This window comes from Caryophanon latum, from assembly GCF_001700325.1.
GTDB lineage: Bacteria > Bacillota > Bacilli > Bacillales_A > Planococcaceae > Caryophanon > Caryophanon latum.
Genome location: NZ_MATO01000012.1, coordinates 57672 through 115342, shown reverse-complemented (window position 1 = coordinate 115342; position 57671 = coordinate 57672). Strand labels below are relative to the sequence as shown.

General features: G+C 44.2%; 51 protein-coding genes and 1 riboswitch (2 of these 52 cut by a window edge). Of the genes, 5 read left to right on the top strand and 46 right to left on the bottom strand.

Translation table 11 applies throughout. From position 1 onward, the window contains the following. The 10 genes from hemA to A6K76_RS03250 form a co-directional block, all read right to left on the bottom strand. Window positions 1-1243, bottom strand: partial view of a glutamyl-tRNA reductase gene (gene hemA / locus A6K76_RS03295; RefSeq protein WP_066462063.1) — the 5' portion only. 110 nt of this gene lie to the left of the window's left edge; the window shows 1243 of its 1353 coding nt (coding positions 1-1243); the start codon lies at window positions 1241-1243; its stop codon lies off the left edge, out of view. 426 nt (window positions 1244-1669) lie between these two features. Beyond that, window positions 1670-4615 carry a vWA domain-containing protein gene (locus A6K76_RS03290; RefSeq protein WP_066462062.1) on the bottom strand — a complete coding sequence of 982 codons (2946 nt, stop codon included), beginning with the start codon at window positions 4613-4615 and terminating at the stop codon, window positions 1670-1672. A 63-nt stretch (window positions 4616-4678) separates the two neighbouring features. Beyond that, window positions 4679-6148 (bottom strand): S-layer homology domain-containing protein, encoded by a 1470-nt coding sequence (locus tag A6K76_RS03285; RefSeq protein ID WP_139108637.1) that lies wholly within the window; start codon window positions 6146-6148, stop codon window positions 4679-4681. A gap of 61 nt (window positions 6149-6209) precedes the next feature. Further along, window positions 6210-7907 carry a hypothetical protein gene (locus A6K76_RS03280; RefSeq protein WP_066462060.1) on the bottom strand — a complete coding sequence of 566 codons (1698 nt, stop codon included), beginning with the start codon at window positions 7905-7907 and terminating at the stop codon, window positions 6210-6212. Between the two features lie 168 nt (window positions 7908-8075). Further along, window positions 8076-8255, bottom strand: coding sequence for a YjfB family protein (locus tag A6K76_RS03275; RefSeq protein WP_066462058.1), 180 nt, complete (start codon window positions 8253-8255; stop codon window positions 8076-8078). A gap of 265 nt (window positions 8256-8520) precedes the next feature. Then, window positions 8521-9102, bottom strand: a complete 582-nt coding sequence (gene yihA, locus A6K76_RS03270) for a ribosome biogenesis GTP-binding protein YihA/YsxC (protein ID WP_066462055.1) — start codon at window positions 9100-9102, stop codon at window positions 8521-8523. 3 nt (window positions 9103-9105) lie between these two features. Then, window positions 9106-11430: an endopeptidase La gene (lon, locus tag A6K76_RS03265; protein WP_066462053.1), complete on the bottom strand. Its 2325-nt coding sequence runs from the start codon at window positions 11428-11430 to the stop codon at window positions 9106-9108. A gap of 232 nt (window positions 11431-11662) precedes the next feature. Beyond that, entirely contained in the window at window positions 11663-12928 is a 1266-nt protein-coding gene (gene clpX, locus A6K76_RS03260) for an ATP-dependent protease ATP-binding subunit ClpX (protein WP_066462052.1), read from the bottom strand. Window positions 12929-13338: 410 nt separating this feature from the next. After that, a complete protein-coding gene (gene tig, locus A6K76_RS03255) occupies window positions 13339-14631 on the bottom strand; it encodes a trigger factor (protein ID WP_066462051.1) in 1293 nt (430 codons plus the stop codon). Between the two features lie 108 nt (window positions 14632-14739). Next, window positions 14740-15711: a tetratricopeptide repeat protein gene (locus A6K76_RS03250; RefSeq protein WP_066462050.1), complete on the bottom strand. Its 972-nt coding sequence runs from the start codon at window positions 15709-15711 to the stop codon at window positions 14740-14742. A 268-nt stretch (window positions 15712-15979) separates the two neighbouring features. Between A6K76_RS03250 and proC the strand changes: the two genes are divergently transcribed. Next, window positions 15980-16780: a pyrroline-5-carboxylate reductase gene (proC, locus tag A6K76_RS03245; protein WP_066462047.1), complete on the top strand. Its 801-nt coding sequence runs from the start codon at window positions 15980-15982 to the stop codon at window positions 16778-16780. Window positions 16781-17031: 251 nt separating this feature from the next. Here proC and A6K76_RS03240 read toward each other — a convergent pair whose 3' ends face one another. The 8 genes from A6K76_RS03240 to A6K76_RS03215 all read right to left on the bottom strand — a co-directional run bounded on the left by A6K76_RS03240 (window position 17032) and on the right by A6K76_RS03215 (window position 23386). Continuing rightward, a complete protein-coding gene (locus A6K76_RS03240) occupies window positions 17032-17505 on the bottom strand; it encodes an S-ribosylhomocysteine lyase (RefSeq protein WP_066462046.1) in 474 nt (157 codons plus the stop codon). 64 nt (window positions 17506-17569) lie between these two features. Continuing rightward, the gene (locus A6K76_RS03235; protein WP_066462044.1) at window positions 17570-18526 is read right to left on the bottom strand and encodes an MBL fold metallo-hydrolase; all 957 of its coding nucleotides are present in this window, start codon (window positions 18524-18526) and stop codon (window positions 17570-17572) included. Between the two features lie 12 nt (window positions 18527-18538). Continuing rightward, the gene (locus A6K76_RS03230) at window positions 18539-19180 is read right to left on the bottom strand and encodes an enoyl-CoA hydratase/isomerase family protein (RefSeq protein ID WP_066462042.1); all 642 of its coding nucleotides are present in this window, start codon (window positions 19178-19180) and stop codon (window positions 18539-18541) included. A gap of 1 nt (window position 19181) precedes the next feature. Continuing rightward, window positions 19182-19892, bottom strand: a complete 711-nt coding sequence (locus tag A6K76_RS03225; RefSeq protein WP_066462041.1) for an enoyl-CoA hydratase/isomerase family protein — start codon at window positions 19890-19892, stop codon at window positions 19182-19184. Then, window positions 19879-21621, bottom strand: coding sequence for a CaiB/BaiF CoA-transferase family protein (locus A6K76_RS03220; RefSeq protein ID WP_066462040.1), 1743 nt, complete (start codon window positions 21619-21621; stop codon window positions 19879-19881). The genes A6K76_RS03225 and A6K76_RS03220 overlap by 14 nt, the downstream gene beginning before the upstream one ends. 16 nt (window positions 21622-21637) lie before the next feature. After that, window positions 21638-21781 (bottom strand): hypothetical protein, encoded by a 144-nt coding sequence (locus tag A6K76_RS16430; protein ID WP_083995250.1) that lies wholly within the window; start codon window positions 21779-21781, stop codon window positions 21638-21640. A gap of 10 nt (window positions 21782-21791) precedes the next feature. Beyond that, window positions 21792-21908, bottom strand: a complete 117-nt coding sequence (locus A6K76_RS16625; protein WP_139108636.1) for a desulfoferrodoxin — start codon at window positions 21906-21908, stop codon at window positions 21792-21794. Between the two features lie 35 nt (window positions 21909-21943). Continuing rightward, complete coding sequence (locus A6K76_RS03215) at window positions 21944-23386, bottom strand: class I adenylate-forming enzyme family protein (protein ID WP_066462035.1); 1443 nt, start codon at window positions 23384-23386, stop codon at window positions 21944-21946. A 93-nt stretch (window positions 23387-23479) separates the two neighbouring features. Here A6K76_RS03215 and A6K76_RS03210 point away from each other — a divergent pair, with 93 nt between their 5' ends. Next, entirely contained in the window at window positions 23480-24205 is a 726-nt protein-coding gene (locus A6K76_RS03210) for an SDR family NAD(P)-dependent oxidoreductase (protein ID WP_425393858.1), read from the top strand. A gap of 18 nt (window positions 24206-24223) precedes the next feature. Here the strand turns inward: A6K76_RS03210 and A6K76_RS03205 are convergent, their stop codons facing one another. The 4 genes from A6K76_RS03205 to A6K76_RS03190 all read right to left on the bottom strand — a co-directional run bounded on the left by A6K76_RS03205 (window position 24224) and on the right by A6K76_RS03190 (window position 27261). Beyond that, on the bottom strand, window positions 24224-24688 hold the full coding sequence (locus A6K76_RS03205) for a macro domain-containing protein (RefSeq protein ID WP_066462028.1): 465 nt from the start codon (window positions 24686-24688) through the stop codon (window positions 24224-24226). Window positions 24689-24765: 77 nt separating this feature from the next. Further along, window positions 24766-26190 (bottom strand): protein adenylyltransferase SelO, encoded by a 1425-nt coding sequence (locus A6K76_RS03200; protein ID WP_066462026.1) that lies wholly within the window; start codon window positions 26188-26190, stop codon window positions 24766-24768. Between the two features lie 113 nt (window positions 26191-26303). Then, window positions 26304-26825, bottom strand: a complete 522-nt coding sequence (locus A6K76_RS16620) for an excalibur calcium-binding domain-containing protein (protein WP_066462024.1) — start codon at window positions 26823-26825, stop codon at window positions 26304-26306. Further along, window positions 26812-27261 carry a hypothetical protein gene (locus A6K76_RS03190; protein ID WP_066462023.1) on the bottom strand — a complete coding sequence of 150 codons (450 nt, stop codon included), beginning with the start codon at window positions 27259-27261 and terminating at the stop codon, window positions 26812-26814. The genes A6K76_RS16620 and A6K76_RS03190 overlap by 14 nt, the downstream gene beginning before the upstream one ends. A gap of 130 nt (window positions 27262-27391) precedes the next feature. Here A6K76_RS03190 and A6K76_RS16415 point away from each other — a divergent pair, with 130 nt between their 5' ends. After that, entirely contained in the window at window positions 27392-28684 is a 1293-nt protein-coding gene (locus tag A6K76_RS16415) for an HNH endonuclease (RefSeq protein WP_083995246.1), read from the top strand. Between the two features lie 61 nt (window positions 28685-28745). Here A6K76_RS16415 and A6K76_RS03180 read toward each other — a convergent pair whose 3' ends face one another. From A6K76_RS03180 to A6K76_RS03135, 10 genes are all read right to left on the bottom strand, one after another. Beyond that, window positions 28746-29234 carry a PepSY domain-containing protein gene (locus A6K76_RS03180; protein ID WP_066462021.1) on the bottom strand — a complete coding sequence of 163 codons (489 nt, stop codon included), beginning with the start codon at window positions 29232-29234 and terminating at the stop codon, window positions 28746-28748. Between the two features lie 222 nt (window positions 29235-29456). Beyond that, on the bottom strand, window positions 29457-30956 hold the full coding sequence (locus A6K76_RS03175; protein WP_066462020.1) for a zinc-ribbon domain-containing protein: 1500 nt from the start codon (window positions 30954-30956) through the stop codon (window positions 29457-29459). Between the two features lie 710 nt (window positions 30957-31666). Further along, on the bottom strand, window positions 31667-32179 hold the full coding sequence (locus A6K76_RS03170) for a metallophosphoesterase family protein (protein ID WP_066462016.1): 513 nt from the start codon (window positions 32177-32179) through the stop codon (window positions 31667-31669). 12 nt (window positions 32180-32191) lie between these two features. Beyond that, a complete protein-coding gene (locus tag A6K76_RS03165) occupies window positions 32192-32788 on the bottom strand; it encodes an XTP/dITP diphosphatase (RefSeq protein ID WP_066462014.1) in 597 nt (198 codons plus the stop codon). 9 nt (window positions 32789-32797) lie between these two features. Further along, window positions 32798-33541, bottom strand: coding sequence for a ribonuclease PH (gene rph, locus A6K76_RS03160; protein ID WP_066462013.1), 744 nt, complete (start codon window positions 33539-33541; stop codon window positions 32798-32800). Window positions 33542-33700: 159 nt separating this feature from the next. Then, entirely contained in the window at window positions 33701-34504 is an 804-nt protein-coding gene (gene racE / locus A6K76_RS03155) for a glutamate racemase (RefSeq protein WP_066462011.1), read from the bottom strand. 11 nt (window positions 34505-34515) lie between these two features. Next, the gene (locus tag A6K76_RS03150; RefSeq protein WP_066462009.1) at window positions 34516-34971 is read right to left on the bottom strand and encodes a MarR family winged helix-turn-helix transcriptional regulator; all 456 of its coding nucleotides are present in this window, start codon (window positions 34969-34971) and stop codon (window positions 34516-34518) included. 352 nt (window positions 34972-35323) lie between these two features. Beyond that, window positions 35324-36103, bottom strand: coding sequence for a succinate dehydrogenase iron-sulfur subunit (gene sdhB / locus A6K76_RS03145; RefSeq protein WP_066462007.1), 780 nt, complete (start codon window positions 36101-36103; stop codon window positions 35324-35326). 18 nt (window positions 36104-36121) lie between these two features. Beyond that, window positions 36122-37867: a succinate dehydrogenase flavoprotein subunit gene (sdhA, locus tag A6K76_RS03140; protein WP_066462005.1), complete on the bottom strand. Its 1746-nt coding sequence runs from the start codon at window positions 37865-37867 to the stop codon at window positions 36122-36124. Between the two features lie 45 nt (window positions 37868-37912). After that, on the bottom strand, window positions 37913-38527 hold the full coding sequence (locus A6K76_RS03135) for a succinate dehydrogenase cytochrome b558 subunit (protein ID WP_066462003.1): 615 nt from the start codon (window positions 38525-38527) through the stop codon (window positions 37913-37915). Between the two features lie 296 nt (window positions 38528-38823). Between A6K76_RS03135 and A6K76_RS03130 the strand changes: the two genes are divergently transcribed. Next, window positions 38824-39252 (top strand): DUF2507 domain-containing protein, encoded by a 429-nt coding sequence (locus A6K76_RS03130; RefSeq protein ID WP_066462001.1) that lies wholly within the window; start codon window positions 38824-38826, stop codon window positions 39250-39252. Window positions 39253-39298: 46 nt separating this feature from the next. On the opposite strand, the gene A6K76_RS03125 is transcribed toward A6K76_RS03130, so the two are convergent. The 13 genes from A6K76_RS03125 to zapA all read right to left on the bottom strand — a co-directional run bounded on the left by A6K76_RS03125 (window position 39299) and on the right by zapA (window position 55353). Then, window positions 39299-40522 carry an aspartate kinase gene (locus A6K76_RS03125; RefSeq protein ID WP_066461999.1) on the bottom strand — a complete coding sequence of 408 codons (1224 nt, stop codon included), beginning with the start codon at window positions 40520-40522 and terminating at the stop codon, window positions 39299-39301. 102 nt (window positions 40523-40624) lie between these two features. After that, window positions 40625-40805, bottom strand: a riboswitch (Lysine riboswitch). 33 nt (window positions 40806-40838) lie between these two features. Continuing rightward, window positions 40839-42629 carry an excinuclease ABC subunit UvrC gene (uvrC, locus tag A6K76_RS03120; RefSeq protein WP_066461997.1) on the bottom strand — a complete coding sequence of 597 codons (1791 nt, stop codon included), beginning with the start codon at window positions 42627-42629 and terminating at the stop codon, window positions 40839-40841. Between the two features lie 196 nt (window positions 42630-42825). Further along, entirely contained in the window at window positions 42826-43140 is a 315-nt protein-coding gene (trxA, locus tag A6K76_RS03115; protein ID WP_066461995.1) for a thioredoxin, read from the bottom strand. Between the two features lie 787 nt (window positions 43141-43927). Then, window positions 43928-44896, bottom strand: coding sequence for an electron transfer flavoprotein subunit alpha/FixB family protein (locus A6K76_RS03110; protein ID WP_066461993.1), 969 nt, complete (start codon window positions 44894-44896; stop codon window positions 43928-43930). A 77-nt stretch (window positions 44897-44973) separates the two neighbouring features. Beyond that, window positions 44974-45744, bottom strand: a complete 771-nt coding sequence (locus tag A6K76_RS03105) for an electron transfer flavoprotein subunit beta/FixA family protein (protein WP_066461990.1) — start codon at window positions 45742-45744, stop codon at window positions 44974-44976. 26 nt (window positions 45745-45770) lie between these two features. Beyond that, entirely contained in the window at window positions 45771-46544 is a 774-nt protein-coding gene (locus A6K76_RS03100) for an enoyl-CoA hydratase (protein ID WP_066461988.1), read from the bottom strand. A 16-nt stretch (window positions 46545-46560) separates the two neighbouring features. Further along, entirely contained in the window at window positions 46561-47145 is a 585-nt protein-coding gene (locus A6K76_RS03095; protein WP_066461986.1) for a fatty acid metabolism transcriptional regulator FadR, read from the bottom strand. Window positions 47146-47266: 121 nt separating this feature from the next. Further along, window positions 47267-48952, bottom strand: a complete 1686-nt coding sequence (locus tag A6K76_RS03090) for a long-chain-fatty-acid--CoA ligase (protein WP_066461984.1) — start codon at window positions 48950-48952, stop codon at window positions 47267-47269. Window positions 48953-49263: 311 nt separating this feature from the next. Then, the gene (locus tag A6K76_RS03085) at window positions 49264-49674 is read right to left on the bottom strand and encodes a DUF350 domain-containing protein (RefSeq protein WP_066461982.1); all 411 of its coding nucleotides are present in this window, start codon (window positions 49672-49674) and stop codon (window positions 49264-49266) included. Window positions 49675-49924: 250 nt separating this feature from the next. After that, the gene (locus tag A6K76_RS03080) at window positions 49925-52291 is read right to left on the bottom strand and encodes an endonuclease MutS2 (RefSeq protein ID WP_066461980.1); all 2367 of its coding nucleotides are present in this window, start codon (window positions 52289-52291) and stop codon (window positions 49925-49927) included. A 472-nt stretch (window positions 52292-52763) separates the two neighbouring features. Beyond that, window positions 52764-54473, bottom strand: coding sequence for a DNA polymerase/3'-5' exonuclease PolX (gene polX / locus A6K76_RS03075; protein WP_066461978.1), 1710 nt, complete (start codon window positions 54471-54473; stop codon window positions 52764-52766). Between the two features lie 78 nt (window positions 54474-54551). Continuing rightward, window positions 54552-55088 (bottom strand): CvpA family protein, encoded by a 537-nt coding sequence (locus A6K76_RS03070; RefSeq protein WP_066461975.1) that lies wholly within the window; start codon window positions 55086-55088, stop codon window positions 54552-54554. Between the two features lie 4 nt (window positions 55089-55092). Beyond that, window positions 55093-55353 carry a cell division protein ZapA gene (zapA, locus tag A6K76_RS03065; RefSeq protein WP_066461973.1) on the bottom strand — a complete coding sequence of 87 codons (261 nt, stop codon included), beginning with the start codon at window positions 55351-55353 and terminating at the stop codon, window positions 55093-55095. Window positions 55354-56302: 949 nt separating this feature from the next. Here zapA and A6K76_RS03060 point away from each other — a divergent pair. Beyond that, window positions 56303-56497, top strand: coding sequence for a hypothetical protein (locus A6K76_RS03060; protein ID WP_066461968.1), 195 nt, complete (start codon window positions 56303-56305; stop codon window positions 56495-56497). Window positions 56498-56545: 48 nt separating this feature from the next. Here A6K76_RS03060 and A6K76_RS03055 read toward each other — a convergent pair whose 3' ends face one another. Continuing rightward, on the bottom strand, window positions 56546-57671 hold the 3' portion of the coding sequence (locus tag A6K76_RS03055) for a methyl-accepting chemotaxis protein (RefSeq protein WP_245671948.1). Its footprint extends 587 nt past the window's final position; 1126 of the gene's 1713 nt are visible here — the last part of the coding sequence; its start codon lies off the right edge, out of view — the gene reads right to left on this strand; its stop codon occupies window positions 56546-56548.

Sequence of the window (57671 nt, the reverse complement as noted above, 5' to 3'; positions counted from 1 at the left end):
GCTGGAATAATTCAAGCTTTTCCGCCGCATTTTTCTCGGTTGCAAGCTCTTTCGCCTGCAAAATCGGATCTTTTAATAGCTGATTAATAATTGATTTCGTATGCTTACTTAACAGCTTACGTTCACGCTCCGTTAAGTTTGGCATTTTATTTTCAATGCTCGCCATCGTTTCTTCTTGAATAGTAGACGCCTTTTTACGCAGTGCAGCAATGACTGGCACGACACCGAGCGTTTGCACCCATTCTTTAAACTGGCGCACCTCACCTGTAATCATGTCCTCAATTTGCATCGCTGCTCGTTCACGCTCGGCTAAGTTCGCCTCGACAATCCCTTGTAAATCATCAATATCATATAGGAAAACGTTCGCCAAATCACCGACGCGCGGATCAATGTCACGTGGCACTGCAATGTCGACTAAAAATAACGGCTTGCCTTTACGTAAACGATCGACGTATTGCATCACTTCAAAATCGATGACGTAATTTGTCGCACCTGTAGACGTAATTAAAATGTCCGCCTCTAGCAACGTGCATTGTAGCTCTTGCATCGATTTTGCTTGCCCATTAAACTTCGCCGCTAATGTCGCTGCCTTCTCAAGCGTACGATTGACAACTGTTACTTCACCAACACCACTACCGTATAAGTTTTCCATCGCAAGCTCACCCATTTGTCCCGCACCGAGAATGGCAACGTGCTTTTTGCTCAGTGAGCCGAAAATTTTCTTCGCAAGCTCCACTGCCGCATACGATACGGATACTGCATTCTCACCAATTGCTGTTTCCGTATGCGCGCGTTTTGCAAACGTTACGGCTTGCTTAAATAATTGATTGTATACCGTACCTGTTGAACCAAGCTCCTGCCCGTTTAAAAAGCTCTTTCTCACTTGACCTAAAATTTGCGTTTCACCAAGAACCATCGAATCAATACCAGCAGATACACGGAATAAATGCTGCACCGCTTCGTCTTGCTCTTTAATAATTAAATGTGGTGAAAACTCTTCCATTGGCATATGAAACCATTCAGCTAAAAATTGCTTGATATAATAGCGACCTGTATGTAGTTGGTCTACAACCGCATAAATTTCCGTACGATTACATGTTGATACAATGACATTTTCTAATACGCTTTTTTGCTGCTGTAATGCTGCCATTGCTTCCGGAATTGTATGCTCTGCAAACGATAATTTCTCACGGATTTCAACAGGCGCTGTTTTATAATTCAAGCCTACGACTAAAGTATGCATGAACCCCCGACACCTCACACCTTCAAATTCATAATGATTAGTATAACATAAAGCTTACCCTACTTTTGCTCACATAGATAGAGTGAAAACGTTTGTTCTTAATTAGAATAATTATAAAGTAAGTGTAACAAAAGCGTTTTTCAAAAGCAATGTCGTTGCTCAATTGTAACAAAATGTTTGTCGTAATCGTGAAAATTCGGTCATGGCGTATGCAACGAAAAAGCGTTATCGGAAAAATAAACTCTTCCGATAACGCCCTTTTGCTGTTAGACTACGCTACGTTACGCGGACGCTTTCTTAGGGGAACGCGCAAGTCTCTCGACACGTTCTTTTCCCATAGGAGTCGCCGCTTCACTCGCTCCGTCATTAAATTTTCACGATGAATATCATCTGTTATGCGATTTTGTATCCCAAACTCTTTTTATGTTAACGCATATTCGGTAATGCTTGTTCAATTTGCTTCGTTGCTAATACGTTTCCGTTTGCATCGAGCGCTTTAATTTGCATCTCCTGCTGAATGGCAAGCCCTGAAAGCTGACGTCGCTTCATCGTTAGACGATAATTCGATTCATTCCGCGGCTTGAGCGTAAAGTCTACTGTGCCTCGCGGTAGCTCGTAACTCGCTACTAGCGATACGATGTCGCCGCACGCTTCGTTTACTGAAGCTGTAATGGCCATTAACGTACGCGTCGAACGCACCGATACGTTTGTGAAAATTGAGCTGTCGTATACGCAAGCATCGACTGCTGTTTTACATAAAATAATTTGTGTTAACGCCTCGTATACGTTGTGCAGCTGCATAATTGTGCTGACGTTGAAATATTGTCCACCTGTTTGTGTCGCAATTTTTCGAAGTGAGTTGTCATCAATTTGTGCCCCTGTACCGTACCCAATTGTGTATACTTTAATACCTTTTGTTTTGTACTCTTGAATGACGTTATCTAAATTCGTCGTACGTGTTTTCCCATCTGAAATGATGATCATTACTTTTTCTGTCGTTGTCGTCGTGTAATGCGTTAACGCGGTTTTCATCGCAGCTGGAATGTCAGTTACACCGCGCGCTTTTACGTCGTTGTACGGCTTCAAGTTCGCCACGTCCGTCGCATTCCCTTTTGCTTCAAGCGACGTTGTACGACCGAAGCTCATCGCGATATTTGTCGCCTGCTCCATATGACGAATAAACTTGTGCGTTTCTGTTGCGCGTGCATTTTCTTGGTCTACGCGATTCATTGAGCCTGAGTAGTCAAGTAAGTATGCCATTTCAACAGTCGGTAAACATGTTTTTTCATTAAACGGCTGACTTGTATAAAATTGCTTCGTTACAACTTCATTTACAACGTCCTTTAAAATCGAGTCGTACGCTGAGTCTGTACGTACAATTTTAGCTGAAATTTCTGACTCACCGTATGCGATCGAGTTGAAGTATGCAACCGCTACGCCAGCTGAACCTTTTCCAGTCGTATGGTCGATTGTGTTCGTCACAAATTTTGCGACTTGTGTTTCACCGTTAAAGCTAATTTCAACATCACCTAAATAATCGGTAATGATTTGCCCACCTGGACGAGATAGCGTTACGAGTACTTTCGTGTAGCCATCAAAGCCTGGTGGTACGTCCGCTTTATCGTTCGCTTCAATTAAGCTATCCATTTTCGCAAATAAACTTTGCAAGTCTGAATAAGAACGACCGCTTTGATATAGTAAGTAGCTATCTTTATCAAAGTTCGATAAGTCGTTAAACATGCCGCGCAGCACTTCTACTGAGTCGCGGTTACCGATTGCTACTGTTGCCGCTGTTGGCACGAATTTTTGTAGTACCATCAGTGGTGTGAACGCATAATATTCATCAGCTTCTTCATGAATTGGTAGCACCGAATGTAAGCCCATAATTTCAAACTGAATGCGCCCTTCATCGTTCACTGTGTAAATTACTTTTAAGTACGTGTCAATTGGTTGAATATCTAATTCTGTATCTCCGTATAAATACGTCTCCACAATACGCTCAAAAATTTCCGGTGTAATGCGCGTTCCTTCGTATAAAAGTGCCGCATATTCGTAATCAACGAACGCTGTAATTAAATCGTTATTTTGCTGCATGCCATAATCATCACGGTACGACTCATATTTACGCGCTGTAAAAATACGATTTGAAATGTCGATGTCACGAATATCTACTTCACCTGGTGTTAAAAATACGTCTGTACCTGTTGCGCCTTCACCAAACGGTAAACCTGGCAATGGATCTGGTAATGCACCGACATCACCTTGGTCTTCCTGCGGCTGTTGTGGGTCAAACACTTCATAGTTCATGACCATTTCCGCTTTCGGTGTATATTGTAGCTGTGCGTTCACTGGCGCACGTGTGTAACATTCCACCGTGCTATCTGACGTTGTTTCAACCATTTTAAATGAAATGATGTCGACAACGGAACGCGTTAATGCTGGTGCGATAATGTTAACTGAAATCGAACCGCCGTCTGATTGCACTGTTCCTACAACTTCGCCTGTTGAGTCAATGACTTGTGCACCAAACTTCGACGTCACCTCAAACGTGTACGATTTCGATTTATTGACGTCTGCCCCTGTACATGTGTTGAATTCGAACGAGATGTTCGTCATATCACGACCATTCGCATTTAATTCTGTTTTCGTAATGTCCATATTTTTTACACGATTGCTCCACGCTGGGTTGCTCGCGCTATCATTCGCATCTGCTTCTGGTGTCGGAATTGGCAATGGCGTTTCAGTGAATCCTGCTGGCAACGTAATTTTTTGATTATCTTTACCGCTCGCCTCGCCGCTAATTCCTTTTACAGAGAAGTTGCCTTTTCGTGCAATATTGTATAAAAACTTCGCCGCCTCTAAACGTGTAAGCTCTTCATTTGGCGCAAAATCTTCATACGTACGCTTATCTGTTTTCCCTGCTGTTACTTCGTTAATGTATAAAAGTTGTACCGCATATAGCTCCGATAAATCATAACCTTTAAACGCTGCGTAAATGCGAGCAAAGTCGCCGCGCGTTACGTTTTCGTTTCGCCCTGTGTTATCGAATGTCCCTTTGTATGGAATGTTGTATTCCTCATAAAAGTTATAAACGACAGACGTTTCAAAGCCGTTAAATGATGGAAAGTCTTTATCTAAATGTGCTAAAGCACGCGCTAGTTGTACTTCAGTCATAACCGATTGTGGTCGGAAATAATTATTATCTAGCAATTCTTGCATAACGTTATCGGCCGCCCAATTAATTTCACGTGCGTTTGGATCCGTTGCTGGCACGTCCGTTAATGTTGCCGCCTTTGAAGACATCGGTGCAGCAGCGAGCGTTACGAGAAATAATACTGCTACAACGAGCCATCGTCGCATTGTCTTGTTCATCGGCTTTCACCTTTCTTTATTGTAAAGTGAGAAGTGGTGCGAGCATACGCCCGCTCCCTTCATTTAGTTGAATAATAAAATATCATCGCGATAATTTTGCTGTAAATCTTCCTCTAAGTATTGTAAGAAACGCGTAATAATGGCCGATGCTTGCGCGCGTGTAAGCGGTTTATACGGATTAAACATATTCGTCGCTGGGTCGCCCATCATAATGCCAAGCTCCTGTGCAATGTATACGCCGTCGCGTGCATAGTCTGCAATGCGCGCATCATCTGCATATGACGTTTGGTATCCTGGGTCTGGCGCGTTATGCTCCATACCGAGTGCGCGTACGATAATGACTGCCGCTTGCTGACGCGTTAATGAATCTTTCGGTTTAAACAAGCCGTTTTCACCTCGCAGCACACCTTTTTCAACGATGCTCGCAAAATATGAATAATCATTGCGCTCCTTCGTTGATTTCGGTACGCTCACATCGTCAAACAATGCTTTTGGTGTTGGATTTTTTTTCGTCGGTTTTTCTAGCTCTACACGTGAATCAATCGCCTTTGCAACTGCGACTGAGAAATCGTAACGCTGCATCGGTGTACCTGGTGAGAAGAAATTGCTATCATCATCATATACGCCAAGTGAGTATAGCTTCTCAATATCTGGCTTTGCCCAGTGTGTCGCTAAATCGCGGAACTTTGGCACAGCTAAACGTTCGTTGCGAGTACTATATTCCGTATCGAGTTGAATTTTGCCTTCGCTTTTTAACGTAGGGATAGCATATTCATATTCTGAAATGACATCAGCGTTCGTTACAACTAAATAGCCACCTGGTACATTCGCTAACGACGGTGTACTTTCCTCATACGTTAACGTTTTTGTCTTGCTGTTGGACACGCGGTTTTTCACCGAGTACGTTCCTAAATCTTCATGCATATAAATTGCATCGGTTAGCTTCGTTTCCGTCGCACCCCAGAAGTTTTCATAGCCGCTATTTTCACTCGTTACGTACACTTCAATACGCTTTGGCTTCTCGTCTTTTCCAGCCTCTGTTTCGTAAATTTTACGAATCGTTGCATTGCCTGAAAAATACGTATTCGCCGCTAGCTTGTCATACCAAATCGAGTTTGAATATTGATAGTCCTTTAAAATATACGTAATATCATCAATGACAATTTCTTCTTTAAACGATCGGACGTTCCCATTTTCTGTATACTGCCCGACTGCTGGCTGTGTTTTCACATCGTATTCATACGTGTATGTGCGCGTTAATTCATCGCCGTCCGGATTGACCATTTTTAATGAATGCGTCTCTGTGCGCTTGCCGCTTTTTTCACTTTCCGTAAACTTCGCGACTTTTGAATCTCCTTTGAATGTTACCGGCTGTCCTGTAAGAAAAACAACTTCCTCATATTCGTATTCATTCATAATACCGCCGTACACGTCAGGAGCTTTTGCGTCTGCTTCGTTTATATGAAGACTAGCAGCTAGTGCAAGTGCAGCTGCCAATGTTGCGCTCGCCTTCATAAATCGTTTTGTAATCATGCGTTGTGCCCCTTTCTACAAGGCAAAAGGAGTAAGCGCTCAGTGGCTACTCCTTTGCTCGTTAATTAATTAGTATGAAGTGTGGCTCACTATTTGCGTTAAGTAACACGTAAATATGGTCACCTGGTGCAAGCTGTTCCATTTCAATGCGCTTACCATCTTTAATAATGATTGATTTTTCTAATTCGAAGTTTGCTGATGCGTTTACACTACTCCAGCCGCCATCTAGCCATTCGTTTGCTGAATGTACTGTAAATGTTGCTGGCTGTACTGTATTTACCGTATCGACAATCGCTGTCATGATCGTTTCACTATTGCGCTCAACTGGATCGATGAAATAAATCGTATCAATCATGCCATCTTCTACGTAGAAGTAACCGTACGTTGGCTCAGTGTATAAGCCAAGCTCTGTTTCTGCATCAAGTGATAATAACGTGTTGTTAATGTATTCATATGCTGCTGTCGTATTTGTGTACTGTAGCTCAACTAAGTCTTCCTCAGTTTCTTGCCAATAGTTGTTCGTCAGCTTCATCGCATCTGTTAGCTCGACGTTGTAGCCGTCCACCCAGTCCAATGCGCCGAAATATAGCTCATGGTCAGCTAAGTTCGCTGACGTAAAGCCGTTTGACGTCGTGTAAATCATGTTTGCTACTTCTGTATTTCCTTGTGGCTGTGTAATCGCAAACGCTTTTCCTTGACCGACAAGGCTCGTTTCTTCAATTAAACGACCGTTGCGTACGAAAATCGTGCCGCCGTGGTAGTATAGGAAATTTAACGTATCTAAACGCATGTAGTTGTTCGTCGGATCAACGCTCGTAATAAGCCCTTCATACGAACGTTCGCGCATGCTCAGAACGATTACTTTTTCGACTACTTCTTGACCGAACGTATTTGTCGTCACGTAATACACTTCACTGCCACGGTAATTGCTTAGCTGGCTACGCGAAATTTGCATACCACCAACGTAGTACGATGTTTTACTCGTCGTTTTATATGCTTTTAATCGCGTGTCGCGGTTTTGCTGGAAGTCCCAGTTTTTAAATTGCTCCTCATTGCGCACCGTTAAGCGATTTGTCGTGCCTGAAAATAAATGCAAACGTGCCTTATAAATACCTGACACTCTCGTCCCTACGTCGCTCATCGTCACGCGTGTAGCTGTGGAAGATGAGGCTGATGAGAAACGAAGCTGCACTCGATCACCGATAAACATCGAGGCAAGTGTCGCTTGGTTGCTGTTTTTAAAGTACTCTGTATTGTTGTTTACATAGTATTGACGCTCACGACCGCTATCTGGCTTCACCGAAATGAACATGCCGTACGGATCGATTTCCGTTACAATACCTGTTACTGAGCGCGAGTTCGCATTAATTTGACCGCTCGTACTCGTATTTGCTTCACCGAACTGTGCATCTTCATTCGACGTATCCTCCGACACACCGCGCATATCTGTAATGCGGCGCAGCGTTACGTTCGCCGTTACCATCATGCCTGGCTTAAAGCCGGTAATCGTCGTTGCTGTATTGTTAATATACAGACTAGCAAGTGAATTGAGGAAGTACGTACGTTCACTCCCGTCACTTGCGCGCAATGTTACTTGGTTCAACTCCTGCCCTGTTACATTTCCTTTTTCGTCCATTGTATCGCGGTACACGGCTTCAACAAACTCACCTTGCACCGTTGCGGCTGACGCTGGCTGCACTGGAAATGCAAAAAAGCAAAGGAGTGCAAGCAACAAGCCATAAACATAATTTGCTTTCACTTGAATTCCTCCTACTTCTACTATTGCGTTTTATTCGTTTTTCACTATAAGCTTTTGGCGCTCTTTACGTCGAGCAACATCTTTTCTTAATCCAAAATTGCAGTGATCAACTTGTTATGCTCATTTATGTAGATGTGCCTATACAGACACGTCTCATCGTTCATCACGTTAAACGGAAATGTCAATTGATTGACCTAATGTTGGATGTGGCGCGCTCGCTTCAAATGATTGTACAAGCTGCTCCGTCATTTCTGTTTGTGCATCCATCGCCATACTTGTAACAGCTAATGACACTTGCTGCATCATGTTGACTTGCGCTAATTGTGTTGATAATGCTGCGATATCCATAACTACACCTCCATAGTATATGTATCGGAAGCGTTCGCAAAAACTCTAGTGCTTTTTTGATTTCAAGCGATAAACCTTGTTTATTGCCATATTACGGTACAGAGCGCGACTATTTAGCTACAGCTCGTTCGTAAGCAATCGCATAGCGCGACTTAACAGAAGCTCAACGCGATGGCGCACACAAATCGTCGGAGCGCCGTGTCATCTATCACGACGTAAAAAAGGTGTGCCCAAGTTAAACTTGGTACACACCTTCACGCTTTGCTTACATGCGCTTTTCAATTTCCGCCCATGCTTCGTCATAGCCTAACCCTTTTTCTGATGAGAAGACGATAATCGGATCATTCGCATCCATTTCTAACACTTTTTTAATGATGCTTTTATGCTTATCCCATTTACCTTTAGGAATTTTATCTGCCTTCGTCGCGATGATGATGACCGGAATGTTGTAATGCTTTAAAAAGTCATACATCATGCAGTCGTCGTTTGATGGTTCGTGACGAATGTCGATAATTTGCACGACCGCTTTTAACGGCTCGCGACCTGTGAAGTAGCGCTCAATCATTTTGCCCCACGCTTCACGCTCGCGCTTTGATACTTTTGCATAACCGTAACCAGGTACGTCGACGAAAAACAGCTGCTCTTCAATTTTGTAGAAGTTTAGCGTTTGTGTTTTCCCTGGCTTTGACGAAATACGCGCTAGCGCTTTACGTCCAATCATGCGGTTAATGAATGAAGATTTCCCTACGTTTGAGCGACCGGCTAAGGCGAACTCTGGGTAGCCATCTTCTGGGTATTGGTCTGGGCGTACAGCACTAATGACCATTTCTACGTTATGCACTTTCATTGTTTAAAACCCTCCATCTAACGCAGCCGAAAGTACTTCTTCTGCTGTAGATACTAATTTAAATGTAAGCTCATGACGTACGCTTTCTGGAATGTCATCAATGTCTCGTTCGTTATCTTTTGGAATAATAATTGTCGTTAAGCCTGCTCGGTGTGCGCTTAATGATTTCTCCTTTAAGCCACCGATTGGCAATACGCGACCACGCAGCGTAATTTCACCAGTCATACCTACTTCACGACGAATTGCTTTACCTGAAATGGCTGACACAATGGCAGTCGTCATCGTAATACCTGCAGATGGACCGTCCTTTGGCACAGCGCCCTCTGGTACGTGAATATGAATGTCATGCTTGTCGAAATAATCTGCTGCTAACTGTAATTTTTCCTGTAATGAACGGACGTATGTTAACGCAATCGATGCCGATTCCTTCATAACGTCGCCAAGCTTACCTGTTAATTGAAGCTTGCCTTTCCCTGGCGTAATCGAAACTTCAATTTGCAACGTATCGCCGCCTACTGTTGTGTAAGCAAGCCCTGTTGCGACACCGACTTGGTTTTCTGTTTCTGCTTGTCCGTGGCGGAAGCGATGTTTTCCTAACAACTCCACGACTACTTTTGAATTGATTGTGACGCGCTTTTTGTCACCCGAGACGATAATTTTCGCCGCCTTACGACAAATCGTTGCCATTTGGCGCTCTAAATTACGCACGCCTGCTTCACGCGTATAGTAACGAATAATGTCTTGCACCGCTTCGTCTTTAAACGTAATTTGCGTTTTCTTTAAGCCGTGCTCCTTCATTTGCTTCGGAATTAAATGATGGCGCGCAATGTCCATCTTCTCCACTTCCGTATAACCAGAAATCGTAATAATTTCCATACGGTCACGCAGCGGTCCTGGAATCGTGCTTAAATCATTGGCCGTTGCGATGAATAGCACTTTCGATAAATCGTACGGCTCCTCAATGTAATGATCGCTAAACGTGTTGTTTTGCTCCGGGTCTAACACTTCAAGCATTGCTGCTGATGGGTCGCCACGGAAGTCGTTTGACATTTTATCGATTTCATCAAGTAAAAACACTGGATTAATTGTGCCTGCTTTTTTCATCCCTTGTACGATGCGTCCTGGCATTGCCCCAACATACGTACGACGGTGACCGCGAATTTCCGACTCATCGCGCACACCACCGAGCGAAATGCGCACAAACTCACGCCCTAAGCTTTCGGCAACAGAACGCGCTAAGCTCGTTTTACCAACCCCTGGAGGTCCCGCTAAACAAATGATTGGTCCGCGTAGTGAGTTCATTAATTGACGCACAGATAAATACTCTAAAATACGCTCTTTTACTTTTTCAAGCCCATCATGGTCGCGATTTAAAATTTCCTCTGCATGCTTAATGTCTAAACGGTCTGTCGTTTCGTTCGTCCACGGAATGTTGACAAGCCATTCGACGTAATTGCGAATAACGCCCGACTCCGCACTTGCTGTCGGTAGCTTTTCGTAACGGTCAAGCTCCTTCAACGCAACTGCCTTCGTTGATTCCGGCATGCCCGATTCCTCAATGCGCTTCATTAAATCAGACACTTCGCCTGTTTTACCGTCGCGGTCGCCAAGCTCTTTTTGAATGACTTTCATTTGCTCACGTAAATAGTATTCCTTTTGCGTGCGCTCCATCGCTTGCTTTACTTTTGTGCTAATTTTGCGCTCTAAATTTAACACTTCTTGCTCATCATGTAAGCGAATCATTAAGTCGTCTAAACGTTTTTTCACGCTAATCGTCTCTAACACTTCTTGCTTTTCGTGAATTTTTAGCGGTAAATGCGATGCGATTGTGTCAGCAAATTTGCCTGGCTCCTCGATTGCACCTACTGTTTCCATCACTTCTGTCGCTACTTTGTTAGAAGACTTTGCATATTTTTCAAAATACGTCATCGTCGCACGCATAAGCGCCTCTGTTTCGGTATCTTTTTGTAAGCTATCATGCAATACATCAATGTCAGCTACTGCAAATTTTTCCTCTTCACGATATGCAAGCATTTTCCCACGTGCAATGCCTTCTACTAAAATACGCAGCGTCCCATTTGGCAGCTTTAACATTTGCTTTACAAACGCCACTGTACCGATTGTGTAAATGTCATGCTCTTTCGGCTGCTCCGTACGCAGTTCCTTTTGTGTCGTTAAAAAAATGATACGATCATTGTTCATCGTATGTTCTAATGCCGCTACAGAGCGTTCACGCCCAACATCGATATGTAAAACCATTGTCGGGTAAACGAGTAACCCACGTAAAGGTAATAAAGGGATATTTGTTGTATTTTTAATTTCTTTCATGCAGGCTCACACCTCCGTTAAATTTTGCTGCATTGTTTTTTATAAAAAGTCATAAATATGCGTGACTTTCGCCATGCATAGTTGGCGTACAAACGTAGTGTAACACGCGCTTCGCATTTCAACATCTTCTAGCACTCGCATGACGTTTATAAAGAGACAAAAAGAAAGCTGACTTCGCACAATGTGCACCATATGCACAAAGGCCAAAGTCAGCTTCATCATTTATGGTCTATTATGCCGAAGTTTTGTCACCTGTTTGATCAAGCACTGTACCATCTGCTAACACTAATTTCGGTGTCGCTTTTTCTGTAATTGTTTCCGCTGTAATGATACATTTTTGAATATCTGTACGAGACGGTAATTCAAACATCATATCAAGCATTGTCGCTTCGATAATTGAACGTAAGCCACGTGCACCTGTTTTACGCTCGATTGCTTCTTTTGCAATCGCTACAAGTGCCTCATCTTCAAATTCTAACTCGACGTTATCAAGCTCTAGCATTTTTTGATATTGCTTCGCTAGTGCATTTTTTGGCTCCGTTAAAATTTGAACTAATGCATCAACGTCTAATTGCTCTAGTGACGCTAGCACCGGTAAACGACCAATAAACTCCGGAATTAAGCCGAATTTTAATAAATCTTCTGGAATTAACTTCGCTAAGTACGAATCGTTATCTTCTTGCTTCTGATTGTTCGTACCGAAGCCAATTACCTTTTGACCTTGGCGGCGTTTAATAATTTGCTCGATGCCGTCAAACGCTCCACCAACGATGAATAAAATGTTTGTCGTATCGATTTGTAGGAACTCTTGATGTGGATGTTTGCGTCCGCCTTGAGGAGGTACGCTCGCCACTGTTCCTTCTAAAATTTTCAGTAACGCTTGTTGTACACCTTCGCCTGATACGTCGCGTGTAATGGAAGGGTTTTCTGATTTACGTGCAACTTTGTCGATCTCGTCGATGTAAATGATGCCTTTTTCCGCGCGCTCGATATCATAATCCGCTGCTTGGATTAATTTTAATAAGATGTTTTCAACGTCCTCACCAACGTAACCAGCTTCTGTTAATGACGTTGCATCTGCAATTGCGAATGGCACGTTTAAAATGCGTGCAAGCGTTTGTGCAAGTAACGTTTTACCAGAACCAGTTGGCCCGATTAAGACGATGTTTGATTTCGATAATTCGACATCATCGATTTTTGAGTTTGAGTTAATACGTTTGTAGTGGTTGTATACAGCTACAGATAACGCTTTTTTCGCGCGCTCTTGACCGATTACATACTCATCTAAAATGTTTAAAATCTCTTTAGGCTTTGGAATTTCTTTTAACTCAACAGCTTCCTCTACACCTAATTCTTCTACGACAATTTCAGAACATAATTCGATACATTCATCACAAATGTACACGCCAGGTCCTGCTACTAATTTACGCACCTGCTCCTGTGGTTTTCCACAGAATGAACATTTTAAATTGCCTTTTTCATCATTAAATTTAAACAATTTGGTCACCCCTATTCAAGCAACTATCTTACAAGATTTAGTGTACTTTATCAAATATATTGATTGCTTCCTTCTTATTCACCGTCTAGTTGCATCATAAACTTCGTTTGACTTGAATTGCATAGATTATATGTAATTCACACACATTCTAAAAATGTTGCTTATATGTATAGTAAGTATTAATTTTATCATTGTTCTACCTAAATGGCACGTATTGTTTCGTATATGTATTTAAATTCATTAAATCTTTACAGTAAGCTGTATAAAATATAGTGCTATTTGCTGTTCATTCAGCCAAATCGTTTCATCGCGCAAAGCGACAGACATGATGATAAACAACAAAAAATATGTATAAAACAAGGCACGATTTCTCGTACCTTGTCGTAAAAATGCTATTAATTTCGAATCAATTACTCAGAGATTTTTGCGTTATCTACTAAGAATTGAACTGTTTTTTGAGGTACTAATTGTTGCTTAATTGCGTCAGTACCACCTAAAACAGTTACGATTTGGTCAGCAGACATACCGGATTGTTGCTCTAAAGTAGACACTTCTTTGTTGATGTCTTCTTCAGTAACTTCGATTGCTTCTGCTTTAGCGATTGCTTCAACTACTAAGTTTTCAACAACGCGTTGCTCAGCTTCTGGCTTCATTTGCTCTTCTAAAGCTTCAGCGTTTTGACCAGTGAATTGGTAGAATAACTCAAGGTTTAAACCTTGTTGAGATAAACGTTGTTCGAATTCACGTTTCATTTGCTCGATTTCTGTTTCGATCATAGCAGCTGGAATTTCAACTTTAGCGTTTTCAGCAGCTTTAGCTACTAAGTCAGCGCGTAATTGAGCATCTGCTTCGAATTCTTTTTGATCTGCAGCTAAAGCTTTTAATTTAGCGCGTAATGCGTCTAAACCGTCAACTTCAGCGTCGATTTCTTTTGCGAACTCGTCGTTTAATTCTGGTAATACTTTTGTTTTAATTTCTTTTACTGTTACTACGAATTTCGCTTCTTTACCAGCTAATTCTGGAGCGTGGTACTCTTCTGGGAACGTAACTAAAACGTCTTTTGTTTCGCCAGTTGCAGCGCCTACTAATTGCTCTTCGAAACCTGGAATGAATGAACCAGAACCGATTTCTAATGCGTAGTCTTCACCTTTACCGCCTTCGAACGCTTCTTCACCTACGAAACCTTCGAAATCAATTACAGCAGTGTCGCCTTCAACAACAGCGCCTTCTTCTTTAACTTCTAATTCAGCTTTTTTCGCTAATTGATCTTGAATTTGCGCTTCAATTTCTTCGTCAGTTACTGTAGCGTCTTGTTTTGTTACTTCTAAGCCTTTGTATTCGCCAAGCTCAACTTCTGGCTTTAATGTTACTTTCGCAGTGAATGTGAAAGCAGTGTCTTTTTGTAAAGACTCGAAATCGAAATCGATCTCAGGTTGTGCTACTGGGAAGATGTCCGCTTGATCTACTGCTTTAGAGTAGAATTCAGGCACGATTAAATCTAATGCATCTTCTGCTAAGTATGCTACGCCGTATTTTTTGTCGAATAACGCGCGAGGCATTTTACCTTTACGGAAACCAGGCTCGTTAATTTTTACTACTACTTTTTTGAATGCTGCATCTAATGCTTTGTTTACTGCTTCTGCTGGTACTTCTACAGTTAAAAGACCAGTGTTTGCTTCTTGCTTTTCGAATTTTACAGACATGTATATACCCTCCAAAAATAAATTTCCTTGTTAGACAACTTACTTAATTATTAAGATTTGACAACCACTTTAGTATAACACAGATGCTTAGACTTTCAACAAATTTCCTTACATCTCAACATTCATATTCAGTTCCATCTGTTGAATGCAGCTCATTATGTCCGCATCCATGTCGTCGCGCTGTCCAAATAACAGCTCCATATACTGCACGTAACCGGCAAACATTTCATCCGTCGTATAGCCGCAAAATGTTTCCCAATCAAGTGGATAAACGTATAAAGCGTGGCGTTTAATGACGTCCTCAACAAGCTCAAGCTTTGATGGATCGGCATCGAGGTGCTGATGCGCAAGCGAAATTAACGCCTTATATTGCGGCATATCAAACGGGCTGCCGACTAGCTCGGTCGGGTTAATATCAATCGTTCGCTCGTCGATTGGATAATGAATGACGCAATCGATTTGCTGCTCGCAAAAAACGGTGAGCAACGTTGCGCGAATGAGTGGATGCACCGACGCATTTTCAGCGTAACGAATGAGCGTCTCTTTGTACGGGCGAATGTTTTGCTGAAACAAGGCGCTCACAAATTGATCTTGCTCATGAATCGGCGACGTTAAAAACGTATCGAGCCGGTCCTGCACTGTTTGCTGCCCTTCTAAACGGTCCATAATTTTTTCGTTTAGCAGCTTCACGCGCTCAATTTTTTCGCGCTGCTCGTCCGTTAACGACTGCTGTAGTAAATTGCTCGCAAGCGTTTGTACGTGTGCATATTCCTTCAACTCGATACATACTGTTAAATAGAGCTCCATCACTTCAATCATCGGAATGTTCGGATGCGTCAGCACGCGCTCGCATACGTCACGCGCATCGGCAAATCGTCGCACCTCATATAAGCAATACGCATACGCAAGCAATGAGCGTGTCGGCGGCTCAACTAAATCGAATGCTTTTTCAAAATCTTGAACCGCCTCGTCATAACGATAATATTCCGCATGCTCATGTGCTATTTCTAACGTGCGCTCGATAACGCCCGGGAACACAATCATGTTGCCCTTTTTTCGTAACGGCTCTTTTCGTTTCATGTTTTTCACCTACTTTTCGCTCTAATTATGCATTAAGCTGTTTCTTTTATCAAAACTTAAGTAAGAATACTTCACTTCAATTGAAATAAGTAGGCGTTAAACGATTTTTCACGATAACGTAGGTTGTTGTTCATGTCGAAGCAAGCTTTCTGCGAACATGGTGATGAGCCAGTCAAATACGAAGTTAAGTAAGAAGCGTATTGCTTGTTTCGCATCGTCGCAACTCGCTATACTAAAAAAATGCAATCTACTTAAAGGAGTTTTCATTATGAACTACGGCTTTATCGGACTTGGCAATATGGCTTCGGCAATTATTAAAGGGATGTGCCAATCGAGCGTGTTTCCACCCGACACGATTTTTGGGCTAAATCGTTCAAGCGACAAAACAGTAAAGCTCGCGAGCACGTACGGCATTTCAGCGTGCGATACGACCGAGCAACTCGTCGCCGCTTCTGACGTCATCATTTTGGCCGTGAAGCCGAACATGCTAGAAAGTGTACTACAAACGATGGCACCGCTTATACGCGAGCAGCAGCTCATCATTTCAATCGCAGCTGGCAAACCGCTATCGTTTTATGCACAGTTTTTACCGAACAACACGGTCATTCGCGTCATGCCAAACATTAACGCAATGGTCGGTGCATCAACGAGCTGCTTTTCTGCTCCAGCCCGCGCAACAGATGCACAAAAACAGCTCGTGCGCACATTGTTTTCAACAGTCGGCTCGATCGTCGAGTTACCTGAAGAACAGTTTGCCATTTTCACAGCGACAGGTTGCTCGTCACCCGCGTTTACGTACATGTACATCGATGCGTTAGCGCGTGCCGGTGTGCGTGACGGCTTGCCGAAAAAAGTAGCGCTAGAAATTGCCGCAAGCTCGGTGCTCGGCAGTGCAAAAATGGTGCTTGAGTCGATTGGCGAGCAGCACCCGTACGACTTAGTTGACCAAGTTTGCTCACCAGGTGGCACGACGATTGAAGGGGTCATGACGCTTCAAGATCAGCATTTTGAGCATACGATTCATGAGGCGATTCGTGCGGTGATGAAGAAGGATGCAGCGTTGAAGTAACGACTTATTTCATGTTGCTCTTCACGTTCAAGGCAGGATTTCCGCAGGCTCGGCTCATGCCTCCTCGATACTCGTACCTCGTATCTGCGGGGTCTTTCGACGCGAGCTATTCCCGCTGGAGTCCGCCTCTCGTTACGAGCAACATTTGTCTGCCTACACAAATATTTTCATCACAAATCGCATCTGCATGTCGATCCACGCAAAAAGGGCAGCGCTAAAGTCATTTTTCTTTAGCACTGCCCTTCTTATTGTTACTCCGCTTTAAACACTTGACGCCATTCGTCTTTTTTATCTAAAAATTCTTTCGCTAACGCTTGTGCACCTTGTAAGCTATGACTTGCCGCCCAGCCGCATTGCACTTCGTTACATGCAGGTACTGCCGTTGCATCAAGTACGTCTTGCGCTGTTTTTGCTAAAATGTCGAGCACTTCGTCGTAATTGTCGTGGTTGATCATCGATAAATAAAAGCCTGTTTGACAGCCCATTGGCGATAAATCGACTACTTGGTCTGTATGGTTGCGAATGCGGTCTGCCATTAAATGCTCTAATGAATGAAGCGCTGGCATTTCCATATGCTCGATGTTTGGCTGCTTTAAGCGAATGTCGTATTTGCGTACTTCATCACCGTGTTGCCCAACTTTTACACCGGCTAAACGTACGTACGGTGCTGCTACTTTTGTATGGTCTAAATCAAAGCTTTCTACATTTGTTTTATCTTTCGTCATCGTGTAAACCTCCAAGTTAACTGAAAACAGTGTTTTTTCTATGTTTTCTAACTAGTATATACCGTTACTCGAAAGAAGGTAAAGCAAATGTTCGGTTCGGCGTTTCACCGTGAATTGAAATTTTGTCGATTGCAGCTAAATAATGCAGCATTGCGACCGTTTGTGCATACATCGAGTGTCCAAGTCGCCCTTCCTTGCCCGCATAGACGAACGCTGTGACGTCATGAAGCGTCGTGTTGCCGTTTTTTACCGCATCAAATGTTTGTAAAATGCGCTTATGGTAATGCGTACGCAGTCGTTGAATACGCGGCTTTAAATCCGACACGAGCGCTAAATGCCCCGTTAGCACATGGCGTACATTTAACTGTTCAATCATGTCAAACGAAGACAAATACGGCTCGATTGGATTTAAAAATTGCAGCGTCGGTAAAATGACCGGATTGAGCACTTCAAGTAAATGATCGCCTACAACGAGCACTTGCTCCGCTTCATTGTAAAAGCATACGTGATCCTCGGAATGCCCAGGTGTAAACAGCACGTCGTAATGCACATCGCCAAGCATAATGCCCGTATGCTCATTGAACACAACATCTGGCTCGACGACATAATTACGATAATCAATCGTCACTTCAATATTCGGCAGCTCCACATGCACGCCGTATAGCGCAAACACTTCGTCGGTCGGATTGACGTAGCGACCTGCTGCAAGCCCTGCCTTTAAACGCTCAACGCGATGCACCGTTTTTTCGTGCATATATACCGGTGCGTCGTACAACTCACGCAGCCAGTTCGCACAACCTAAATGATCGGTATGCCCGTGCGTAATGACGATGCGCTCGACGCGACGATTGCCGATTGCGCGCTGCCATACTTCCTTCGCTTCTGGCATGCTGTCACCTGTATCGACGATCGTAATACCGTTTTTCCCTTCAAAAATATAGCTGTTCATCGACATTAAATCGTACGGTAACGGTAACTGTACGCGTGTAATGTTCGCTGTAATTGCATCGATTGCTTGCATCGCTGTTCCTCCTTAGTCCGCGCTCGTACGAATGTGCTGCTGCACCGTGCGCCAATACGGTTTTTGTATAATCGTCTTTGCATAAGCTGTTGCAGCGTCTAGCAGCTCATCTTGTGGCACAATGTGTTCGATAATGCCGTACTGCCACGCCTCGTTTACCGAAAACTTGCGCCCGGTTAACGCAATGTCCACAGCACGCGATAAGTTCGTTACGCGAGGTAAACTTTGTGTCCCACCTGCTGCTGGCATCATGCCAATTGCCGCTTCCGGTAACGCAAATATCGTCTTCTCCGCAGCAATGCGCATATCACAAAGCATCGCTAGCTCAATGCCCGAGCCGACCGCAAAGCCGTGCATCGCCGCGATTGTTAGCTTATTGCACGTACGAATCACTTCCCAAACATCATGCTGCAACCGAATGCGCCGCTTCTGTAGCACAGTGTTTGCCTCGCCAAATTCCGCTAAATCAGCTCCTGCACAAAAGCCTTTGCCTGCACCGTGTAAAATAATCGCTTCAATGCTCGGATCGTCTTGCACGTTGCAAAATGCCTCATATAGCGCATCACGCATCGGTGCATCAATCGCGTTAAGCGCTTCGATGCGGTCAAGCTGCACGTATAAAATGTCATCTGCTCGTGTTAAATTAATACCCATGTTACTCACCTGTAAACTGCGGCGTGCGCTTTTTTAAATACGCGTCCACCCCTTCTAGCCGATCATCGGACGTTTGCACGAGCATGTATAAATCAAGCTCCTGAAGCAATGCTTGTTGGAACGTCAAATCACTGCCGCGCAGCATGCTTTCTTTCGTGTAGTTCATCGCAACAGGCGACTGCTTGCATAAACGCTGTGCTAGCTCCATCGCCGCAGCAGCTGCATCATTTTCCACATGTAAAAAGCCTCGCATTGTCGCTTCGTTTGCGTCCATCACATGCCCACCGAGTAATACGTGCATCGCTGGACCTTTCCCGACGAGCTGGCTAAAGCGACGAGATACGCCACCAAGCGGCATTCGATCGTGCGCAAACACCGTCTCGTCTGTGCCGAAGCGAAAATCCGCAAGCGACGCAAAACTTAAACCGACGTTTGCACAGCGTCCGCGAATGACCGCAATAATTGGCTGCGGAATACGCGACCACGCCGCAAGCATCATCGTCACTTGATTGGATACACTATAATGACCCGTCACGTCCGATTCGACAAGTTCGTGTAAAAAATGAGGTGGTGTCGTTTGCACGAGCACAACATATACGCTCGTTTCATACATCAACTGCTCGGCGACGTCTCGCAATCTCGCTGCAAGCTCCGTCGTCATAACCGCCTCTGGAATCGTTACTGTCGCGAGTTTCCCATCAATCAGTAGCATGCTTTTCACATCCTTTATAATGCGCATCGTGTTCACCAATGGCAGGCGCTGGCGTAATCGTCGTCGGCAAGCTTGCACACGTATAAAAAAATGCGCCATGTATTTTTTGACTTTCGACGAGGCGGCTGCACACCGTTTTTAATGACGATGCCGATAGCGAGCGCTGTTTATTCACTTTTTCATACAGCGCATTCGCAAGCAAGTTGACTGCGACCTCATATTGCGATACGTCAATGCGCTTTACTGCACCGTGCGTCTTTTGTCCGTACAATGCAAACATCGTCGCCGCTGCACCGTGAATACCCGCACCGAAATCACTAACCGAAAACCCTGGTAACCACGGTGTTTCGCCGTAGCCCGTCACCGATGCGATGCCACCGAAGCTCTCAAGCGTCGGACCGTAACCGATATAGTCGCGGTAATGACCCGTTTGCCCAAATGCCGATAGCGACGTAATGTGCAGTCGCTCGTTTAAACGATGCAGCGCTTCTGGCGTATAGCCGAAGTTTTCCATGACGCGCGGGCTAAAGTTTTCAATGAGCACGTCCGCATTTTGCACGAGTAACTCAAACTGCACGCGGTCTTCTTGTTGCTGCAAGTTGAGCGTAATGGCGCGCTTGTTGCGGTTCAGCTCTTGGAAAAACGGCGCAGCAGCATTTTGCCCTTTTCGAATGCCGTCTGGTCGCGTCGGTGCTTCAATTTTAATCACCTCTGCCCCAAGATCGGCGAATAAACGACTGCAATACGGCCCTGCCCACATCGACGTTAAATCGAGAATGCGTAAATTGGCAAGCGGCTTATGCGTCGGAGCAGCTTCGGCAAGCACTGTTTCCTTCCACGGAATGCGGCGCTTAAAATAGCCGCGGTGCTGCAGTTGTGGACATTCGCGTAGCTGCTGTGGCGTTTGCACTTTCGCAAAAGGCAGTCGAAACGCTTGCCCGACGACGACGAGCTCATCGACTGTTTGCGTTTTCGCCCACTGTGCAAGCCGTGCCTCGACGTCTTTTACGTTGCGAGCGCGTCCTTCATCGCTTGCGTACGCTGGCTCATCAATTTCTGCCCACCTTGCGAGAAGCTCCCATTTGTCCTCTGTCGGTGCGCCGATAAATACGTAGCCGTCACTTGCTTTTGTAATAAACATCGGAATGAGCCCTTGATGACGATTGCCGTAGCGACGTCGTTCTGCGCGCTGTGCGATATATTGCGTCGCCGCTCCTTCAAGCGCACTCGCTAACACTTCCTCGGCATATACGGTTACACGCTCCGTTATGTCGTTATACAATGCCGCCGTCGCAATAAATGCGATATGTGCACCGATGACGACCGAAGCAGGCGACCCACCAATAACGAGTGCTGATTCCTCTTGATCACCCGTTAATGCCGACCAACCGTTAATCGCTTGCAACACTTCTTCAGTACTATCAAGTGCGTTGCCAATTTCTAAGTGGCACGTTAGCACATGTGGCTTCGCGCGCTGGACAAACGTGCGCGTATGTAAATCCATTGCACTATCGGTAATAATGAGCTGAAACGGCTGCAACAATAACGACATGAGCGCGTCATTTTCGTGCAGTTTTTTGTGCGCACACGTAAACGGCGTCACATCGCTCGGCAATGATACAATTTTATGCACGGTCGCTCCGTTTGCGGCAAGCAAGCCACCTGCGTAGCTACCTGCCACACTTCTCGTTAGCTCTAACACTGTAACCCCTTTTAATGATTCATTCACCCTTTGCTCACCTCAATTAATCGGCTGTCGGTAACGCTGCTGGCTTTTTCAGCTCCATCGGCTTGTCGCAGCACGTTACTTCGCCGTCTCCTGCTTTTGTACAAAGTAGCTCTGCGCCACATTCCGTACATTCAAAACGTTTTCCTAGTTGATTGCTCATGTTGTTCACCTCACTTTTTTTGTAGCGGTTGACCGCAGCACGTCATGTTGCCGCTTCCACCTTTCGTTACGATAAATTCACTTTTACACGTCTCGCACATCAGCTTCGTGCCCATTTTATGTGTCATCCAATACCCCCTAATGTTTTTGTAGCATTTTAATTTTATTCGCCATGTTGTACGCTATTCCCTTTTTGCTCGTTGAATATTCGTTTAATTTGTCGCTTATCCACTTTCCCTGTCGTACTTACTGGTAACTTTTCCACAAAAATAAAACGCGTTGGCACTTTAAATGTCGCAAGCTTCGTTTTTAGCGACGTACGTAACTGCTCCGCGTCCACCGCACCGTTCGTCACAACGATCGCTGCCACTTCTTCGCCCCATCGTTCATGTTCCACGCCGACGACCGCCGCTTGTACGATGCCCGGCTCATGAAGCAGCGCCTGTTCGACTTCATGCGCCGCAATATTTTCACCGCCGCGCACGATGACGTCACTGCTGCGTCCCGTTAAAAACAAATAGCCTTCGTCGTCTACATAACCTTCATCATGCGTCACAAACCATGTCGGTGCATCGTGCCCAGCGTAGCGATTAATGCGCGCGCTTTGCACTTCAACGACGCCGACTTCATACGGTGCACACGTTTGCCCATCACGACGAATGCGAATGTGCACGCCGTCAATTGCGCGACCGACCGAGCGTAAACGGCTGCGACCGACTTCATCTGTTTGGCGATGATCGTCCGCAGTGAGCGCAGTAATTGTCGCCGTCGTTTCCGTTAAGCCGTACGCATTGGAAAACGCGACGTGCGGCAGCTGCTGCAGTGCGCGCGCTAAAACCGGCATCGGCATCGGCGCACCACCGTATGTCAGTTGCTGAAGCGATGGAACATTCGCCTGCTGCTGCAATATGTCATACAGCATCGTCGGCACAACGAACGTATGCGTCACGCGGTGCTGCTCGACTGCCTTGACGAATTGCTCCGCATGAAACCCTTCTTGCAATACGACGGCGCGACCGCTATATAGCGCATGAAACACCGCCGTCAGCCCGCTAATATGAAACAGCGGCACGACGTTTAAATATACACCGCGATCACTGCCGTCTGGTGCATCATTATGCTCAAAAATATAGCCGGCAAACTGTTCATGGAATATTTCGACTTTTTTCGGCGCACTCGACGTTCCACTCGTCAGTAATGTCAACGCTTGCTCGCACTCGTCAACACCTTCATATACATGTGCCTCCATCGACTCAACGCATACGACCGGCACGCGAAACGATTGCTCCACGTAGCGCAACTCTGTGACGACACATGCGACGTCTGCTAATAAAGCGTCGCGCTCGCTCTCCTTTAGACGCGTGTTCACCGGCATGGCGATCACACCTAACTGCCAGCATGCGAGTAATACAGCAAAATATTCAACGCGGTTCGTCAGTACGATCGCCACCGTATCCCCTATTGTGACGTGCGGCTTTAACGAACCGGCTACGCGCATCCCTTCACGTAGTAGCTCGTCGTACGTCCATTGTTTCTTAGCATCGATTAGCGCCGTTTGTGTCGGCACGATGCTCGCTGCAATTTGCAGTAATAAATAACCATTCATACATTCCACCCCTTTTTCATTATCATATCAAACATGTCGCCTTTTCTTCCTATGTTAAATCGTGTACACTGAGCACAAAAAGGAATGAAGCGTATGAACATCCTCATTACTGGTGCGGCACAAGGAATTGGAAAAGGCATTGCCGAAACGTTCGCTAAGCGCGGAGACACCGTCATTTTAACCGACAAAAACGAAGCAGGACAGCTCGTCGCAAAAGCATTGCAGCAAGACGGCTACGACGCGCATTTTTTCACGCTCGACGTCACGAAGCCACGCGACATTGAAGCGCTGTTTGCGAACGTACACGACACGTTCGGTACAATCGACGCGCTCATGAACAACGCAGGCTACGCTATATGGCAAGACCCGCTCACGATGTCGGTTGACGATTTTGACGACATCATCCATACAAATTTACGCAGCGTCTTTCTTTGCTCACGTGAAGCGGCCAAATATATGAAAGAACATGGTGGCGGTGCGATTATTTCAATGGCATCAACACGCGCGTTCATGTCCGAGCCACATACAGAAGCATACGCCGCATCAAAAGGTGGCATCGTCGCATTGACGCACGCACTTGCCGCTTCGTTTTCACCGTACAACATTACGGTCAACTGCATTTCGCCTGGCTGGATTGAGACGACGGACTATGAAGCGTTAACTGAAGCGGACCACGCACAGCACTTTTCAAACCGCGTCGGCACCGTCCAAGACATCGCCAACATGTGCGTCTTTTTAAGCGACCGCGCGAACAACTTTTTGAACGGGCAAAACGTGACGATCGACGGTGGCATGACGAAAAAGATGATTTACGATTAAACGCATAACACCGAGCGCCTAGGCACTCGGTGTTTGTTCGTCCGTAATATAAATGTGTAGCGTCGGATGCTTTCGTAAAAACACATCCATCACTTCCGTTGCGAGCTGACGAGAGCGCTCTTTCGGGAAGCCGACTTGCTCGCAGCATAGAAGCGGCATCGCAAGCGAATGAATGCGCTGCGTCACAGCATCTTGTAAAATGCGCGCATAGCAAAGCGAAATCGCCTCCTCGCCTTGCTCAATCCACTGTGGTACGAGTACATGTAGCACCCATTTTGCAGGTAAATTGTAGCCTTGCGTAATTAAAATTTCGTCAGCGTGAAGCGGCGCAAGCTTTGTGCAGTCCTGCTGCATCGCCGGCCCTGCACATTCGGAAAGACGCGCACTTAATCCTTCTGAAAACTGCATAAACATATTCGTCGGATTGACAATTGCTTCCACGCTCATCTGTTCAATCGGTGTGTTTACAAATTCATACGGCATACACATCATCCTTTACGCATTTACTATAAGTGTAAAGCAAACGACTTCGAACTCCAACCAGTATTTACAAAAACTTTTTATGTTCCACAATATGTCACAAACGGACGATCATCTTCAGGACCTTTTGCGTAGTGTGCATATTGCTCCTCTAACGTGTACGGCGTCGATAGCACATGCAACAATTCCTCGACAGGTGCAAAATCTCCCGCCTCCGCTGCACGAATCGCCTCATTCACTCGCTCATTTCGCGGAATGACGATCGGGTTTGCTCGCTGCATGAGTTGCTGCGCCTCAGCGTATGACGAATCTTCCTGCAATAAACGTTGCTGCCACTTCATTTCCCAATCGAAAAACGCATCGGATTCAAACAATTCATTGTCTGGATAATCGCCCTCTGCTAATGCACGAAACGTCTCTGTATAATCCGCCTTATGCTGCTGCATCGCCAGTAATAGCTGCTGTACAAGCTCACGATCGTCCTCACGCGCCGTAAACAGTCCAAGCTTCTCACGCATTCCTTCTAGCCAGTACACATTAAATAGCACTGGGAAGTCATTTAACGCCGCTTGAGCCGCTTCAGTCGCCTGCTCCTCATTGTCAGCAAACAACGGCAAAATACTTTCGGCTAAACGTGCTAAATTCCATCCTGCCATTTTCGGTTGATTGCCAAACGCATAGCGCCCTTGTCGATCAATCGAGCTAAACACCGCACCTAAATCGTACGTATCTAAAAACGCACACGGCCCGTAATCAATCGTCTCGCCGCTAATCGTCATGTTGTCCGTATTCATGACGCCGTGCACAAAGCCGATGCATTGCCACTGTGCAAGTAGCTTTGCTTGCCTTTCGATGACGCGCTGTAAAAATTGCACGTATTTGTCTCGTTGCTCCGCTAAATCCGCATCGTGACGCATGATTGCATAGTCAGCAAGCACTTTCACATGCTCATAATCGGCAAGCTGACGCGCATATTGGAATGTCCCGACACGTAAATGACTGCTCGCTGTACGCGTTAACACCGCTCCTTCTAATAACGACTCACGCTGCACAAGCTCGCCCGTTAACGTCACCGCTAAGCTGCGCGTCGTCGGAATACCGAGCGCATGCATCGCCTCACTTATAATGAATTCTCTTAACATCGGTCCAAGTGCCGCACGACCATCGCCACCACGAGAAAACGGTGTTCGCCCCGCTCCTTTTAGCTGCACATCGACAAGCCCACGCTCCGTCTCAACTTCACCGATCAACAGCGCACGACCATCACCAAGCATCGTAAAGTGCCCGAACTGATGTCCCGCATACGCCTGTGCAATTTGTGCCGCCCCTTCTGGCATATCATTCCCTGCAAAATAATCCGCCTGCTCGCGCCAAAACGCCGGCAATTGAAGCTCGTTCGCTAACGCCTCATTCCATAACACAACATGCGGTGATGCCACTTTATTTAACGCTACGTCAGCATAAAAAATGCTCGGTAGCTCTTTATACGTTTGCTTTAATTTCATGAAAATCCCCTACCTTCTTACAATTACTATAGCGGTTTTTCGGAAAGGTGGCGAGTGTGAGGGTAAAAACAGAAAAAAGCTACAAAGAAAAAATTCTTTGTAGCTCACGTACATTAGTTCTCACATGCCCATCCGTCTTCATCACGATCATGCTTATCATCGTACGCCCCATGCCCAGCTGGTACACCATCTGGATACACTGCTCGTAACGCATCACAATTTTTATACGATTCAAACGCAGGTGCTTGCTGTTCTGCTTCTTCCGCTTGGCGCTCTGCCTCTGCTTGACGTTCCGCTTCTTCCGCTTGGCGCTCTGCCTCTGCTTGCTGTTCCGCTTCTTCCGCTTGGCGTTGTGCCTCTGCCTGACGTTCTGCTTCTTCCGCTTGGCGCTGTTCTGCCGCCTGACGTGTTGCTTCATCAGCTTGACGTTGCTCCTCCGCCTGACGCTCAACTTCTTCTTTTTGACGCTGTTCTTCCGCCTCACGTTCTGCTTCCGTTTGCGTTTCCACTTCTGATTGCACAGGTGTAATTTTTTCTTCGTCTTCTGGCAATGCTACTGCACAGCTTCCAAATGCTAACACCGCAAATACTAAACAACCAACTAAACTGCTTTTCTTTTTATCATTTTTCGCCATGATACCACTCCTTCTGTACATATTTTGAGACGCTATACGCAGCAATATACGCAAGCACCATACTATATAAATCAATTACATCAAACGTCCCAAGCGTTGGAAAAATAAATTGTGCTACTTCACTTCCTGGACCGAGTAAAAATGGTAACACAATAAATGTAGTCCGCCACATAGACGTAGGTTCCCCAACCCATTTCACACATAAAAAGCTCGCAAATGCGTACACCCATAACGCATCTGGTAACGTATAGCGCACATAGGACGATACATCCCAATGCATTGTAGATTCCCTTATATGTATAAGCCATTCTGAGAAAAACAGTTGCTCATATATTCGAAAAATGAGCAATACATCCTCTCGAAATAACGTATAAATGAGTGCACCGATTACAATTGGAGCGTATACATGAACGATGTAAAAGATCTCTTTATACATTACGACACCCCACTCAATGTTTAATTTTAACAAAAAGGAGAATGATAAACAATTACAAATAAACCATTTGAACTAAATTCGTTCATTATAGTACACTATCTGTAACGTAAAAAAGGTAGGTGTTTACATATTGTTTGAAAAAATTGATGCAAAAAATCCACTCTATATTGCAACGTATGAAAAATATAAGAAAATCTTTGAGGAATTTCAAAATTTCGCTGAAAAACTAACAGAACAGGCTGGTCGTGCAACGAAAAAAAGTGGAAAAGCAAATTCATACGCTCGTTACTTAATACGGTTAGCGATTTTTGTTCATCGACAAAATCCAAATTTCATACTTCAAGCAACTGCTGAAGCATTAGCAGAAATTGAAAAGCTACAAGATTCGCCTAACTTCATAAAATACAACAAACAAGAAAAACATTTTCCAAGCGCCACAATTCGTTGTTTCCATGCATTCGTTACAGAACGTGAAAAAATGCTCCCTCCTGTTATGCCTTATTCAAATGATGTTGAGCCATTATTCGTTCATGAAAATGATCCAACTTATAATGCACAGCAGACGAAAGGAAATCACGAAAATATGCTATTTGAAAAAATTGATTCTAAACATCCTCTCTACATACAAACGTACGAGCAAAACAAAGCCATTTATGATGACTTTGAAAAATTTGCTGATTCCTTAACAGAACAAGCTGGTCGTGCAACGAAAAAAAGTGGCAAGGCAAGTTCATACGCTCGTTACTTAATGCGCCTCACGATTTTTTCTCAACGTCAAAATCCGAACTTTATCCTTGCACCGACGTTTGAAGCATTAAAACAAATCGAACAGCTGCGCGAACTACCACAATTTAAAGACTACAACAAACAAGAAAAAAGCTTCCCGAGCGGTGCCATTCGCTGTTTTCGTGCATTCGTTACAGAAAAAGCGATGGCAGTAGAAGACTTAATTGATACGGAGCTTAACGTTACTTATTTAACATCAAAAGAGCTTCCTAACATTAAAGAAGAACAACTTATTAAAGCACCGACGAAACGTCACGAAAAAGAACCTTCAAACTACGGTCAAGCTTATCGACGTAGCCAAAACGAAAGCTTCGCAGCAAAGGAACGCAGCAACTACACATGTGAAATGAGCGATGCGCACTTTACCTTTTTAACGGAGCATCATAAAAAGCCTTACGTTGAAGCACATCATTTAATTCCAATGGCGGCACAAGATTACTTTGAATACACGATTGATTTTGCACATAATATTGCCGTTCTTTGTCCAACGTGTCACCGTAAAATTCATTACGCACAAGCTCATGAAAAAAAAGACATGATTCAGCACTTATTTGCATCGCGCAAAGCTGGCTACCCACAATACGGCATTGAAATTACGGAAGAACTGCTCCTAAGTTTTTACAAAATCCTCGACTAACGCAAAAAAAGCACCTCAACAAATTTCGTTGAAGTGCTTTTTTCGATATTCTCTATTTCAATTAGTCACGCTCGTATTTCATAATTTTTCCTGACACTGCATTGATCTCAAACTCATATTCTGCTTTGCCAACACGTAGCTCGATGTCGTAGTAGCGCACGCCGTCGTCTGAATCAAGCTTTGCCTTCACTAACGTTCCTTTACCACCAAGCTTGTTTTTCGCAATTTGTACCGCTTTGTCTTTTGAAATAACGCTTCCTTGTTGCTTTAACGCTTTACGCTCTGTCACTTTCGCTTTACCTGATACCGCGTTTACTTCAAGCTCGATTGCTTCTTTCGCTGTGCGTACGTCCACTTCATAATGTGCGTATTTGCCGCCTTCAAAGTCTACGTCTACAACTTTGCCACCAACTGCTTTGATCGCAATGTTTTTCGCCTGTGCTATCGTGATGTACTTCGCTTTCGCCGCTTCTGCCACATCCGCTTGCCCGAATACTAAACTTCCTGTTAATGCTGTTACTGCCGCTATTGCCATGAATGCTTTTTTCATATGTAACATCTCCCTTTGCTGTTTTTTGAACACCTTTATCATATCGCAACAAAATTAAACGATTCTGAGCGCTTCATTAAAATTTCATGAGAACGAAAAAAAGCACGCCAACTTGTAAGCTGACGTGCTCGTATTTCATTCCTTAACAACTTCATATAAGTACTGTGCCACGAAATCAACTAGATTTTGCAGAAAAAACCTTTCTAATGAATGTGAACCGTTTTATGCCCGATATGTAGCAATCGATTCATATATTTCAAACCGTTGCTGAAACGCTACATACTTCATCGACGTCTTATCTAAACGTTGTGGCAGCTTTTGCTCATACTGTTGATTGAACCGCTCGATATAATACGCTTGCTTCGTACGCATCGTTTGCTCGCACTTTTCTCGATTGTATGCAACGTCGCATGATGCGCGGAAATTTTGCGCCTGCACGTACTGCCAAATCTGTTCGATTGCATGTTTCATCACTTCTTTTGTCATATCGACCGCTCCGAAATTAAAGTCGTATTCATTCACTAAAAACACGAAATTGCCTGCCGCTCGATTCGCTTTAAACTTTTCATTATCTTTATGCACAATCCGTCCATCAATATCCATTAGCTTGCGATCTGTATAATGCCAATAGCTCCCTTGCATTTCAAACACTAACGTATGACCATTCGCTAGCTGAACGACGCAATCGTTACGATAAATCTCTCCTGGCACCATCGCTTCTACTTTCACTTGTTCATTCGGAAACAGCTCCTGAATCGACTCTTTCATTAATTTCCCTGCAAACGATTCCCGTTCATTTAAGAAACAGCGTAAACAGCGCCTGTTATAATGTGTACGTAAATCAATCCCTGTTTTCCAACTATGACCGTTTGTACATTTCCACCAAACTTGCTGATGTGAGCCAAAGCTAACACGTTGCGTAAGTGGTCCATTTTTCTCAGCGTCCCACTCCGCCGCAATATGTGGAAACTTCACTAGCAATGAATTACAAAGACTACACGTAAAGTTTGACACAAAGCGACCATTTCGTTTTTTCGTCGTATATTTATTCGGCGTTGTCGCATCTTCGTCTGTCTGCACATATTGGCATTCTACGCACGTCAAGAAAATTTTATCTTTACTACCTTTTCGAATTTTTGTAAATGGCACGTCCCTGTTATTCGCTGGATCATAATACGGTTCCAAATCTGGTCTTACTTCATAAAGCCACTTCGTTGTATTCATCGGACGCTCATACGCTTTAAAAATTTCCATACATATTTCACATAAAGGTAACGCATGATCCGTAAAAAAATCTTTGTACGCTCGTTTACAACTATTTTCACAATCGACTCGACAACATTTCACTGTAACGTATGTTGCAGTACCCTTTACTTCACCGATATTGACAACATGAAACCCATAATTTATTAAATTTTGTCTTAACGTTTCTTCTGAATGTTTTCGAACAGCATGCAGCTCTTTTTTGATTTCCATATTCGGTATTTTGAACTCATACGTCTTTTCACCTTCGTACCAAAACACATACCCTTGTACAGATTTCACATTGCCCTTTAAAAGCTCATTTATTCTTCCTCTATTTTTAATATTCAGAGCCTTTGTTGCTTCCGCTGGTGTAGAAAATGGACCATAGCGCTCACCGACTTTTTGAATAGTGCCTTCTATTTTTTCAATTCGCTGACCTACAATAAGAGGTCGCTCAATTGTATACGTTTTATACATCTTTACCTCACCTCAAAACATACGTTCGTTTACATTTAATATCGCCATGACAGCTAAAAAATAAACATTCGATTTTGATTTGACTATGAAAAATTAACAAAACAAAAAAGCACTATATCCTTTGTAATTAAAGGATATAGTGCTTTTCCATTAGTTCTAAATAACTAAAATACGTCCCAGGGGGGACTCGAACCCACGACCTACGGCTTAGCGTACTACTACAATTTTCATTGCTTACACGTTCTTATAGTTCAATAATCCCATAAAAACATATAATTTGATAGTCTGGACTATAACTTCACCATTTCAGGTGCGACACGTTTAGTCTCTACGGAACCTCTCGTAGCGAAGTGCTACTGCAATTGCTCTACCTGCATTAAGCCATTCGAACAATCTCGTTTCCTCGGTATTGCCATCAGCATAATCTGTTAAGGGTTTACCGATATGGTGTCGTCCACTTTATACGTTACTTTTCCGTATAAAGGCTCCTATTATCACTTAAAGGCCGTTGCTCTATCCAGCTGAGCTACTGAGACAAGATGCTTTCTTTAATGAAAGACAAGACCAATTATATGTCACATATTGCGAGAAGTCAACAGCATTTCGTAATTTTTTGATAGAAAATGCAATAGAAATTCTTTTTGCACAATAATAAAGGCAACGAACGCATTTTCAACAGAATGCGTTCGTTGCCTTTTGCGTTTAAAGCGTTATACGTCCTGCTTCATTGAAAAAAGATGGCTTGAAATAATATCGCTCTGTTCGTTAATGAAGTGTACTTTGTAATCGGTTGGCGATGCGATGTCGATCGTCGCATACGTTTTCGGATTGCCGCCGCGTGGAGCCGTTAAGCTACCTGGGTTGACGAACAAAATGTTGTCAATCAGCTCGGCGCCGTACAAATGCGAATGACCGAACAAGACGATGTGTGCGCCGACTTCCTGTGCGCGGTAACTAAGTGCCATGAGCGACTGCTTCACATTGTGCAAATGTCCGTGCACCATAAGGACGCGCTTATCGCCACAATCGACAATGACTTCTTCTGGAAAGCGTTTGTCGCGGTCGCAGTTGCCACGCACGCGCTCAAACGTTGCTAGCACTTCATGATCAAATGCTAGTTCGCTATCGCCGCAATGAAAGCGTACGTCCGCTTCCTGCTCATTTGCTACATGTGCAATGATTGCCGCATCGCCATGTGTATCACTAACTACGAGTAGACGCATACGATTCACCCCTTATTTTTGTAAAAGTGTCGGCAATAGCTCCGATAATTTACGAATTGCATTGCCTCGGTGTGAGATTGCCGCTTTTTCGCTCGGCGTTAGCTCAGCCATCGCACGATCAAGCTGTGGCACAAAGAAAATTGGGTCGTAGCCGAAACCGTTCGTGCCGCGCTTTTCTTCTACTATTACCCCTTCACATGTGCCGAAAACCGTTTTTGTTTCAACGTTTGGTCCTGCGATTGCAAGTGCACACATGAAGCGTGCTGTGCGCTCTTCTGTCGGTACACCTTCTAACTTTTGTAGCACTTTAACGATGTTTGCCTCGTCGTCGTGGTCGCCTGCGTAGCGCGCTGAATAAACGCCTGGCTCGCCGCCTAACGCATCGACGATTAAACCGCTATCGTCCGCAATGACAAGTGTGTTTAACTCATTAGCAAGCGTCTGTGCCTTTAAAATCGCATTTTCTTCAAACGTCGTGCCTGTCTCTTCAATTTCCATATCTGGTGCAACGTCAAACATCGTCACAACGTCGATGCCAAATGGATTAAATAGCGCTTCAAAGTCTTTTGCTTTTCCTTTGTTTTTTGTTGCGATTACTACTTGCATCATTACCACTCCTTATTTGCCTACGCGCTCAGCGATGTCGCCAAGTGCTTGCTTTTGAATGTCAATCAGTTCCGCGATGCCTTGCTCACCTAGTGCAAGTAATTCGTTTAACTCGTCGCGTGAGAACGTTGCTTCCTCGCCTGTTCCTTGTAGCTCGACGAAACGACCTGCCCCTGTCATGACGATGTTCATATCAACTGCTGCTGCTGAATCTTCGACGTAGTTTAAATCGAGTACAGCGCCAATTTCTTCGACGATGCCGACACTCGTTGCCGCTAAGTAGTCGGTTACAGGGAATTTCGGTAACGCTTTTGCGTCTGCAAATTTCGCAATCGCTTGTGTCATCGCAACGAATGCACCTGTAATCGATGCTGTACGCGTGCCACCGTCTGCTTGAATAACGTCGCAGTCAATCCAAATTGTGCGCTCGCCTAACGCTTCTAAATCAACAACTGCACGTAATGCGCGTCCGATTAAACGTTGAATTTCCATCGTGCGCCCTGTTACTTTGCCCGCTGCTGCTTCACGGCGCGTACGTGTTTGTGTGGCGCGTGGTAACATTGAATATTCTGCTGTGATCCAGCCTTGCCCTTGCCCGCGTAAGAAGCCAGGCACTTTCTCTTCAATCGTCGCTGTGCAAATGACTTTCGTATTGCCTACTGTAATGAGCACGGAACCTTCTGGATGTAATAAATATTCTGTATCAATTTGAACTGGGCGTAATTGCGCTTCAGCTCGTCCGTCATGTCTAGTCAAATGAGTATCCCCCTAATAGTATTTTGCGCTAATCATCTTATCATATTTGTACAACGGTTACTATAACGTGCTCGTGAAAAAAGGGTAAAACAGCTGCGTGCTATTTTACCCTTTTCCCATTAGTTGATTCGGCTCGTCACATATGGCGAATCAACACACTTATTTTTTATGTGGCAGCTGAATTTTTTCGATATGTAGCTCGCCTAATTCAAGCCAATCTTCTGCAATCGAGCGGAAAATCGGCACGGAGCCTGTTGCGAAAAATTTGTGCTGCGGTGCTTGGTTTGTCGCAAGCTCATGGTTGTACGTTAAGTAATGATCGACGTCATACGCTGTTTCTTCAGCTGAAGATAACACCGTCACGTTCGGTCCAACCGCTGCTTCAATTTGCTTTTGTAAAATCGGATAATGCGTACAGCCTAAAATGACCGTATCAAAACGCTCGTCTCGCAACGGCTCTAGCCCTTCTGCAATGAGCTGTGTCGCAAAATCGCTGCGATATTCACCTGATTCCACAAGCGGCACGAACGTTGGGCAAGCAAGCGGAATGACGCGTGATGATGTGCTAAGCGATAAAACCGCTTCCTCATACGCACCACTTTTTACAGTTCCTTCTGTTGCAAGCACGACAATTTCATGCGTTTTCGTCTTTTTTATTGCTGCACGGGCACCGGCATTAATAACACCGAGCACCGGAAATGGCATATGCTTTTGCAGCGAGTGAAGTGCGACTGCAGTTGCTGTATTGCACGCAATAACAAGCATTTTCACACCCATGTCACGCAACGCCTCAGCCATTTGCCAAGTAAATTCGCGCACTTCTTTTCTTGAGCGAGGCCCATATGGACATCTCGCCGTATCACCAATATAGTAGATCGTTTCTTCTGGTAGGAGCTTCATAATTTGCTTTGCAACTGTTAGGCCGCCTACACCTGAGTCAATAACACCAATCGGGGCATTCACGTTTAACCGCCTCAATCCTTTTTCATTTCTAAATGTAATCGTTGAAGGAGATTTGAAAACACAATCGTTTCCTCTTCTTCAAATTGTGTAAATACATCGCGTAAGTAATCTTGTCGCTTTTTAATTACTTCCTCAATAACGCGCGCACCCTCTTCTAATAAGTGAATGCGAACGACGCGACGGTCCTGCTCATCACGAACACGCTGAACGAGCTCGTTTTTTTCCATGCGATCAACTAAATCTGTCGTCGTCGAAAATGCTAAATACATTTTCGTCGATAACTCGCCAATCGTCATATCGCCTAGCTCATGTAGCCATTGGAGTGCGATGAATTGCGGCGGAGTAATTGTATAGTTGCTTAAAATTTCTCGCCCTTTTTGTTTTATGAGCGCGGATATGTAACGCAGCTCTTTTTCAAGTAGCGCAATCATTTCGTCATCATGTGTAAATACCGGTTGTTCGGCCATCTATTGACACTCCCCTTATATAAGCAATTCCATACCATCTATTTTGTCCCTTTTTCGACAAAATATCAAGTGGCTAGTGCGATGTCGTGCATTTTATCCTATATATACAGTGAATGATTTTAGTGTTTTGTTAATTGACTCTCCGCGGGCGTGGAGGCTAACACGATGTTCGTCATGAAGGTGATGCCACATGGACGTAGTGTTTATTGCCTTTCGTGTCGCGCTCACGCTTTTCCCGCTGGAGTCCGCCTCTTGTTTCAATCAACTTCAGCTTACGATGATGAACTACAATATGTCCACTCATTTAAAAAACGACCTCGCACAAGTTGTGCAAGGTCGCTTCAATTTCGTATTAGTCAACCATGTGGTCAGAACCGAAGAAGTTCTTGAACATTTGAACTGTTGCAGCACGGTTAAGTGATGCGATAGAAGTTGTTAAAGGAATACCTTTTGGACAAGCAGCTACACAGTTTTGTGAGTTACCACAGTTTGCTAATCCACCGTCGCCCATAATTTCAGCTAAACGCTCGTCTTTGTTCATCGCACCTGTTGGGTGAGTGTTGAATAAACGAACTTGTGAAAGTGGAGCTGGACCGATGAAGTCAGCTTTTTCTGATACGTTTGGACATGCTTCCATACATACGCCGCAAGTCATACATTTAGCTAATTCATAAGCCCATTGACGTTTACGCTCAGGCATACGTGGACCTTCGCCTAAGTTGTAAGTACCATCAATTGGAACCCATGCTTTAACTTTTTTAAGTGCGTCGAACATACGGCTACGGTCAACTTGTAAGTCACGAATAACTGGGAAAGTTGACATTGGCTCTAAACGAATCGGTGTTTCTAATTTATCAATTAAAGTCGAACAAGATTGACGTGGACGACCGTTAATGATCATAGAACATGCACCACATACTTCCTCAAGACAGTTCATGTCCCAAGTAATCGGCGCAGTCTTTTTACCGTCAGCTGTTACTGGATTTTTTTGAATTTCCATTAATAAAGAAATTACGTTCATCCCGTGGCGGTATGGTACTTTGAATTTTTCCCAACGAGTAGGGCCATTCTCTTTATCTTGACGTAATACTTCTACATCAATAATACGGCCAGTGTTTGCTTCTGCTGCCATGATTTAATTTCCCCCCTCTTATGATGAGTAGTCACGTTTACGTGGTGGAATTAACGAAACGTCTACTTCACGATAAGTAATGATTGGTTCACCAGTAGCTGGATCGAATTTCGCCATTGTAGTCTTTAAGAATCGCTCATCGTCACGCTCTGGGAATTCTGGTTTGTAGTGTGCACCACGAGATTCATTACGTAATAAAGCACCTTTTGTCATAACTTTTGCAAGGTATAACATGTTCTTTAATTGACGTGTGAAGTGAGCACCTTGGTTAGACCATTTTTGAGTATCATTAATGTTGATTTTTTCCCAACGTTGCTGTAACTCAGTTAATTTTTCGTATGTTTTTTCAAGGCGGTCGTTGAAGCGTACTACTGTCATGTTGTCAGTCATCCACTCACCAAGCTCCTTGTGTAATAAGTAAGCATTCTCAGTGCCGTCCATCTTAAGAATAGCTTCCCATTTAGCAGTCTCTTCTTTAACGCGCGCGTCGTAGATTGATTGTGGTAAATCTTCAGCGTGCTTTTTAAGACCTTTAATGTATTTTACTGCGTTTGGACCTGCAACAGATCCACCGAAGATTGCAGATAATAATGAGTTAGCACCTAAACGGTTTGCACCGTGTTGAGAGTAATCACATTCACCAGCTGCGAATAAACCAGGGATTTCTGTCATTTGATCGTAGTCTACGAATAAACCACCCATTGAGTAGTGTACCGCAGGGAAGATTTTCATTGGTAATTTACGTGGGTCGTCTCCAACGAACTTCTCGTAAATTTCAATGATACCACCAAGTTTAATATCTAATTCGTGTGGGTCTTTATGCGATAAGTCTAGGTATACCATGTTTTCACCGTTAATACCTAATTTTTCGTTAACACATACGTCAAAGATTTCACGAGTTGCGATATCACGTGGTACTAAGTTACCGTAAGCTGGGTAGCGCTCTTCTAAGAAGTACCAAGGCTTACCGTCTTTGTATGTCCATACACGTCCACCTTCACCACGAGCAGATTCTGACATTAGACGGTTTTTGTCGTCGCCAGGGATCGCTGTAGGGTGAATTTGAATGAACTCACCGTTCGCATAAGATGCACCTTGTTGGTACACGATAGATGCTGCTGAACCAGTGTTAATGATTGAGTTTGTTGTTTTACCAAAGATAATACCAGGACCACCAGTACACATAATGACAGCATCCGCACGGAATGAACGAATCTCTTCTGTACGCATGTCTTGTGCTACGATACCACGGCAAATGCCCTCATCGTCTTTAATAATACCTAGGAATTCCCAGTGCTCATATTTTGTAACTAAACCAGCTACTTCGTGTGAACGAACTTGCTCGTCTAGTGCGTATAAAAGTTGTTGACCCGTTGTTGCACCAGAGAATGCTGTACGGTGCATTAACGTACCGCCGAAACGACGGAAGTCAATTAAACCTTCTGGCGTACGGTTGAACATTACACCCATACGGTCGAATAAGTGGATGATACCAGGTGCGGCATCACACATTGCTTTAATTGGTGGTTGGTCTGCTAAGAAGTCCCCACCGTAAACTGTATCGTCAAAGTGAATCCAAGGAGAATCCCCTTCACCTTTTGTATTTACTGCTCCATTAATTCCGCCCTGTGCACATACAGAGTGTGAACGTTTTACCGGAACTAATGAGAATAATTCAACTTCAGTGCCCAATTCAGCTGCTTTAACTGTTGACATTAAGCCGGCTAAGCCGCCACCGACAACAATTACTTTGCTTTTTGCCATGTTAATTCTCACTCCTCAAAGATATTGCATTACTGTGTTACGTTATTAAACGAACGCTAAAATTGCCATTACACCAACAACACTAATTACTACGAAGAATGCCATTGAAATGTAAGTAACGATTTTTTGTGATTTTGGAGATTGAGTAATACCCCAGCTCACTAAGAATGACCATAAACCGTTTGATAAGTGGAATGTTGCAGATAAAATACCTACGATGTAGAATGCTAACATCGCTGGGTTTGCTACGATATCCGCCATCATATCAAAGTTTACTTCATCACCTAAAGCTTTTTGGATACGTGTTTGCCAGATGTGCCAAGCAACGAATACAACTAGGAAAATACCTGTCATACGTTGAATGCGGAACATCCAGTTACGGAACGTACCGAAGCGCTTCGTATTATGCGTCGCAGTGAAAGCAATATATACTCCGTAGAACGCATGGAACATTAATGGGATGTAGATGATTACCCATTCCATTACTAATAACAACCAGTGCGGAATTAATTCCATCATGCCAGTTGCATTGTTGTAAGCTTCTGAACCACCTGTAGCAGTAAAGTTCAGAGATAAGTGGAACACCAAGAACAGACCTACTGGAATTACACCAAGTAAAGAATGTAGTCGGCGCCATAAAAACTCACGATTTTTCGACAAGACTGTTACCCCCCTTAGTACTTAAAACAGCTAGCTATAATTGTTCATAGATTCTCCTAATTGAAAACGTTCTCAATTATTGACTACCCGTTTCATCATGGTACAATATTATGACATGTTTATTGTACTCTCAACGTGTAGGTGCGTCAAGGTTGCTTTTAGAATTACTACAATGTGAATACAGCACTTAAAACCTACTTCATGATCAATTTTTACTACATTGAGAGTTTTTTTCTTTTTAAACTGATTTTTATAAGAATTTTCAATACAAAAAATGACGGGAGAAGAAGCAAACAATGCAAACAGAACAGACGAAAACCGTTTCAAGTTTCGGCTATGACATTTTACGTGAAGACGTATTACGCGCCATTCTTGGAAAACACGAAGAAGATATTTTATATTGGGCGGGCAAAGACTTAGCACGCAAGTACGTATTAGAGGATGAGTTTGCCCTCGCTGATTTTTTCATTAAAGCAGGCTGGGGTTTATTAACGCTTGAGCGCGAGAAGAAAGACGAGCGCCTATACAAAATTTCAGGCAATGCCGAGCTGCTGAAAATTGGTACACGCTGCTTCCGATTAGAGGCGGGCTTCCTAGCTGAACAGTACGAGCAACTGTGCGGCTTCTTAACGGAATGCTACTGTGAAGTTGACGAAAAAGATCAAGTTGTACTGCTCACATTGCGCACAGACTTTAAAGAACCTGTCGAGAAAAAACAGCTATAAACAAACAAAAGGAAGATGACGCCTAGTCCACGTCATCTTCCTTTTTTTATGCTCGTAACGTTGTTAAATTAAACTCCTCATGTAGCGCATTCGCCGCACGCACCATATCGTCTTGTGGCACGATCACCGACACTTTAATTTCAGATGTTGATACCATCTTCACTTCAATTTCTTCTTTGCGCAGACGGTCAAAAATACGCGCCGCTACTCCTGGGTTTAACATCATGCCAGAGCCCGCTACTGAAATTTTCGCTAATCCGACTTCGAAGTCCGCAAACGTAAAACCAAGTGATGCTTTACTATGCTCAAGCACTTCTAAGCATTCCGCAAACTGCTCCTTCGCAATCGAGAATGACACGGTCGGATCCATGCCACTTAGTACAGACTGCACAATTAAATCAACATTAATTTGATGCTCCGCCAATACGGTAAAAATTGTCGCCAGTGACGTATATGAGCTCTCCTCATATCCAACTGTTAAACGAATGACGTCTGATTCATAGGCAATGCCTTGTACTAATAATGCTTGTTCCACGTTTTTTTCCTCCTTCAGTAGCGTACCTGTTGAGCCCTCCTGTAATGAGCGCACAATAATCGGCATTTTATATAATTTAGCAAGCTCGACCGCACGCGGATGAATAATGCGCGCACCGAGTTGGGCAAGCTCAAGCATCGCATCATACGATAACTCATCTAGCTTTTTCGCATGTGGCACAATAAGTGGATCCGCTGAATATACACCGTCCACTTGCGAATACAATTCGACACGTGCCGCTTCCAATGCGACAGCGAGCGCCACAGCTACTGTTTCCGTTCCACCATCACCGAGCGTCGTAATATCCCCGTGCTCATCAATTCCTTGATACCCTGCAACAACGACTACTTTGCCTTCCTGTAAATATCGTTCAACTTTTTGTGGTGCTACGTTCGCGATACGTGCTACGCGGTGTGTCGCATCCGTTTGAATGCCCGCTTGCCACCCTGTTAATTGAATCGCATCGATGCCTGCGTGCTGTAACGCAATCGACATGAGTGCGCTCGAAATCGATGTAGCAGACGCATCAATGACGTCGAGCTCTCGCTTTGCTGGTGTATTTGTAATGCTCGTCGCAATGTTTACGACGTCATTGCGCATTGATTTAATTGATGATGGCACGATTACTAAACGATGCCCTTGCTGTTTCATTTGCTGAATATGTTCCACAACTTGTTTTAATTCGCTCGGTGTCGTTAACGTCGAACCACCAAACTTCATAACGATTGTTGTCATAATACCACTTCCTTTCTGTCTATTGTCAGAAAAGACTATCTAAAAAAAGAGACAGCAAATTCCTTTGCTGTCTCTTTGTACATGACGACTGTAAAATCGTGCATGTGAGATAGCTCTCCAGAAAATACTTCTGACAGTCATGCATCTCTTAAATGCACAACCAGCAACACGTATGAACAAACTACGCATCACTTCGGCAAATGTTCCTTTCGAGTAAGCTACGAGCGAGGTTGTTCACCTCTTGCCATACTGTACTGTTAACCTTTGCACCTCTATCATCACTGTATATAGTAGATGTACTCAAACTATAGCACACTTACGACTTCGCTTCAATGTCACGCGCAAAATATTGCACAATTTGCTCCGCCACTTTCGCCGGCACGTCCGCTTCCATTAATTCAAGCTCCGTCGCCGCCTTAATTTTCTTCACCGAGCCGAACACTTTCAGTAGCTGCTGCTTTCGCTTCGGTCCGACACCTGGAATATCATCAAGCACTGAATGTATCGCGCCCTTTTGATGCGTTTGACGTAAAAACGTAATCGCAAAGCGGTGCACTTCATCTTGCACGCGCTGCAATAAATAAAAGCCGTCGCTCGTCCGCTTCATCGGCACAACTTCAGCCGGATCACCGAACAGTAGCTGCGCCGTTTTATGCTTGTCATCTTTCGCTAAGCCCGCAATCGGAATCGACAAACCGAGCTCATGCTCTAACACATCGCGCGCCACTGCCATTTGCCCTTTACCGCCATCAATAATAATTAAATCAGGCAATGGCAAATTGTCACGCAGCACGCGGCGATAGCGACGACGAATAACTTCTGCCATCGCGCCGTAATCGTCATGTGCCGCCACGTGCTGATGCTTATATTTTCGATACAGCTTCCGCGCTGGCTTGCCGTCAATAAACGTCACCATCGCTGAAACGCCGTCCGCTCCGTGCATATGTGAGTTATCGAACGCTTCAATGCGCAGCGGTGTCGCAATGCCGAGCGCCTGCCCAATTTCTTCACACGCCCCGAACGTCCGCTCCTCCTGCCGCTCGATTAATTGAAACTTCTCGCGCACCGCCACGTCGGCATTTTTCGTCGCCATGTCAACGAGCTCCTTTTTATGACCACGCTTTGGCTGTAACACCTTCACATCGAGCAGCTGCTGTAAAATTGCCGCATCGACAATTGCTGGCACGAGCACTTCTTTTGGTTTTAAATGCTCTGGCTTTTCATAAAAACGCCCGATAAATGTAAGCAGCTCCTCCTCTACATCTTGATGCAGCGGAAAAATCGATACGTCACGCTCAATGACTTTTCCTTGACGCACGAAAAACACTTGCACGCACATCCAGCCTTTTTCGACCGCGTAGCCAAATACGTCGCGATTTGTCACATCACCGGACGTAATTTTTTGCTTTTCCATAATCGTATCGATGTGCGCAATTTGGTCACGCAGCTCCTTCGCTCGCTCAAACTCAAGCTTCTCAGCCGCCGCAAACATTTTCGCCGACAGTTCCGCTTTAATGTCCTCATGCCCACCGTTTAAAAATTTTGTCATTTTGCCAATGAGCTCATCGTACTGTGCCTTTTCAACTGTTTGCACACACGGAGCGAGACATTGTCCAATATGATAATATAAGCACACTTGCGCAGGCATCGTCGTACATTTGCGCAGCGGAAACATGCGGTCGAGCAGCTTTTTCGTTTCCGCTGCCGCATAACCGTTCGGGTACGGACCGAAATATTTCGCCTGATCTTTTTTCACTTTGCGCACGACGAGTAGACGCGGATGCTTCTCGTTCGTAATTTTTAAATACGGATACGTTTTATCGTCCGTTAGCAGCACGTTATACTTCGGGTCGTGCAGTTTAATTAAATTAAGCTCTAATATGAGTGCCTCTAAGTTCGAACCTGTTACGATATATTCAAAGTCGACAATTTCGCTCACGAGGCGCTGCGTTTTCCCTTCATGCGACCCAGTAAAATACGAGCGCACGCGGTTTTTCAGCACTTTCGCTTTGCCGACATAAATGATTGTGCCTTTTTCGTCCTTCATTAAATAACAACCTGGCTCCTCTGGTAAAATAGCCAGCTTTGCCTTTAACAAATCATTCATGCTGTCACCTCATGTGTTCAGTTTCCTCCATTATACGTGATTGCCGTTTTGAAAAACATTAATTGATACGAACACGAAAAAAGGGTATGCGCAACGTCATAACGACGTACACATACCCTTTTTTCACTTACAATATAATAGAAGAAACTCAAAAAAATGTAGAAAAGACGACGAGCATCTTTTCTACAAAAATCATTTATTTGTTGTTTTCGATGAATTCGATTAATGCTTCTTTCGGTTGGAAGCCAGCTGTTTTTGCTTTTAACTCACCATCAACGAATAATAATAATGATGGAATTGACATAATGCCGTATTCACCAGCAGTTGCTTGGTTATTATCTACGTCCACTTTTACGATTTTTACGTCGTTGCCAATTTCTGCGTCTAACTCTTCTAATACTGGCGCAATCATTTTACAAGGTCCGCACCAAGCAGCCCAAAAGTCTACTAATACTGTACCTTGTGAAATTTCTTGTGCGAAGTTTTGATCTGTACCGTTTACGATTGCCATAATGAAATAGCCTCCTTATATGTGTATAACAACTATGCATGTAGTATAGCATGCATAAATTAACAGTGGCGAACAATATGCTCGTTACCACTTTATGTAACGTTTAAAAGTTTATCACGGTTTGTCGTTTATGAATAGTAGGTTGCTCACGAAATTCAATGATTGCCTGTTTTCGTTAAATAAATATTTGCATGTTCTTTCATGTCGGCGGACGCTTTTCGCGGGCACGGCCTCAACTAATTTTTGTCGGACAAGCCGCCAAAAATGGATTTTCGGCTCGGTGCTCCTGCGATTACTCGTCGCAAAAGAACTTTTGCTGTTCCCGCAGAAGTCGCCGCCTCTATTTCAGAACATGTCCGAATTAAATATAGTATTCTATATAGACGGTGAATGTATTTTAGCGTTTTGTTCGTCGGCTCTCCACATCGAGGCAGGCTTTCCGCGGGCGTGGCTCGAGCCTGTAGTCTCTCGCTCACGCTTTTCCCGCAGGAGTCCGCCTCTTGTTTCGAGCCTCGTTCACATTCTAAATTTCAATCACCTTGTATATAGGTCTGTTGATTATCAACTTTCATTTAGCTAAACCAGTTGTTTTCAGCTGCCAAACCGAAATCAAATCTGCATTATGGTAGCAGGGAGCGCCACGTCCATGTGGCACTACCTTCATGACGAACGTCGTGTTCGCCTCCATGCCCCAGGAACGTGAGCCGCAACACGCTCCCTGCCCACTCATTAAAAATCTACAAACAAAAACCCCATTCGAAACGGCTGCTTCGAACGGGGCAATGTATTATGCGTTCACTTTTAACGCTTTGAACTCTTCGATTAATAAAGGTACAACTTCGAATAAGTCGCCTACAATACCGTAGTCCGCTACGTTGAAAATGTTTGCTTCTGGGTCTTTGTTAATTGCAACGATTACTTTCGAGTTCGACATACCAGCTAAATGTTGGATTGCGCCCGAAATACCTGCTGCGATGTATAGATCAGGTGTAACGACTTTACCCGTTTGACCGATTTGTAATGAGTAGTCACAATATTCTGCGTCACATGCGCCACGTGAAGCACCTACTGCACCGCCTAAAAGGTCAGCTAACTCTTTTAATGGTGCGAAACCTTCTTCTGACTTCACCCCACGACCACCAGAGACAACAACTTTCGCTTCTGATAAGTCTACGCCGTCTGTTGATTTACGCACAACTTCTTTAATGATTGAACGTAAATTTTGAACGTCTACTGATACGCTTGATACATCACCAGAACGACCTGCTTCTTTTGCTAACGGATCGATGTTGTTCGGACGGATTGATACGAATACTGTACCTTCTGCGATTTTCACTTTTTCAAATGCTTTACCAGAGTAGATTGGACGAACGAATACTGCGTCAGCACCTTCTCCTTCAATCGCTGTTACATCTGACACTAAACCGATTTGTAAACGGCTTGCTACTTTTGGTGATAAATCTTTACCAACTGCTGTATGACCGAATACAATTGCACTTGGTGATTCTTGCTCTACTACTGCTAATACAGCTTGAGAATAACCATCAGATGTGTAATGCGCTAAGTTCGGGTGTTCCACTGTGATTACGCGGTCTGCACCGTATGCGATTAACTCGCTTGCTAAATCAGCTACTTTGTCCCCTACTAATAGACCGATTACTTCATCCCCTAATTTTTTACCTGCTGCAATTGCTTCGAATGATACGTTACGTAAAGCCCCTTCACGAGCTTCTCCTAGCACTAACACTTTTGACATGCAAATTTACCCCTTTCGTACTTACGTTTAAATGGATTCAATGAAATGTTGACCGCCATGCAAGACGGATGACAGGCTTAAATTACTTTTGCTTCTGAGTGTAATAAGTTTACAAGCTCTTTTACTTGGTCTTTTAAGTCACCTTGTAATACGCGGCCTGCTTCTTTTTGTGGTGGTAAGTAGATTTCAACTGTTTCTACTTTCACTTCCACATCATCTTCATCGATGTCTAAATCATCTAGCTCAAGCTCTTCTAAAGGCTTTTTCTTCGCCTTCATAATGCCCGGTAAAGATGGGTAACGTGGCTCGTTTAAACCTTGTTGAGCTGTTACTAATAATGGTAAAGACGTCGTTAATGTTTCTGAATCCCCTTCAACGTCACGTACGATTGTTACGTCTGAGCCGTTAATTTCTAGGTTTGTAATTGTTGTTACGTAGTTGATGCCTAATAAATCCGCAACACGTGGACCAACTTGACCTGAGCCGCCGTCGATCGCTACGTTACCTGCTAAAATTAAATCTGCATCTTTATCTTTAAGGTACTGTGCAATAATGTGAGCAGCACCGAATTGGTCTAAGTCATCTAAATCTTCAGAGTTAATTAGTACAGCTTGATCTGCACCCATTGCTAACGCAGTACGTAATTGTTTTTCTGCTTCCTCGTCACCGATTGTCACGACTGTTACAGTACCACCTTGTGCATCGCGCACTTGGATTGCTTCTTCAATTGCGTATTCATCGTACGGGTTGATGATGAATTCAGCACCGCCCTCGTCGATTTTCCCACCGTTTACAACGATTTTTTCCTCTGTGTCAAATGTACGTTTTACTAATACAAAAATGTTCATGCTTTTACAGACCCCCTGAAGCGATTTTATTTGCCGCTAAATTGCGGTTTTCTTTTTTCAATAAATGCTTGAATGCCTTCTTTTGCATCCTCTGATGTGAAAACGTGCCCGAAACTTTCAGCCTCTGCTTGTAAGCCTGCATCAAAAAGACTTGTTTTGCTGTACTGAAGCGCTTTAATCGCTGCAGCTAACGCAATCGGACTCTTCAATGCCATCTTTTTCGCAATGGCAATCGTTTGTGGCAATAGCTCCTCATCATCAAAGGCACGAGTTGCTAGTCCAAATTGAACCGCTTCTTCACCCGTGATTGGATCACTTGTAAACATCATTTCAGCTGCTTTTGCTGCACCGACGAAGCGTGGTAAGCGTTGCGTGCCACCAAACCCTGGAATTAAGCCTAAGTTTAATTCTGGTAAGCCTAGCTTTGCTGATTTTGTGACGTAACGAATATGACAGCCCATCGCAAGCTCTAAGCCGCCACCAAGTGCTGCACCGTGAATCGCTGCAATAATTGGTTTTTCAAATGACTCCATGCGATCGAAGACAATTTGCCCTTTACGAGCTAATTTAGTGAATTCCTCGCTCGATGAAACTTCTGTAAATTCTTTAATATCTGCCCCTGCTGAGAAAAAGCGACCTTCACCATGAAGTACAATGACACGAACGTCCTGCTCGTTTGCTAACACATCAAGCAGTTCATCCATTTCTTGAATGATGGCACGCGCAAGAGCATTCGCTGGCGGACGATTAATCGTCACGATTGCAACGCCGTCCTCTACTGACCAACGTAAAAATTCCATTTCTCCCACACCCTTTTTATGTAGCTTGTAAGCCTCGTAAAATTAAATCTTTTACTTTTGGCGTTAATGCAAGCAAATCATAACGCTGCTCGTTCATTACCCACGTCGTAATAATTTCATCAATCGTGCCAAACACCATGGAACGCGCTAAGCGAACGTCCATTACCGGATTAAATTCCCCTGATACCATTCCCTCGATTAAAATTTCATCGAGCAACATTAAATAGCCTTTTAAAATGGCATTAATTTTCTGGCGCAGTGCTTTGTTTGATTGACGCAATTCGATTTGTGTAACGACCGCAAAATGCGCATTATTTGCGAGCACATTAAAATGGTTTTCGATCATGCGACTAAGCTTGGCCGTTGAACTACTCTCCGTTTTAATAATATATTGTAGCGATTCCGTAATGACGGACATTTTGTCGCTAAATACCGAAATTAAAATATCCTCTTTGTTTTTAAAGTATAAATAAATCGTACCATCAGCTACCCCTGCTTGCTTCGCGATTTTCGAAACTTGCGCCTGATGATAGCCATTTTCTGCAATGACGACGATGGCTGCGTCGATAATTTGCCTATACTTCGGTTTGTCATTTTTCAAACCTGCTCACCACCACTACAATCTAAAACATGAATGAACGCTCTAAAATGAATGACCATTCATTCATGCTCTAATGATATTATTCCGTCACAGTTATGTCAACTATTTCTACAAAACTATTTTAGTTCGCTTGAAGTTGCTGCTTTTCCTTTTCTTCTTCAATGAGCTGACGTCGTAAAATTTTGCCGACTGCTGTTTTTGGCAGCTCTGTACGGAACTCGTATGTGCGTGGTACTTTATATGCCGCCAAGTTCTCACGGCTATATTTATTCAATTCGTCATCGGTTGCGATATATCCTTCTTTTAACACAACATATGCTTTTACTGTTTCTCCGCGATATGGATCTGGTATGCCAACGACGACACATTCTTGAATCGCTGGATGCTCATATAGCACTTCCTCCACTTCACGCGGGTACACGTTAAAGCCACCTGCAATAATCATATCCTTCTTGCGATCGACGACGTAGAAGAAGCCATCTTCATCCATGTAACCTAAATCGCCGGTTAAAAACCATCCATCTTTAAACGACATTTCCGTTTCCTCCGGGCGGTTCCAGTAGCCTTTCATTACTTGTGGTCCTTTTACGACAATTTCACCAATTTCTCCTGGTGGCAGTGGTTCTGTGCTACCCGGTGCAAAAATAGCTGAGTCAGTGTTCGGCCACGGTAAACCAACTGAGCCGTTAATGCGCTCTCCCCAAATTAAGTTTGCATGCGTGACTGGTGATGTTTCTGTTAAACCGTATCCTTCAACGAGCTTGCCGCCAGTTAACTCCTCAAAGCGCTCCTGTACTTCGATCGGCAATGCAGCCGAGCCACTTAAACACGCTTTAATCGATGATAAATTGTACTTTTTAATGAGCGGGTGTGAAATTAAACCGATATACATCGTCGGTGCTCCGGGGAACAACGTTGGCTCCTGGCGATCAATCGTCTTCAGTGCTGTGTCGAGGTCGAACTTCGGTAGTAAAATCATTTTGCCGCCTATTTTTACCGCTAAAATTAATACAGTCGTCATGCCGTATACGTGGAAAAATGGCAAAATGCCGAGTATGCTTTCCTTGCCGTATTCTGATTTGTACATCCAAGCCGAGCACATTTCCGTATTCGCAATTAAGTTGCGATGTGTCAGCATTACGCCTTTTGGATACCCTGTCGTTCCACCTGTATATTGCAGCAGCGCTAAATCCTCGGTTGCAACGTCGATGTTTGGCGGTGTCGCACTTGCCGTTTTCATAATTTCGGTAAATAAATGATTCGTCCCGCGATGCTCGACGTTCACTGCAAAGCCGTACTGTTTCTTTTGCATAATCGGGTACACTAAATTTTTCGGGAATGGTAAGTAATCTTTAATCGCTGTGACGATGACATGCTCAATGTCTGTTTGTGCGAGCACTTTCGTAATGCGCGGATATAAAATGTCCATTCCTAAAATGATTTTCACACCGGCATCTTTCATTTGATAAGACAATTCACGCTCTGTATATAGCGGATTCGTTTGCACGACGACGCCACCTGCATATAGCGTTCCGTAATAAGCGATAACCGCCTGTGGGCAATTCGGCAACATGATCGCAACACGGTCTCCTTTTTCAAGTCCGAGCGCAAGCAAATAATTCGCAAATTTTTGGGCGGACGTATAAATTTCGGTGTACGTTAGCTCCTTCCCCATAAAATGCACGGCGATGTTGTTTGGCACATTCTTATATGCCTCCGTTAAATAATGCTGTAGTGGTGCGTCTGGAATCGTCACTTCTGCTGGAATTTCTGCTGGGTACCATTTCAACCAAGGTTTTGCTGTCATACTTTTGCCATCCCCTCTCGTATCCACATTTGTATTACTTATTATTAATTATAATAAAAAAACTTGTAATTTCCAACATAAAACAGAAATATAATGAAATTAAGAGAATATTTTAGTTTTTTCTATGTGCATAATGGTCGCTTCATGTCGCTGTTACGCATAAAAAAAGGCTGTGCAACAAGCCGACATGCGACGTGTAGCACAGCCTTACATTTTTAAACTGATGCTGTAACGATATAATAAATGCCGACTAAAAAAAATAGGGCGGCCACGATGGATAACACAATTGCTAAGCGCTTCATGTCATCACCTCACGATCCGATGCTTACGCCGATAACGAACGATAAGCCAAGTGAAATTGTAAACGAAATGAAGCCGACCGAGCGATTGTCGTTTGCAATTTCCTCATCGACGTTAAAGCGCGGTGTGAAAAATTCGAATAAAAAGTACGCAAAAATAAGGAGCACAAAGCCGAACAAGCCCCAGCCAAGCATTTCAAGCAGCGTGGAGTGCTGGGCAATTGAGTAGCGGAAAATGTTACAAATGCCTAATATTTTACCGCCCGTTGCGAGTGCGACCGCCACGTTACCTCTTTTAATTTCTTCCCAATTTTTATACTTCGTGACAACTTCAAAAAGCGCCATTGATAATACTAAACATAATATAACGACGCTAAAATACCCTGCTGTTTCAACCATTGGGTGTGTCCAAAACCGTTCCATACGCGCCTCCCCTTTTCATTTTTTAAGCTCTTCACCATAACTTATCGTTGCTTTCCGCGGGCTCAGAGGCGAACACGATATTCGTCATGAACGTGATGACTCGTGTAGCGGCGTTTATCGCCTTCCTCAAGCCTCCTCACCGCTCCTACGTCGTCTTGAGTCACGAAGCTGTTGCCGCTCGGGTCCGCCTCTTGCTTCAAGCAACCTTTATGCGTCAGCCCTAGCTTACGGTAATGAACCATTTTTTACATTATTTCAGCTCGACAACTGTTACGCCATAGCCACCTTCACCTGCTTCACCAAATCGGAATCCTTTGACGCGGCTATGTCCTTTTAAATACGTTTGAATGCCTTGACGGAGCGCACCTGTTCCTTTTCCGTGAATAATTGATACGCGGTGATAATTTGCAAGCAGCGCATCGTCAATGTATTTTTCCGTGCGTAAAATAGCGTCCTCATAGCGCTCACCGCGTAAGTCAAGTTCCATTTTTACATGCGCTGTGCGATTTTTAACGTTCGTCATGGCGCGCACCGGCTGCTCTTTTTCTGGCTTGACATATTGCAGATCGCTGCGCTCAAGCTTCATTTTTAAAATGCCGATTTGCACGACGTATTCATCGTCTGATTTTTTCTCTAAAATCATCCCTTTTTGTCCGTAGCTCAACACGCGTACTTCATCGCCAACTTGTAAATTTTCTTGACGCTCCTGCACTTGTGCTTGTTTTTTCAGCACGCGATTTTCTTTCGGACCGACGCCTTCTAAACGCTTTTTCGCATCGATAAGTTCATGTTCTTTCACCGATTTTGCGGCATTTTTGCTCATTTCTCGCAGCTCGGCAATAATTTTTTCCGATTCTGCCTTTGCCTCGTCTACGATGCGACGCGCTTTTTCTTTCGCTTTCTTTTCAAGCGCTTCTTTACGATCTTCGTATGCCTGCACCTTTTGCTCTAGCGCTGCACGTAACGTTGCCGCTTCCTCAAGAAGTGCATGCGCCTCGTCCGCTTCACGCTCTGAGCGACGACGGCTTTCTTCAAGCGACGCAATCATCGACTCAACCTCATGACGATCCGTGCCAGTAAAGCTTTTCGCACGGTCGATAATCGACTTTGGCAACCCTAAGCGATTTGAAATTTCAAAGGCATTTGAGCGACCTGGTACACCGATTAGCAGTCGATACGTCGGGCTTAATGTCTCAACGTCAAACTCGACAGAAGCATTCACGACGTTTGGACGGTTGTAGCCGTACGCTTTTAACTCTGGGTAGTGCGTCGTCGCCATGACACGTGCGCCGCGGTCGACTACTTCATCTAAAATTGAAATCGCAAGTGCCGCCCCTTCTTGTGGGTCCGTTCCTGCGCCGAGCTCGTCAAATAACACAAGTGAGTTTTCATCAAACTTCGATAAAATGTCGACGATGTTCACCATATGAGAGGAGAATGTCGATAAGCTTTGCTCGATCGACTGCTCATCGCCAATGTCAGCAAATAGTTGGTCAAACACCGCAAGCTCTGAGCCGTCTAACGCTGGCACTGGAATACCTGCTTGTGCCATTAACGTACAAAGCCCGACCGTTTTGAGCGTCACTGTTTTACCACCTGTGTTCGGCCCAGTAATAACAATTGCTGTGTAGTCTTTGCCGAATTCAATCGTGTTCGCAACGGCTGTTTCGCGATCAAGTAGTGGGTGACGAGCACGCACGAGTCGAATGTAGCCATCTTTGTTCATTTTCGGCATCGTACATTTATTCGCCTGTCCATATTTCCCTTTTGCTAAAATGACGTCAATGTCACCTAAAATTTGCACCATGACGAATAGGTCGTGGGCAATGTCACTTACCATGCCTGATAGCACTGTTAAAATGCGTTCGATTTCCGCTTTTTCTTTTAGCTTCAAGCGGTTTACTTCATTGTTTGCTTGCACGACTGCATCTGGCTCGATAAATAGCGTTTGCCCTGATGACGATTGGTCGTGCACGATGCCGCCGTAATGGTGACGGTATTCTTGCTTTACGGGGATTACGTAGCGGTCGTTACGAATTGTGACGATCGCATCCGATAACATTTTTGCTGCATTGGCGCCGCGCACTAAGTTTTCAAGCTTCGATTTTACTTTCGCTTCCTCTGCACGGAGCGACTGGCGAATTTGACGTAGCTGTTGGCTTGCCGCGTCCATTACTTGCGCATTGTCGTCGATGCATGAGTTAATTTCGTGCTGAATGCCGGTTAAAACAGGAAGTGCTTCTTTACGCTCGATGAAATGTGGAATGTTAAGTTCTGCCTCTTCCTCGATGCCTTCGATAAACTCGCGGAAAATGCGGCTTGCACGAATCGTACTTGCAATTTCCATTAGCTCCATCGCCGACAGCATCCCACCAATTTGTGCGCGTCTTGCATGTGGTCGAACGTCGAAAATGCCGCCCATCGGTACGTTTGCCTTTACGCGTAAAATTGATAACCCTTCGTCCATTTCCTCAAGTAATTCAACGACGCGGTCATATTCTGTTTCTGGTACAAGCTCTTCAATGGCGTTTTTGCCGATTGATGATGTACAAAAGTTCGCGACTTGTGCACGAACTTTGTTATATTCTAGTGTTTTCAATGCGCGCTGTGCGATCATGAAAACGCCTCCCTTATGAATGTTATTGTTTCATGTATATTATTGGCTGTTCGCGCTTTGCGGCTCGCGTTCCTGGGGCGTGGCGTGAGCCTGTAGTCTCACGCTCACGCTATTCCCCAAGGAGTCTCGCCGCACGCTTACTGCCATTAATATGCAGCATTTATTTCCAGATGGTTGCTAAAAACAACCGATTTCACTGTATATAAATGGCTAATCAACAGACCTGATATTTTATATTGCTCTTAACAGTTCTTTCATTTCGGCGGACACTTTTCGCGGGCGCCGCCTCCATTGCAGAACATGCATGGATATATGACCAACACCTATTTTGAAATAAATTCATCATTCAGTTATGTTGACACGCCATTTTTATACATTACAATCTGTCTCAAGTAACCACAGAGACAAAGCTAGCCGCAAACGACGCACTGCCAATTGAATGGCGTATCAACACAATTAATGCAGTAAGTTATTACTTATTCCTACGAATATACGCCTCAAATTGCTCCTTTGTCCACGTGTTAACGATTAACTCCTTCTTCACCCACGCTTTTTGGCTGTAGCGTACGCCTAAGTCCATAAAACGCAGCTGGTCGATGGCGTGTGCGTCGGTGTTGATTGCAATTTTCACGCCAAGCTCCATCGCGTATTGTAAATGCTCAACAGCTAAATCTAAGCGGTACGGATTAGCGTTTAACTCTAAAATTTTGTCGTACGCCTTTGCCCATTCGATTAACGTTTTGACGTCTGGGTCGTAACCTGGTCGTTCACCGACGATGCGCCCTGTCGGATGAGCAATCATATGAACGTATGGATTCGTCATTGCCGCTTCGAGTCGTGCCATAATTTGCTCCTGTGGCTGCGAGAAGCTTGAGTGAATCGATGCGATAACAAAATCAAGCTCCTTTAATACGTCGTCGCTAAAATCGAGTGAGCCGTCTGGTAAAATGTCCATTTCTGTCCCGGCATATAAACGAAACTGCCCATTCGCTTCGTTAAACGCATCAATTTCGACGCGTTGCTTTTGCAGACGTGCTGGCGTTAAGCCGTTTGCGACTTTCAAATATTGCGAGTGGTCGGTAATGACGCTATAGGAGTAGCCTTGCGCAATTAACGCCTCGCCCATTTCAGCGACCGAATGCGCCCCGTCTGACCACGTCGTATGCATGTGTAAATCTGCTTGAATATCGGCGCGTGATGCTAGCTGCGAAAGCTCTTCAAGTCGCTCTAGCTCATTGCCTGATTCGCGCACAGTCGGCGGAATGAACGGCAAGTTGAAATGCGCAAAAAACGCTTCCTCGCTATCGAACGTTACGACGCTGCCATCTTCTTGCTCGACACCGTACTCGCTAATTTTTTGATTCATTGATTTTGCTAACTGGCGCATGCGCACGTTATGATCCTTTGAGCCGGTGAAATGATGCAATGCCGAAGCGTACGCATCTAACGTTACTAAGCGGAAGTCCACGCTCACTGGCTCCTCTTTATCTAACACGACCGAAATTTTCGTATCCCCTGCTGCGACAATTTCAAGTACCGGCAGTGATGCTAACAGTTGCTCACGTACAGCTTGTGGTGCGCTCGTTGCGACGATGAAGTCGATGTCCTTGCTCGTTTCCTTCACGCGGCGAAATGATCCAGCTACCGATGCGCTCTCCACTTCCACAATCGATTGCAGCAACGTTTCAATTTCGAGGACGACCGGCTCCAACTGCCAAATCGGTAGACGCTCTGCACGAGTGCCAAAATTTGCGAGCTCCTTTAAAATTTTCTCCTCTGTTTTTGCCCCAAAGCCTGCAAGCTGCTGGACTTTCCCTTCCTCACACGCTGCTTGCAATGCTTCTGCTGAATCGATGCCGAGCTCGTTATATAGTTTTGCAAGCTTTTTGCCACCGAGGCCTGGCAGCTTCATGAGCGGGATTAAGCCTTTTGGGGTTTGCTCCTCTAGTTCAACTAAAACGCTTGAGACACCTGTTTCAACAAGCTCCGTAATAACTGCTGCTGTTCCTTTACCGATGCCTTTTAGCTTTGTGACGTCATCCATTTCTGCTAATGAGCGTTCGTCTCCTTCAAGTGCCGCAGCTGCTTTACGAAACGCGGACACTTTAAATGGATTTTCACCACGCAGCTCTAAATATAGCGCGATTTTTTCGAGTGTACGAATAATCGTTTTTTTGTTCATGTTTTTTCCTCCTCGCTTCATGAAAAAAGGAGTTCATCCAAGCACGTTGGACAACTCCTTTTGACAGCTTGTGCCGTATTAAATGTATAAGTACCACATATTTTCAAAAATCATCGAAAAAATTGGCGAATGATTGACGATAAAGCTCACAAACAATGAGCCATCTAATCGGTCAATCATACTTTGTAATGGTAACATAGCGAGTACATTGAGCACCATATATAACACGATATAAACTTCGATCATAGCTAGCAGTGCGCCAATAATACGATTCCAATTTTTAAAAAGCGGCAAGTAGGCATATTTATTAAATGCCGAGGCGATCACTTGTATGACAACTTTTGCGACGATGAAAATAAGGACGTACGCAAATATACGATAAAATGTGCGATCAATGTCCATGCCCTCTGTTGGAATAATAAGCGCCATGCCTCCTGATACACCTGGGTACGGAATGAGCATTTCAAAGCTTTTTGCAAGTGGTCGATAAAACACACCTGCTACGATAAGTGCTGCTATCACGCCTACTAAGTGAATACTTTGAACAAGTAAGCCCCGACGCATGCCGACGATAGCACTCGCAATTAACGTAATCAATATGAATAAATCAATCATAATCTCAGCCTTTCAGTTTTTTCAGTTGTTGTTCCAATTGTTCGACGTGCTTTTGAAGCTCCACATATTCGTTCACTGCATTAACAGCTGTGAGCACCGCTAAACGCGTCGTATCTAAATACGCATTATGATTGCTAATTTCCTTCATCTTCTCATCTACAAGTGCTGCCACTAGACGAATATGCTCTGGTGATTCTTTCCCCACAATGACATACGACGTACCGCGAATCATAACTTCAATACGGTTTCTTACTGGATTACTCATTGCCATGCCCCCTCTTTTGCATGCCAAGTTGAACAGTCGTCAAAATGGCGTCTAACGTTTACAATTAGTGAAATATACTTCAGAAAAATCTACTGTTTATGATACCATGAATACCGCTACGTTGTGAATTGCAAACGAAGGTAGTCACCAAAAAAAGGACAATGAACATGTTAACGATTATGTTACAGCTTCCCAAAACGGAGCAATAGCGTATGCACTATACTGCGACAAGCACGAGGCGTCATCTTCGCTATGAAGCTGCCGAATGCTGTCGTTACGAGCTATCGTACACGTAAAGTCATGTTCCGAGCAAGCAGCTAAAAAATAGTAAATCGCATTACCATATAGACGATGATTGAAGTTTATCATGAGAACTATATACAAGGTGATTGAAATGTAAAATGCGAACGAGGCTCGAAACAAGAGGAGGACTCCAGCGGGAATAGCTCGTGCCTCAAGACCCCGCATCGTAGCGAGGAAGCTTAAGCCGAAGCGTGCCTCGATGTGAAGAGCCAACTAACAAAACTCGAAAACATTCACCGTCTATACAGTAAGTAAACCGCAAAAGAAAAAAGCATCCAATATAGACGACGTATTGCCGCCGAGCTTTGCGAACTTATCGGTAGCCGGCTTTTATAAAACAAGTACGGGCAATTATTTCGGTTCGATTGCCGTTGCTGCTATGTACGTGCCAAACGATAAATTTAAGCGGCGGCGCAAATGAGATGTACGCGACTCGAAGGAGCTAACCGATGCGTGCATGCAAAAAATTGTGCCTCATTTAATGCAGGCGCTCGATTATAGGTTGCTCGTACTGCGACAAAGGACTGCTCACAAAAGAAAATGAAAGCGATGTTAGCACGTTAAAATCTTACAATAATGTTGTTATTCGTGCCGTTCCTTCGTACAATGAAACTAGCAAGTATTATTTTTAGAAGGGAGCCTGTACATGCAAGCACTTTTGAAAAATACTTTTATCGTCATGTTTATTATTGTTGGAGCAGTTGTCGGCTTAGTCGTTGGAATCTTTTGGACCGATTTAATTCCTGCTAGCCTTGCGCTCGGTGCGTTTTTCGGGGGCATACTTGGCATTATGGCAGATTCGTTCACCGGTCGCGACCATGCGAACTGGAAAAAGACATAACAAAAGGCTGTGCGACGCGTCTCCACGCGTGTGCACAGCCTTTAAACGTTATAGTTGGAACTTGCCTACTTCTTTTTGTAACGTCGTCGCAACGTGTGACAGCGCCTCTGAGCTTAAATGTAGCTCCTCAACCGTCGTATGTTGCTCCTCTGTAGTTGCTGCGACTTGCTCTGTTGCCGCCGCTGTATTTTCAATAATGTGCGTAATTGTTTTAAGCGCAACTTGTACATTTTCAGAGCTTGTATGTACATGTTCAAACGCTGATTTCATTTGGTGGACGTTATCCTCTGTTTCAGCTACACGCGTTACAATCTTCTCTAACGCCTCGCCACCTTTATTAATAATTTGCACTTGCTCTTCTACTGCGAGTAAGTTACTTTCCATCGTGCGCACCGTTACGGACGTTTCTGCTTGAATGTCGTTAATAAGCTCTGTAATTTGCCCTGACGCATCACGAGACTGTTCAGCTAGCTTGCGAACTTCTGACGCTACGACCGCAAAGCCTTTTCCTTGGTCGCCTGCACGAGCCGCTTCAATCGCTGCGTTTAATGCAAGTAAATTCGTTTGGTCTGCAATGCCTGTAATAACCGTAATGATGCCACCGATTTCTTCTGAGCGTTTGCCGAGCTTTTGAATCGAGTCTGTCGCATACGAAACGGTTTGTGTTACTGTACTTAAATGGCGAATCGCTTCGCTAATTGCAGCCTCCCCTTGTCTTGCGATGTCTGTTGATGCTGTCGCGTTCACAAGTGCTTGCTCTGCAATTTTTAAGCAAGACTCTACTTCTTCAATCGTATGGTTTACTTCATTTAATAATACGTCGATTTGGTCAGATTGATCGGTCGTACCTTCTGCTAAATCGTTCATCGAAATCGCAATTTGGCTTGATGCATCGCTCGTCTGTGCAGAAGATTCTGATAATGTTACCGATGATGTTGCTACTTGGTCAGCACTTTCAGATACGAGCTGAATCGTTTCTTTTAGCTGAAGCTGTACTTTTTTAAACGAATTCGCCAACTCTGCCATTTCGTCTTTACCTTCAATTTCTAAAATACGCCCGTTTAAATTTAAATTCGCTAAGTCGTTCGCATTTTGCGCTAGTTTTTTCAGCGGACGTGATAAGCCGTACTCTACATATGTGCTAATCGCAACAATCGCTAAAAATGCAAGTAAT

Bases quoted from the DNA above. Each gene is read 5' to 3' on its own strand.
- A6K76_RS03200 (WP_066462026.1), bottom strand. From the start codon at position 26,190: ATGAAATTAAAGCAAACGTATAAAGAGCTACCGAGCATTTTTTATGCT.
- A6K76_RS03110 (WP_066461993.1), bottom strand. From the start codon at position 44,896: ATGTCAAAAGTGTTAGTGCTAGGAGAAGCTCGTGAAGGGGCTTTACGT.
- A6K76_RS03090 (WP_066461984.1), bottom strand. From the start codon at position 48,952: ATGACAGCAAAACCTTGGTTGAAATGGTACCCAGCAGAAATTCCAGCA.
- A6K76_RS03060 (WP_066461968.1), top strand. From the start codon at position 56,303: ATGCAAGCACTTTTGAAAAATACTTTTATCGTCATGTTTATTATTGTT.
- zapA (WP_066461973.1), bottom strand. From the start codon at position 55,353: ATGAGTAATCCAGTAAGAAACCGTATTGAAGTTATGATTCGCGGTACG.
- A6K76_RS03165 (WP_066462014.1), bottom strand. From the start codon at position 32,788: ATGATGCAAGTAGTAATCGCAACAAAAAACAAAGGAAAAGCAAAAGAC.
- A6K76_RS03085 (WP_066461982.1), bottom strand. From the start codon at position 49,674: ATGGAACGGTTTTGGACACACCCAATGGTTGAAACAGCAGGGTATTTT.
- A6K76_RS03250 (WP_066462050.1), bottom strand. From the start codon at position 15,711: ATGAAACGAAAAGAGCCGTTACGAAAAAAGGGCAACATGATTGTGTTC.
- A6K76_RS03070 (WP_066461975.1), bottom strand. From the start codon at position 55,088: ATGATTGATTTATTCATATTGATTACGTTAATTGCGAGTGCTATCGTC.
- proC (WP_066462047.1), top strand. From the start codon at position 15,980: ATGAACTACGGCTTTATCGGACTTGGCAATATGGCTTCGGCAATTATT.
- A6K76_RS03125 (WP_066461999.1), bottom strand. From the start codon at position 40,522: ATGACAACAATCGTTATGAAGTTTGGTGGTTCGACGTTAACGACACCG.
- A6K76_RS03190 (WP_066462023.1), bottom strand. From the start codon at position 27,261: ATGTATAAAGAGATCTTTTACATCGTTCATGTATACGCTCCAATTGTA.
- A6K76_RS03180 (WP_066462021.1), bottom strand. From the start codon at position 29,234: ATGAAAAAAGCATTCATGGCAATAGCGGCAGTAACAGCATTAACAGGA.
- A6K76_RS03170 (WP_066462016.1), bottom strand. From the start codon at position 32,179: ATGCGTCTACTCGTAGTTAGTGATACACATGGCGATGCGGCAATCATT.
- A6K76_RS03285 (WP_139108637.1), bottom strand. From the start codon at position 6,148: ATGATTACAAAACGATTTATGAAGGCGAGCGCAACATTGGCAGCTGCA.
- A6K76_RS03290 (WP_066462062.1), bottom strand. From the start codon at position 4,615: ATGAACAAGACAATGCGACGATGGCTCGTTGTAGCAGTATTATTTCTC.
- A6K76_RS03240 (WP_066462046.1), bottom strand. From the start codon at position 17,505: ATGACGAAAGATAAAACAAATGTAGAAAGCTTTGATTTAGACCATACA.
- A6K76_RS03225 (WP_066462041.1), bottom strand. From the start codon at position 19,892: ATGCTACTGATTGATGGGAAACTCGCGACAGTAACGATTCCAGAGGCG.
- sdhA (WP_066462005.1), bottom strand. From the start codon at position 37,867: ATGGCAAAAAGCAAAGTAATTGTTGTCGGTGGCGGCTTAGCCGGCTTA.
- A6K76_RS03235 (WP_066462044.1), bottom strand. From the start codon at position 18,526: ATGCAAGCAATCGATGCAATTACAGCGAACATTACACGCGTACAGTTA.
- A6K76_RS03105 (WP_066461990.1), bottom strand. From the start codon at position 45,744: ATGAACATTTTTGTATTAGTAAAACGTACATTTGACACAGAGGAAAAA.
- A6K76_RS03215 (WP_066462035.1), bottom strand. From the start codon at position 23,386: ATGAATGGTTATTTATTACTGCAAATTGCAGCGAGCATCGTGCCGACA.
- A6K76_RS03100 (WP_066461988.1), bottom strand. From the start codon at position 46,544: ATGGAATTTTTACGTTGGTCAGTAGAGGACGGCGTTGCAATCGTGACG.
- A6K76_RS03175 (WP_066462020.1), bottom strand. From the start codon at position 30,956: ATGTATAAAACGTATACAATTGAGCGACCTCTTATTGTAGGTCAGCGA.
- A6K76_RS03210 (WP_425393858.1), top strand. From the start codon at position 23,480: ATGAACATCCTCATTACTGGTGCGGCACAAGGAATTGGAAAAGGCATT.
- A6K76_RS03230 (WP_066462042.1), bottom strand. From the start codon at position 19,180: ATGGGTATTAATTTAACACGAGCAGATGACATTTTATACGTGCAGCTT.
- A6K76_RS03275 (WP_066462058.1), bottom strand. From the start codon at position 8,255: ATGGATATCGCAGCATTATCAACACAATTAGCGCAAGTCAACATGATG.
- sdhB (WP_066462007.1), bottom strand. From the start codon at position 36,103: ATGGCAGCAGAAGCAAACACTGGCCGTATTATTGATGTAGAAGTATTA.
- tig (WP_066462051.1), bottom strand. From the start codon at position 14,631: ATGTCTGTAAAATTCGAAAAGCAAGAAGCAAACACTGGTCTTTTAACT.
- A6K76_RS03130 (WP_066462001.1), top strand. From the start codon at position 38,824: ATGCAAACAGAACAGACGAAAACCGTTTCAAGTTTCGGCTATGACATT.
- A6K76_RS03205 (WP_066462028.1), bottom strand. From the start codon at position 24,688: ATGCCGTATGAATTTGTAAACACACCGATTGAACAGATGAGCGTGGAA.
- A6K76_RS16430 (WP_083995250.1), bottom strand. From the start codon at position 21,781: ATGAGCAATCAACTAGGAAAACGTTTTGAATGTACGGAATGTGGCGCA.
- A6K76_RS03150 (WP_066462009.1), bottom strand. From the start codon at position 34,971: ATGGCCGAACAACCGGTATTTACACATGATGACGAAATGATTGCGCTA.
- lon (WP_066462053.1), bottom strand. From the start codon at position 11,430: ATGAAAGAAATTAAAAATACAACAAATATCCCTTTATTACCTTTACGT.
- polX (WP_066461978.1), bottom strand. From the start codon at position 54,473: ATGAACAAAAAAACGATTATTCGTACACTCGAAAAAATCGCGCTATAT.
- uvrC (WP_066461997.1), bottom strand. From the start codon at position 42,629: ATGAATGATTTGTTAAAGGCAAAGCTGGCTATTTTACCAGAGGAGCCA.
- trxA (WP_066461995.1), bottom strand. From the start codon at position 43,140: ATGGCAATCGTAAACGGTACAGATCAAAACTTCGCACAAGAAATTTCA.
- A6K76_RS16625 (WP_139108636.1), bottom strand. From the start codon at position 21,908: ATGACACATAAAATGGGCACGAAGCTGATGTGCGAGACGTGTAAAAGT.
- A6K76_RS16620 (WP_066462024.1), bottom strand. From the start codon at position 26,825: ATGGCGAAAAATGATAAAAAGAAAAGCAGTTTAGTTGGTTGTTTAGTA.
- A6K76_RS03080 (WP_066461980.1), bottom strand. From the start codon at position 52,291: ATGATCGCACAGCGCGCATTGAAAACACTAGAATATAACAAAGTTCGT.
- yihA (WP_066462055.1), bottom strand. From the start codon at position 9,102: ATGAAAGTGCATAACGTAGAAATGGTCATTAGTGCTGTACGCCCAGAC.